Source organism: Oharaeibacter diazotrophicus (assembly GCF_004362745.1).
GTDB classification, from domain to species: Bacteria; Pseudomonadota; Alphaproteobacteria; order Rhizobiales; family Pleomorphomonadaceae; genus Oharaeibacter; species Oharaeibacter diazotrophicus.
Genome location: NZ_SNXY01000008.1, coordinates 282,415 through 338,106, shown reverse-complemented (window position 1 = coordinate 338,106; position 55,692 = coordinate 282,415). Strand labels below are relative to the sequence as shown.

At 72.4% G+C, this 55,692-nt stretch carries 52 protein-coding genes (2 of these 52 cut by a window edge); 30 read left to right on the top strand and 22 right to left on the bottom strand.

The window, feature by feature from the left end:
- Positions 1–558: the 3' portion of a glutathione S-transferase family protein gene (locus EDD54_RS13920; protein WP_126540152.1), read on the top strand. The gene continues 69 nt to the left of window position 1, outside the view; the window shows 558 of its 627 coding nt (coding positions 70–627); its start codon lies off the left edge, out of view; it ends in the stop codon at positions 556–558.
- A 16-nt stretch (positions 559–574) separates the two neighbouring features.
- Here EDD54_RS13920 and EDD54_RS13915 read toward each other — a convergent pair whose 3' ends face one another.
- The 3 genes from EDD54_RS13915 to EDD54_RS13905 form a co-directional block, all read right to left on the bottom strand.
- Positions 575–1,984 (bottom strand): amidase, encoded by a 1,410-nt coding sequence (locus tag EDD54_RS13915; protein ID WP_126540150.1) that lies wholly within the window; start codon positions 1,982–1,984, stop codon positions 575–577.
- Between the two features lie 107 nt (positions 1,985–2,091).
- On the bottom strand, positions 2,092–3,030 hold the full coding sequence (locus EDD54_RS13910; protein WP_126540148.1) for a DUF1989 domain-containing protein: 939 nt from the start codon (positions 3,028–3,030) through the stop codon (positions 2,092–2,094).
- Positions 3,027–3,176: a ribbon-helix-helix protein, CopG family gene (locus EDD54_RS13905; protein WP_126540146.1), complete on the bottom strand. Its 150-nt coding sequence runs from the start codon at positions 3,174–3,176 to the stop codon at positions 3,027–3,029. Before EDD54_RS13905 ends, EDD54_RS13910 begins: the two co-directional genes overlap by 4 nt.
- A gap of 157 nt (positions 3,177–3,333) precedes the next feature.
- On the opposite strand from EDD54_RS13905, the gene EDD54_RS13900 reads away from it, so the two are divergent.
- The 3 genes from EDD54_RS13900 to EDD54_RS13890 all read left to right on the top strand — a co-directional run bounded on the left by EDD54_RS13900 (position 3,334) and on the right by EDD54_RS13890 (position 6,049).
- Positions 3,334–4,080, top strand: coding sequence for a GntR family transcriptional regulator (locus EDD54_RS13900; protein WP_126540144.1), 747 nt, complete (start codon positions 3,334–3,336; stop codon positions 4,078–4,080).
- On the top strand, positions 4,077–4,757 hold the full coding sequence (locus EDD54_RS13895) for a flavin reductase family protein (protein ID WP_126540142.1): 681 nt from the start codon (positions 4,077–4,079) through the stop codon (positions 4,755–4,757). The genes EDD54_RS13900 and EDD54_RS13895 overlap by 4 nt, the downstream gene beginning before the upstream one ends.
- Before the next feature lie 188 nt (positions 4,758–4,945).
- Entirely contained in the window at positions 4,946–6,049 is a 1,104-nt protein-coding gene (locus tag EDD54_RS13890; protein ID WP_126540140.1) for a BMP family ABC transporter substrate-binding protein, read from the top strand.
- A 239-nt stretch (positions 6,050–6,288) separates the two neighbouring features.
- Here EDD54_RS13890 and EDD54_RS13885 read toward each other — a convergent pair whose 3' ends face one another.
- Positions 6,289–7,965, bottom strand: a complete 1,677-nt coding sequence (locus EDD54_RS13885) for an acyl-CoA dehydrogenase family protein (protein ID WP_126540138.1) — start codon at positions 7,963–7,965, stop codon at positions 6,289–6,291.
- 158 nt (positions 7,966–8,123) lie between these two features.
- On the opposite strand from EDD54_RS13885, the gene EDD54_RS13880 reads away from it, so the two are divergent.
- Positions 8,124–9,023: a YihY/virulence factor BrkB family protein gene (locus tag EDD54_RS13880; protein WP_126540136.1), complete on the top strand. Its 900-nt coding sequence runs from the start codon at positions 8,124–8,126 to the stop codon at positions 9,021–9,023.
- A gap of 3 nt (positions 9,024–9,026) precedes the next feature.
- Here the strand turns inward: EDD54_RS13880 and EDD54_RS13875 are convergent, their stop codons facing one another.
- Positions 9,027–9,947 carry a DMT family transporter gene (locus EDD54_RS13875; protein WP_126540134.1) on the bottom strand — a complete coding sequence of 307 codons (921 nt, stop codon included), beginning with the start codon at positions 9,945–9,947 and terminating at the stop codon, positions 9,027–9,029.
- 254 nt (positions 9,948–10,201) lie between these two features.
- Between EDD54_RS13875 and EDD54_RS13870 the strand changes: the two genes are divergently transcribed.
- The gene (locus EDD54_RS13870) at positions 10,202–11,173 is read left to right on the top strand and encodes a hypothetical protein (protein WP_126540132.1); all 972 of its coding nucleotides are present in this window, start codon (positions 10,202–10,204) and stop codon (positions 11,171–11,173) included.
- Positions 11,174–11,236: 63 nt separating this feature from the next.
- Here the strand turns inward: EDD54_RS13870 and ccrA are convergent, their stop codons facing one another.
- Positions 11,237–12,517: a crotonyl-CoA carboxylase/reductase gene (gene ccrA / locus EDD54_RS13865; RefSeq protein ID WP_126540130.1), complete on the bottom strand. Its 1,281-nt coding sequence runs from the start codon at positions 12,515–12,517 to the stop codon at positions 11,237–11,239.
- Between the two features lie 411 nt (positions 12,518–12,928).
- On the opposite strand from ccrA, the gene EDD54_RS13860 reads away from it, so the two are divergent.
- Positions 12,929–14,938 (top strand): protein meaA, encoded by a 2,010-nt coding sequence (locus tag EDD54_RS13860; protein WP_126540128.1) that lies wholly within the window; start codon positions 12,929–12,931, stop codon positions 14,936–14,938.
- A gap of 6 nt (positions 14,939–14,944) precedes the next feature.
- On the opposite strand, the gene vapC is transcribed toward EDD54_RS13860, so the two are convergent.
- Positions 14,945–15,337, bottom strand: coding sequence for a type II toxin-antitoxin system VapC family toxin (vapC, locus tag EDD54_RS13855; RefSeq protein ID WP_126540126.1), 393 nt, complete (start codon positions 15,335–15,337; stop codon positions 14,945–14,947).
- Positions 15,334–15,546 carry a type II toxin-antitoxin system VapB family antitoxin gene (locus EDD54_RS13850; RefSeq protein ID WP_126540124.1) on the bottom strand — a complete coding sequence of 71 codons (213 nt, stop codon included), beginning with the start codon at positions 15,544–15,546 and terminating at the stop codon, positions 15,334–15,336. Before EDD54_RS13850 ends, vapC begins: the two co-directional genes overlap by 4 nt.
- Before the next feature lie 132 nt (positions 15,547–15,678).
- Between EDD54_RS13850 and EDD54_RS23665 the strand changes: the two genes are divergently transcribed.
- Positions 15,679–17,919, top strand: coding sequence for a tetratricopeptide repeat protein (locus EDD54_RS23665; protein WP_281010176.1), 2,241 nt, complete (start codon positions 15,679–15,681; stop codon positions 17,917–17,919).
- Between the two features lie 24 nt (positions 17,920–17,943).
- Here EDD54_RS23665 and EDD54_RS13840 read toward each other — a convergent pair whose 3' ends face one another.
- The 3 genes from EDD54_RS13840 to EDD54_RS23230 are packed head-to-tail and all read right to left on the bottom strand — an operon-like array spanning position 17,944 to position 20,476.
- A complete protein-coding gene (locus tag EDD54_RS13840; RefSeq protein ID WP_133674007.1) occupies positions 17,944–19,335 on the bottom strand; it encodes a sensor histidine kinase in 1,392 nt (463 codons plus the stop codon).
- The gene (locus EDD54_RS13835) at positions 19,335–19,991 is read right to left on the bottom strand and encodes a response regulator transcription factor (RefSeq protein WP_126540120.1); all 657 of its coding nucleotides are present in this window, start codon (positions 19,989–19,991) and stop codon (positions 19,335–19,337) included. Before EDD54_RS13835 ends, EDD54_RS13840 begins: the two co-directional genes overlap by 1 nt.
- The gene (locus tag EDD54_RS23230) at positions 19,991–20,476 is read right to left on the bottom strand and encodes a PepSY domain-containing protein (protein WP_208112198.1); all 486 of its coding nucleotides are present in this window, start codon (positions 20,474–20,476) and stop codon (positions 19,991–19,993) included. The genes EDD54_RS13835 and EDD54_RS23230 overlap by 1 nt, the downstream gene beginning before the upstream one ends.
- Positions 20,477–20,608: 132 nt before the next feature.
- On the opposite strand from EDD54_RS23230, the gene EDD54_RS13825 reads away from it, so the two are divergent.
- Positions 20,609–24,649 (top strand): AsmA family protein, encoded by a 4,041-nt coding sequence (locus EDD54_RS13825; protein ID WP_126540118.1) that lies wholly within the window; start codon positions 20,609–20,611, stop codon positions 24,647–24,649.
- Between the two features lie 110 nt (positions 24,650–24,759).
- Here the strand turns inward: EDD54_RS13825 and EDD54_RS13820 are convergent, their stop codons facing one another.
- The gene (locus EDD54_RS13820; protein ID WP_126540116.1) at positions 24,760–25,530 is read right to left on the bottom strand and encodes an alpha/beta fold hydrolase; all 771 of its coding nucleotides are present in this window, start codon (positions 25,528–25,530) and stop codon (positions 24,760–24,762) included.
- A gap of 44 nt (positions 25,531–25,574) precedes the next feature.
- Positions 25,575–26,576, bottom strand: a complete 1,002-nt coding sequence (locus tag EDD54_RS13815) for an NAD(P)/FAD-dependent oxidoreductase (protein WP_208112197.1) — start codon at positions 26,574–26,576, stop codon at positions 25,575–25,577.
- A gap of 176 nt (positions 26,577–26,752) precedes the next feature.
- Here EDD54_RS13815 and EDD54_RS13810 point away from each other — a divergent pair, with 176 nt between their 5' ends.
- Positions 26,753–27,244, top strand: coding sequence for a TspO/MBR family protein (locus EDD54_RS13810; RefSeq protein ID WP_245515770.1), 492 nt, complete (start codon positions 26,753–26,755; stop codon positions 27,242–27,244).
- Here EDD54_RS13810 and EDD54_RS13805 read toward each other — a convergent pair.
- The 5 genes from EDD54_RS13805 to EDD54_RS13785 all read right to left on the bottom strand — a co-directional run bounded on the left by EDD54_RS13805 (position 27,234) and on the right by EDD54_RS13785 (position 32,865).
- Positions 27,234–29,468, bottom strand: a complete 2,235-nt coding sequence (locus EDD54_RS13805) for a heavy metal translocating P-type ATPase (RefSeq protein WP_126540110.1) — start codon at positions 29,466–29,468, stop codon at positions 27,234–27,236. The genes EDD54_RS13810 and EDD54_RS13805 overlap by 11 nt on opposite strands.
- Positions 29,469–29,670: 202 nt before the next feature.
- The gene (locus EDD54_RS13800; RefSeq protein ID WP_207620284.1) at positions 29,671–30,471 is read right to left on the bottom strand and encodes a creatininase family protein; all 801 of its coding nucleotides are present in this window, start codon (positions 30,469–30,471) and stop codon (positions 29,671–29,673) included.
- A gap of 77 nt (positions 30,472–30,548) precedes the next feature.
- On the bottom strand, positions 30,549–31,892 hold the full coding sequence (locus EDD54_RS13795; RefSeq protein ID WP_126540108.1) for an 8-oxoguanine deaminase: 1,344 nt from the start codon (positions 31,890–31,892) through the stop codon (positions 30,549–30,551).
- Positions 31,893–31,900: 8 nt separating this feature from the next.
- Entirely contained in the window at positions 31,901–32,446 is a 546-nt protein-coding gene (locus EDD54_RS13790; RefSeq protein WP_126541856.1) for a Uma2 family endonuclease, read from the bottom strand.
- Positions 32,447–32,475: 29 nt separating this feature from the next.
- Positions 32,476–32,865: a RidA family protein gene (locus EDD54_RS13785; protein ID WP_126540106.1), complete on the bottom strand. Its 390-nt coding sequence runs from the start codon at positions 32,863–32,865 to the stop codon at positions 32,476–32,478.
- 314 nt (positions 32,866–33,179) lie between these two features.
- On the opposite strand from EDD54_RS13785, the gene EDD54_RS13780 reads away from it, so the two are divergent.
- From EDD54_RS13780 to EDD54_RS13750, 7 genes are all read left to right on the top strand, one after another.
- Entirely contained in the window at positions 33,180–34,190 is a 1,011-nt protein-coding gene (locus EDD54_RS13780; RefSeq protein WP_126540104.1) for an ABC transporter substrate-binding protein, read from the top strand.
- A gap of 111 nt (positions 34,191–34,301) precedes the next feature.
- The gene (locus EDD54_RS13775) at positions 34,302–35,111 is read left to right on the top strand and encodes an ABC transporter ATP-binding protein (RefSeq protein ID WP_207620283.1); all 810 of its coding nucleotides are present in this window, start codon (positions 34,302–34,304) and stop codon (positions 35,109–35,111) included.
- Entirely contained in the window at positions 35,108–35,932 is an 825-nt protein-coding gene (locus EDD54_RS13770) for an ABC transporter permease (RefSeq protein ID WP_126540100.1), read from the top strand. The genes EDD54_RS13775 and EDD54_RS13770 overlap by 4 nt, the downstream gene beginning before the upstream one ends.
- A gap of 3 nt (positions 35,933–35,935) precedes the next feature.
- Positions 35,936–37,300 (top strand): cytosine deaminase, encoded by a 1,365-nt coding sequence (locus tag EDD54_RS13765; protein ID WP_126540098.1) that lies wholly within the window; start codon positions 35,936–35,938, stop codon positions 37,298–37,300.
- Complete coding sequence (locus EDD54_RS13760) at positions 37,297–38,706, top strand: FAD-binding oxidoreductase (RefSeq protein ID WP_126540096.1); 1,410 nt, start codon at positions 37,297–37,299, stop codon at positions 38,704–38,706. The genes EDD54_RS13765 and EDD54_RS13760 overlap by 4 nt, the downstream gene beginning before the upstream one ends.
- 31 nt (positions 38,707–38,737) lie before the next feature.
- Positions 38,738–39,316, top strand: coding sequence for an NAD(P)H-dependent oxidoreductase (locus EDD54_RS13755; RefSeq protein WP_126540094.1), 579 nt, complete (start codon positions 38,738–38,740; stop codon positions 39,314–39,316).
- 11 nt (positions 39,317–39,327) lie between these two features.
- Positions 39,328–39,921, top strand: coding sequence for an NAD(P)H-dependent oxidoreductase (locus tag EDD54_RS13750; protein ID WP_126540092.1), 594 nt, complete (start codon positions 39,328–39,330; stop codon positions 39,919–39,921).
- A 147-nt stretch (positions 39,922–40,068) separates the two neighbouring features.
- Here EDD54_RS13750 and EDD54_RS13745 read toward each other — a convergent pair whose 3' ends face one another.
- Together EDD54_RS13745 and EDD54_RS13740 are read right to left on the bottom strand one after the other, a co-directional pair.
- Entirely contained in the window at positions 40,069–41,094 is a 1,026-nt protein-coding gene (locus tag EDD54_RS13745) for an ROK family protein (protein ID WP_245515769.1), read from the bottom strand.
- Between the two features lie 22 nt (positions 41,095–41,116).
- Positions 41,117–41,515 carry a methylglyoxal synthase gene (locus EDD54_RS13740; RefSeq protein WP_126540090.1) on the bottom strand — a complete coding sequence of 133 codons (399 nt, stop codon included), beginning with the start codon at positions 41,513–41,515 and terminating at the stop codon, positions 41,117–41,119.
- A 266-nt stretch (positions 41,516–41,781) separates the two neighbouring features.
- Here EDD54_RS13740 and EDD54_RS13735 point away from each other — a divergent pair, with 266 nt between their 5' ends.
- The 7 genes from EDD54_RS13735 to deoC all read left to right on the top strand — a co-directional run bounded on the left by EDD54_RS13735 (position 41,782) and on the right by deoC (position 48,623).
- On the top strand, positions 41,782–42,777 hold the full coding sequence (locus EDD54_RS13735; protein ID WP_126540088.1) for a BMP family lipoprotein: 996 nt from the start codon (positions 41,782–41,784) through the stop codon (positions 42,775–42,777).
- 183 nt (positions 42,778–42,960) lie between these two features.
- Positions 42,961–44,478, top strand: coding sequence for an ABC transporter ATP-binding protein (locus EDD54_RS13730; protein WP_126540086.1), 1,518 nt, complete (start codon positions 42,961–42,963; stop codon positions 44,476–44,478).
- Between the two features lie 10 nt (positions 44,479–44,488).
- A complete protein-coding gene (locus EDD54_RS13725; protein WP_126540084.1) occupies positions 44,489–45,619 on the top strand; it encodes an ABC transporter permease in 1,131 nt (376 codons plus the stop codon).
- 16 nt (positions 45,620–45,635) lie between these two features.
- On the top strand, positions 45,636–46,607 hold the full coding sequence (locus tag EDD54_RS13720; RefSeq protein WP_126540082.1) for an ABC transporter permease: 972 nt from the start codon (positions 45,636–45,638) through the stop codon (positions 46,605–46,607).
- The gene (cdd, locus tag EDD54_RS13715; protein ID WP_126540080.1) at positions 46,607–47,026 is read left to right on the top strand and encodes a cytidine deaminase; all 420 of its coding nucleotides are present in this window, start codon (positions 46,607–46,609) and stop codon (positions 47,024–47,026) included. The genes EDD54_RS13720 and cdd overlap by 1 nt, the downstream gene beginning before the upstream one ends.
- A gap of 3 nt (positions 47,027–47,029) precedes the next feature.
- Positions 47,030–47,848: a purine-nucleoside phosphorylase gene (locus EDD54_RS13710; RefSeq protein ID WP_126540078.1), complete on the top strand. Its 819-nt coding sequence runs from the start codon at positions 47,030–47,032 to the stop codon at positions 47,846–47,848.
- A 4-nt stretch (positions 47,849–47,852) separates the two neighbouring features.
- Positions 47,853–48,623 carry a deoxyribose-phosphate aldolase gene (gene deoC / locus EDD54_RS13705; RefSeq protein WP_126540076.1) on the top strand — a complete coding sequence of 257 codons (771 nt, stop codon included), beginning with the start codon at positions 47,853–47,855 and terminating at the stop codon, positions 48,621–48,623.
- A gap of 149 nt (positions 48,624–48,772) precedes the next feature.
- Here deoC and EDD54_RS13700 read toward each other — a convergent pair whose 3' ends face one another.
- Positions 48,773–49,438, bottom strand: coding sequence for a hypothetical protein (locus tag EDD54_RS13700; protein WP_126540074.1), 666 nt, complete (start codon positions 49,436–49,438; stop codon positions 48,773–48,775).
- 106 nt (positions 49,439–49,544) lie between these two features.
- On the opposite strand from EDD54_RS13700, the gene deoA reads away from it, so the two are divergent.
- The 6 genes from deoA to EDD54_RS13670 all read left to right on the top strand — a co-directional run bounded on the left by deoA (position 49,545) and on the right by EDD54_RS13670 (position 55,409).
- The gene (gene deoA / locus EDD54_RS13695) at positions 49,545–50,885 is read left to right on the top strand and encodes a thymidine phosphorylase (RefSeq protein ID WP_126540072.1); all 1,341 of its coding nucleotides are present in this window, start codon (positions 49,545–49,547) and stop codon (positions 50,883–50,885) included.
- Positions 50,882–52,099 (top strand): phosphopentomutase, encoded by a 1,218-nt coding sequence (locus EDD54_RS13690; protein ID WP_126540070.1) that lies wholly within the window; start codon positions 50,882–50,884, stop codon positions 52,097–52,099. The genes deoA and EDD54_RS13690 overlap by 4 nt, the downstream gene beginning before the upstream one ends.
- Positions 52,100–52,125: 26 nt before the next feature.
- A complete protein-coding gene (locus EDD54_RS13685) occupies positions 52,126–53,109 on the top strand; it encodes an adenosine deaminase (protein WP_126540068.1) in 984 nt (327 codons plus the stop codon).
- A gap of 80 nt (positions 53,110–53,189) precedes the next feature.
- Positions 53,190–53,819 (top strand): uracil phosphoribosyltransferase, encoded by a 630-nt coding sequence (upp, locus tag EDD54_RS13680; protein WP_126540066.1) that lies wholly within the window; start codon positions 53,190–53,192, stop codon positions 53,817–53,819.
- Between the two features lie 48 nt (positions 53,820–53,867).
- A complete protein-coding gene (locus EDD54_RS13675; protein WP_126540064.1) occupies positions 53,868–54,776 on the top strand; it encodes a ribokinase in 909 nt (302 codons plus the stop codon).
- A 108-nt stretch (positions 54,777–54,884) separates the two neighbouring features.
- Complete coding sequence (locus tag EDD54_RS13670) at positions 54,885–55,409, top strand: retropepsin-like aspartic protease family protein (RefSeq protein ID WP_165644554.1); 525 nt, start codon at positions 54,885–54,887, stop codon at positions 55,407–55,409.
- Positions 55,410–55,418: 9 nt separating this feature from the next.
- Here EDD54_RS13670 and EDD54_RS23480 read toward each other — a convergent pair whose 3' ends face one another.
- Positions 55,419–55,692 carry the final stretch of an HAD family hydrolase gene (locus EDD54_RS23480; protein WP_245515768.1) on the bottom strand. The gene runs 344 nt beyond the window's last position, so 274 of the gene's 618 nt are visible here — the last part of the coding sequence; its start codon lies off the right edge, out of view; the stop codon is at positions 55,419–55,421.

Below are 55,692 nucleotides of genomic sequence, written 5' to 3'. Positions count from 1 at the left end.
GCGGGGATCCCCCACGACACGCGCACGGTGGCGATCCTGCCCGGCGACGGCGCCGACACGCCGGCCTATCGGGCGCTCGCCCCGGCCGGCACGGTGCCGACCCTGGTCGACGGCGACGTCGTGCTGACACGCCCGGTCGCGATGCTGGTCCATCTCGCCGAGCGCCGCGCCCCCGCCGGCTGGCTGCCGGCCGAACCGGCCGCCCGCGCCGCGGTGTTCGACTGGCTCGCCTTCGCCGCCGGCGATCTCCGTGCCCTGGAGGACGCCAGGCTCCGCGCCATGTTCGGCCGCCCGTCCGAACTCGCCGATCCCCTCGCCGCCGCCCGTGCCGCCTTCCGCGTCCTCGAGGGCCATCTCGTGCGCCGGACCCTCGACGGTTTCGCGACCGTCGCCGGCGACCGCCCGACCATCGCCGACGTCGCGCTGTTCCCGGCGGTGGCGCTCGCCGCCGACGCCGGGCTCGGCATGGAGGAGTTCCCGCGCCTCGCGATCTGGGCCAGGGGCATCCACGCCCTGCCGGGCTTCGTCACCATGCCGGGTGTGCGCGAAGTCGTCTGATCCCGCGCCCGCCGGCTCACATCGCCAGCGGACAGATGAACGGCCCCGCAGTGTCCTCGAGCACGGCCGCGATCGCGAGGGCGCGGATCTCGTGGAAGCCCGGGACGTTGACCTGGACGCCGATCGGCAGGCCGTCGGCGGAGAGGCCGCAGGACACGGAGACCGCCGCGAGGTCGACGAAGTTGGCGAAGCGGGTGAGTACCGCCGGGCTGGCGTCGGGGTCGTGGCCGGCGAGCGGGATCGCCGGATGCGCGGTGGTCGGCGTCACGATGGCGTCGACGCGCTCGAACAGCGCGGCGACCCGGCGCCGCGCGGCGTCGCGGTCGGCGAGCGTGCGCAGGAAATCCGGCGCCGGCAGGCGCTTGCCGTCGAGCATGCGCCGACGCACGGCCGGGCCGAGCCGGTTCGGCTCCTCCTCGGCGAAGGCGCCGAAGTTCATGTAGGCCTCCACCGCCAGCAGTTGGCCGCAGGGGGCGGCGAAGTCGGCCATCGAGCGGCCGAGATCGACCGGCACCAGGACCGCACCGGCGCGCGCCAGCACGTCGAGCATCGCGCGGAACGTCGCGGCCGTGTCCGGATGGAGCGCGACGCCGAGGTTCTCGACGATGCCGATCCGGAGCCCGCGCGGCGACGGCACCGCCCCCGCGGCGAGCGCGGCCAACTCGTCACCTGCCGCGAGAGCGGCCAATCCGTCTCTGGCTACCAGCGCGGCCGGGCCGCCGCCGGCGAGGCGCTCGGGATCGGCGAGCACCGACAGCGCGAGCGCGGCGTCGGCCACCCGCCGGGCCAGCGGACCGACGGTGTCGAGCGGGGTCGACAGCGTCATCGCCCCGCGCTTGTCGACGAGGCCGGCGGTGGTCTTCAGGCCGACGACGCCGCAGAAGCTGGCCGGCAGGCGGATCGAGCCGCCGGTGTCGGTGCCGAGCGCCAGCGGCACCAATCCGGCCGCCACCGCGACGCCGGACCCGTTGGAGGAGCCGCCGGGCACGAGCGGCGTCGCGGTGTCCCAGGGATTGAGCGGCGTGCCGAGCGTCTCGTTGGTGCCCCAGCCGCCGAAGGCGTATTCGACCGTCGCGGTCTTGCCGACGACGACCGCCCCGGCCGCCTCGAGCCGCTCCACCGCCGCGGCCGAGCGCGCGGCGACCGCGGCGCCCACGCGGGTGAGCGACCCGCCCCCGGTCGGCGCGCCGGCGACATCGAGCACGTCCTTGATCGCCACCGGCACGCCGAACAGCGGCCCCTTCGGCACGCCGAGCGCGGCGCGGCGGTCGAGCCGGCGGGCGTCGGCGAGGGCGCGCTCGGGATCGACGCGGACGAAGGCGTGGAGCAGCGGGTCGAGCCGGTCGATCCGCGCCAGCGCGTCGGCGACCGCCGCCTCGGCGGAACGGTCGTCGCGGCCGGCGGCGAGCGGGGCGGGGGCGGACATGGCGAGGTCTCCGGTACGGGGTCGGCGGCGCGGACGTCGGCGGCGCCAGACTGGCCGGAAGCGCGAGCGCGATCAACCGCTTCGGCGTTCCCCGCGCCCGCTCCCGTTCACGCCTCTTCGCGGTCCCCGATCGCCGGTGCGCCCGAGGCGGCGGCGAGGAAGCGCTCCTCCCACCAGGTGAACAGCACGTCGCGCAGCGCCGCGTCGTCGTCACCGCCGTGGACCGGATGGCGCAGCGCCTCGAACATCGCCCGTTCCTCGGCCGACAGCGCGACGGGGATCCCGGTGACGGCGAGCGGCACGTTGGTGAAGGCCGGCACGTAGGCGGGATCGCGCACCAGCGCCCGGTCCGCCTTGACGGCGGGGACGCGGAAGTCGCTCGGCTTGCGCTGGCTGCGCAGGATCGGCGTCGGCGGCACCGCGGCGAGCTCGGCGTCGGTCGCCTCGTATACCTCTAGCCGGATCGGCTTCAGGCCGAAATTGCTGGTGCGCATGATGTCGGCGCCGCAGACGTTGGCGACGGCGAGCACGTCGGCGAGCGCGAGCAGGTCGACGTGGTCGCCGGCGGTCGAGGTCTGCCGGGTGATGGTGGCGCGGCCGTCGAGGGTCACCTCGGTGCACATGAACAGGTTGAAGCTGTCGTGCACGTCGTCCGGGGTCAGGCCGTATTCGCGCTGCGCCTCGGCCTGGATGTCCTGGCAGTTGGTGTGGGCGTCGAAGCCGTAGGCGCTCTCGTAGAGGTAGGCGCTGCAGCGCGGGAACAGGACGTCGTTGCGGCCGTAGGTGTCGGCGAGGATGTACATCAGCGCCCGTTCGCGAGGCGGCTGCGACCACAGGAACGAGCCGCGGGTCGGGTTGAAGCCGTGCACCGTGCGGGTGCGGCCGCAATGCATGTATTCCTTGTAGTCGTGCAGGTTGAAGCAGTTGAAGTCGACGCACTGGCCGCCGTCGACCTGCTCGACGCGGAGGATCTGGCCGGCGCGGATCTCCAGCGCCTTGCCGGTGCCCGGCTCCAGCATCCAGGTCAGGATCGGCTGCCGGCTCATCGCGCCACCCCGCGCTTCTCGGCGAGTTCGCGCAGCGCGAGCCGCACCAGGCTCTCGCGATCCGGCGCGACGCCGCGGGTGACCGTGCGGTCGACCAGTTCGAGCTGCTGCTGGTTCAGGTGCAGGACGATCCTGTCCGTCGTCATCGCCGGTCCCCTCCGTTCTCGGATACCGATGATGCGCGATCAGGTATACGTGCGGAAGCGCAAATTCTGGTCACCGCCTGCCGCATCTTTCCGCATCCAGCACGCTTGCCCGCTACGATCACGTATACCAAGATTGGGACCAGGAGATCGCTGACCCATGTCGAAACCCGCCACCCGTGTCGACGTCGCCGTCGTGGCACTGCGTCAGGCCATCATCGAACAGGCGCTGCTGCCCGGCACCAAGCTGCCGGAGGACGAGATCGGCGCCCATTTCGGCATGAGCCGTACGCTCGTCCGCGCCGCGCTCGCCCGACTCCAGGCCGAGGGGCTGGTCGACGCCCGGCCGAAGCGCACCGCCGCCGTCGCCCAGCCGAGCCTCGAGGAGGCCCGTCAGGTCTTCGAGGTGCGCCGCGCCCTCGAGCGCGAGGCGGTCCGCCTCGTGGTCCGGCGCTGGAAACCGGAATACGGAGCCGAGCTCGAGGGCCACGTCCGCGAGGAGGACGCCGCCAAGGCGCGCGGCGACGAGCGCGTCTCGATCCGCCTCGCCGGCGAGTTCCACACCCGCCTCGCCGCCATGTCCGGCAACGCGCTCCTCGAGCGCTACCTCTCCGAGGTGGTGTCGCGCTGCTCGCTGATCCTGGCGCTCTACGGCCGGCCGCACTCTTCCGACTGCGCCATCCACGAACACTCCGAGATCATCGCCGCGCTGCGCGGCGGCGACGCCGACGCGGCGATCCGGCTGATGGACCATCACGTCGGCTCGGTCGAGCGCCGCGCCCTGTTCGACGACGACGCCCCCGAACCCGACCTCGGCGCCGTGCTGTCGCGCTACGCCGGCGAGATCCTGAACCGCGGCCGCGACACGGTGCCGCTGCGCCCCGCGACCCGGAAGGCGGCGAAATGACCGAGCGTCCCGGCCACGTCCACTTCGACTTCGCCGCCCTCGGCGCGCGCGACCGCTACAAGCTCCTGATCGGCACGGTGATCCCGCGCCCGATCGCCTTCGTCACCACGGTCGACCGCGAGGGCCGCGTCAACGCCGCGCCCTACAGCTTCTTCAACTGCCTGTCGTCCGACCCGGCCATCCTCGCCCTCGGCGTCGAGAACAAGGCGGACATGAGCTTCAAGGACACCGCCGCCAACGTGCGCGAGACCGAGGAGTTCACCGTCAACATCGTCGACGACGCCCTGCTCGACGCCATGAACGTCTGCGCGGTGCCGTTCCCGCCGGGCGTCGACGAACTCGCCGCCGCCGGCCTCACCGCCGTGCCCGGTACCCACGTCTCCTGCCCCCGCATCCTCGAGGCGCCGGCATCGCTCGAATGCCGGCGCTACCTGACGCTCGAGGTCGGCCGCTCGCGCGAGATCATCATGGGCGAGGTGCTCGGCGTCTTCATCCGCGAGGGCGCGGTCGACGCCGTCAGCAAGCACGTCGACCAGCGCCTGATGGACGCGATCGGGCGGCTCGGCGGTCACGGCTACGCCCGCACGCGCGATCAGTTCGACCTACCGACCATGTCGGTCGAGGAATGGGAGAGGCGGCGGGCCGACGGCCCGTCCGCGAGCGGCCGGGGCGACTGACCCCGAGCCGGCCGAAACGAGCGTCGCGGGCCGACGCGGCAAGGCCGCCGCACCGGTTCGCGGCGGTGGAATACCGGGACGTCCGACGGACCCGTCCGCGCGACCTCGCGTCGCCGCGGCGACGGCGACGCTCGTCCGCCCGGCGAGGACCCGAGACGACCACGAGCGATCACCAGAGGGGGACTTCCATGACGCATCAAAGCATGACCCGCCGCCACTTCGTCGCCTCCGCGGCGGCCGGCGCCCTCGTCCTCGCCGGCGGCCTGCGCGCCCGCGCCGCCGAGGGGCTCACCATCGGCATGATCTACGTCGGCCCGCGCGACGACTTCGGCTGGAACCAGGCCCACGCGGTCGGCGCCAAGGCATTGAAGGAGCTGTCGGGCGTCACCGTGGTCGAGGAGGAGAACGTGCCGGAGACGGTCGCGGTCACCCAGACCATGGAATCCATGATCAACCTCGACGGCGCCAAGCTCTTGTTCCCGACCTCCTTCGGCTATTTCGACCCCTTCATGATCGAGGCGGCGAAGAAGTTCCCGGACGTCGAGTTCCGCCACCCGACCTCGCTGTGGGACGCCAAGAAGCACCCGGCCAACCTCGGCGGCTACTTCTGCTACCTCGACCAGGCCCACTTCGTGAACGGCGTCGCCGCCGGACTCTCCACGAAGACCAACAAGCTCGGCTTCGTCGCCGCCAAGCCGATCTCGCTGGTGCTGCGCAACGTCAACGCCTTCCTGCTCGGCGCCCGCTCGGTCAACCCGAAGGCCACGGTCAACCTGATCATCACCGGCGAATGGTCGCTGCCGGTCCGCGAGGCCGAGGCCGCCAACGCGCTGATCGACGCCGGCTGCGACGTGATCGCCTGCCACGTCGACAGCCCGAAGGTGGTGGTCGAGACTGCCGAGGGCCGCGGCGCCATGACCTGCGGCCACAACGCCGACCAGTCGTCGCTCGCCCCGCGCGGCTTCGTCACCGGTGCCGAACTGAAGTGGGCGACGGTCTACACCGCCTACGCCGGCATGATCGCGCGTGGCGAGAAGCTGCCGAACGTCAACGAGGGCGGCTACGACAAGGACATGGTGCAGAGCACAGCCTTCGGCGCCGGCGCCACCGAAGAGGCCAAGGCGGCTTCCACCAAGGCGATCGCGGCGCTGAAGGGCGGCGCGCCGATCTTCGTCGGCCCGCTGAAGGACAACAAGGGCAACACCGTCATCGAGGGCACGCTCGGCCTCTACGACGGCGCGCTCTGGGGCACCGACTACCTGCTCGAGGGCATCGTCGGCTCGATCACCTGACGGGGACGACGTGCAGCGGGCTCGGCCGACGGCCGGGCCCGCAGGGGGAACGGGTGGCGGAACGCGGCCCGGGACGGCCGTGTCGGCGATACCCCTCCCGATCGGGTTGGTCCGCGCAGGCGGACCATCCACGTCACGACGGGGCTACCCGGCCGGGATGAAAAGGCGTGAGCGGAACACCGTGGATGGTCCGCCTGCGCGGACCAAGCCTGGACATGGGACCGGTCCGCCCCTCGCCCTCACCGGCCGTCGAGCAGGCGGCGGGCGATGACCTGGGCCTGGATCTCGGCGGCACCCTCGAAGATGTTGAGGATGCGGGCGTCGCAGAGGATGCGGCTGACGGTGTACTCGAGCGCGAAGCCGTTGCCGCCGTGGATCTGCAGGGCGTTGTCGGCGGCGGCCCAGGCGACGCGGGCGCCGAGTAGCTTGGCCATGCCGGCCTCGAGGTCGCAGCGCTTGTCGTGATCCTTCTGGCGCGCCGAGAAATAGGTCAGCTGGCGGGCGATGTTGACCTCGACCGCCATCATCGCCAGCTTGTCGGCGACGCGCGGGAACTCGATCAGCGGCTTGCCGAACTGGACGCGCTCCTGGGCGTAGGCGAGGCCGACGTCCAGCGCAGACTGGGCGACGCCGACGGCGCGCGCCGCGGTCTGGATCCGCGCGCTCTCGAAGGTCTGCATCAGCTGCTTGAAGCCCTGGCCGGTGACGCCGCCGAGCAGGTTGGCCGCCGGCACGGCGAAGCCGTCGAAGGCGATCTCGTATTCCTTCATGCCGCGGTAGCCGAGCACTTCGATCTCGCCGCCGGAAATGCCCTCGGCCGGGAACGGCACCTCGTCGCTGCCGCGCGGCTTCGGCGCCAGGAACATCGACAGGCCGCGGTAGTCGGTGGTGTCCGGCTCGGTGCGGGCGAGCACGGTCATCACGTCGGCGCGGACCGGGTGGGTGATCCAGGTCTTGTTGCCGGTGATCTTCCAGACGTCGCCGTCCTTCACCGCGCGGGTGCGGAGCGAGCCGAGGTCGGAGCCGGTGTTCGGCTCGGTGAAGACGGCTGTCGGCAGCACCTCGCCGGAGGCGATCTTCGGCAGCCATTCCGCCTTCTGGGCGTCGGTGCCGCCGCACAGGATCAGCTCGGCGGCGATCTCGGAACGGGTGCCGAGCGAGCCGACGCCGATGTAGGCGCGCGACAGCTCCTCGGAGACCACGCACATGGACTCCTTGCCGAGCCCGAGGCCGCCGAATTCCTCGGGGATGGTCAGCCCGAACACACCGAGCGCGGCGAGCTTGTCGATCACCTCGAGCGGAATGTAGGCGTTGGCGAGGTGCCACTCGTGGGCGTGCGGCAGCACCTCCTCCTCGGCGAAGCGGCGCATCTCGGCCCGGAAGGCCTCCATGGTCTCGTCGAGGCCGGAGTCGCCGACGATCTCGGCCGCGGTCTTGCGGCGCATGGCGTCGACGACGACGCGGCGCACGGCCGGCCGGGAGCCGCTCTCGATCAGGCTCGCGGCGGCGGCGCCGCGGGCGCGCTCGGCGGTGCGGGCGTCGACGCCGAGGTCGGCGAGGCGCACGATCTCGCCCTGGTTCATCGGGATGCCGCCGAAGATCTGCGCCAGGTACTCGGCCGCGCCGATCTCGACCAGCGCCTCCTCGACCGGGCCGTAGCGGCCGGCCTCGCCGAGCCGGTCGGCGTAGGAGACCAGCTGGCGCAGGCTCTCGACGTAGGTGGCGAACCAGGCGAGGCCGTGGGCGGCGCGCTGCTCGCGCTCCAGCGCCTCGGCCGACAGCTTGCCGCCGACCAGCACCTTGGCGCGGACGGCGTCGGTCGCCGCGACGAGCAGATCCTCGATCGCGGGCAGGGCTTCGGCCAGCCGATCGCGGACGGTGGCCGTGGATGCGGTCAGCGGAGCGGCAGCGCTCATCGGGCGTTCCTCGAGAGGGGTTTTCGTGCGGCGCAAAATGGGGGCAAAGGTCGAGCGGCCTCAATGCATCTTTGGTAAGGGTGACCGAAAGGACAGCTGAAGCCGATCGCCCCCGACCCGCGTTACAATGGTGCGGCGGTGCGATACGGGGAGGTCGGATGAAGAGACTGCGACGCTCTTTCGCAATCGTCTGGCGGGCGATCGACCTGTTCACCGCCACCGACGGCTGGGCGATCGCCAGCCACGTCGCCCTGACGTCGCTGATGGCGATCTTTCCGTTCCTGATCTTCCTGACCGCGGTCGCCGCCTTCTTCGACATGAGCGACCTCGCCCGCACCGTGGTCGAACTGCTGTTCGAGTCGGTGCCCGAGCGCGTCGCCGGCCCGATCGCCGCCGAGGTCAAGAACGTGCTGCTGATCCCGCGCGGCGACGTGCTCACCTTCGGCGTCGGCCTCGCGGTCTACTTCGCCTCCTCGGGCGTCGAGGCGCTGCGCGTCGGCCTCAACCGCGCCTACGGCTGCGTCGAGCACCGCTCCTTCCTGCTGCTGCGCCTCGAGAGCATCGTCTTCGTCCTGCTCGGCACAGTCGTCCTGCTGACGCTCGCCTTCCTGGTGGTACTGACGCCGGTGATCTGGAACGCCGTCACGCGCTACGCCCCGCAACTGCACGAGTTCGAGCGCTCCTTCGATCTCGTGCGCTACGCCGTGACGGTGGTGGTGCTCGGGATCGGGCTCGTGGTCGCCCATCTCTGGATCCCGGCGGGGCGGCGGCGGATGCGCGACGTCATGCCCGGCGTCGGCCTGACGCTCGGCGCCTGGATCGTCGGCGGCGTCGGCTTCGCCACCTACATCTCCAACTTCGCCAACTACGCCTCCACCTACGCCGGCCTCGCCGGCGTGATGACCGCGCTGGTCTTCCTCTACCTGATCGCCGCGATCCTCTTGTTCGGCGCCTCGGTCAACGCCGCCAAGATCGAGCTGCGCGCCGAGCGCGAGATGGCCCGGCAGATGGCCGAGGCGGGTGCGGGAGCCACGCCCTCCGGCGGCTCGCCGGACTGATCGTCACGCCGTCGTGCGTTTCACCCCGCGCGTCGCCACCAGAACCGCCGCCACCACCAGCGCGGTGCCGACCAGTTGGATCGCGCCGAGCGTCTCGTCGAACAGCAGGTAGGCGAAGCCGAGCGTCGTCGGCGGCACCAGATAGAAAAGCGTCGCCACCCTCGACGCGGCACCGTGCCGCATCATGGCGAGCAGCAGCATCACCGCCCCGATCGACAGCATCAGCACCAGCCAGGCGATCACCAGGGCGAGTTGCAGCGACGGCACGTAGGAGAAGCCCTCGGCCACGGCCATCGGGATGCCGATCACCGAGGCGCCGACGAACTGCAGCGCCGTGCCGGTGACGAGGTCGCAGCCCGAGGCGAAGCGCTTGGCGTAGACCGTGCCGAGCGAGATCGCCGCGACGGCCCCGAGCGCCACCGCGACCACCACCGGCGACAGCCCGTCGAAGCCGGTCAGCTTCGGCCACAGCACCAGCGCGACGCCGACGAGCCCGAGCGCGAGGCCGCCGACATGCGCCGCGGCGACCCGCTCGCCGATCAGGGCGCGCGCGAAGAAGGCCGTCAGCACCGGCTGCAGCCCGACCACCAGCCCAGCGAAGCCGGCGGGCAGGCCGTGCTTCACCGCCCAGAAGATGCCGCCGAGATAGAGCCCGTGGATCAGAGCGCCGGCGACCATCGCGTGCACGGCCGTCCGCGCGTCCGGCCAGCGCCGCTTCAGCACCGTCGCCGCGAGCGCCAGGATCGGGATCACGAACAGGAAGCGGATCGCCAGCAGCGAGAACGGCCCGGCGACCGGCGCGCCGTATTTCGCGGCGATGAAGCCGGTCGACCACAGCGCCACGAAGACGGCCGGCGCGACCTTCAGGAACGGGGGCTCGGCGTCGGTGGCGACGGCGGGTGAGGCGAGGGCGGCGCGGGACATCGGGGGATCCGGTGGGAGGACGGAGAGCCATACGGCGGGACCTCCGCCCGGCGCAAGCGCCGTTCCGACCGTCGTCGACCGGCGGCCGCCGAGCTGAAATAAACCTTCGATGAAATACGGACTGCATTGCGGTCGACTTGCTCCGTAAGAACATTCGTCACCGTCCGGGTCGAGCATGGCGGCCGACCGATCGCCGCCTCGGGAGCGGGGACGGGACGCCGCCGGGGAGAGGAACGATGAAGGCGAGCTTGGGAATGATCGCGACCGCCGTCGCGCTGATGGCCACGGCCGGTCCGGCCGCGGCCTACGACAAGGCCTTCCTGAACGGCACGACGCCCTATGTCGACTCCAAGGGCCGCCTCGTCTTCGACGGCATGCGCGTGCTCGGCGACGGGCTGACGCTGAAGGACGCCGTCAGGGCGGTCTATCGCCTGGATCCCGTCACGCTCGACTTCTCGCTGCTGTCGGCCACCGTCTACAAGGACGTCGGCGTGTTCTCGGCCGAGCACATGGCCAAGGACGTCGAGCCGCGCCAGCCCACGTTCCGGACCGGCGGGCGCGACAACGATCCCGCCTACACCTACACCTTCGAGGCCGGCGAGGCGCCGGTCCGCATGGTCTATCGCCTGAAGGCGGGCCATTCGATGAGCTGGATCGTCTGGAACCAGACCGCGCCTTACACGCTGCGCTTCACCGGTCCGGGACAGAGCTACGTCTTCACCGGCGAGGCGAGCCAGGGCGTCATCGTCGGCGCCCTGCCGATCCTGATCGACGGCACCTACACCTTCACGATCGCCAAGGCCGGAGCGATCCCGGTTACCTTCGACATCCAGAGCTACAATGCCAACGCACGCGCGATGATCCGGCTCGTCGACGGGACCGTCATCGACGAGACCTTCAGGGTCAACCTGAAGGACTACGCCAAGTTCGTCGTCGGCATGAAGGCGGGACAGACCCTCGCCCTCGACAAGCCGACTTCCGACGACATCCGAATCAAGCTGGTCGACCGCTTCGGCTCGATCATCCAGAACAGCACCGGCCTGCCGCTGATCTTCACCGCGCCGCGGGCCGGCGACTACTACGTCTTCGTCGACAACATCCGCGGCTGGGGCGGCAGCTACACCGCCACCGTCCGCCTGACCTCCCCGTCGACCGCCGCGGCGGGCGTCGCCGGATCCGTCGGGCTGGATCCGGCGTCCCCTATGCCGGTCGGCGCGATGCGCTGAAGCGGCGAGCCGTCGGCCGTCGGGATCCGACGGCCGGCATCCCGTGCCGCGAAGGGCCGGCCCTCAGCGCCTGCTCGCCTCGAGCACGTCCTCGAAGGAGACTAGCCCGGTCCGCGGCGCGTTGACCAGCACGGCCATGTTGCCGGGGGCGTGCTGGTTCTTCCACATCTTCATGTGCGCGGCCGGGATCTGGTCCCAGGCGAACACCTCGGACATGCACGGGTCGACGCGGCGGTTCAGCACGAAGCGGTTGGCCTCGCTCGCCTGCTTCAGGTGGGCGAAATGCGAGCCCTGGATGCGCTTCTGGTGCATCCAGACGTAGCGGGCGTCGAAGGTGATGTTGAAGCCGGAGGTGCCGGCGCAGAACACCACCATGCCGCCGCGCTTGACCACGAAGGACGACACCGGGAAGGTCGCCTCGCCGGGGTGCTCGAACACGATGTCGACGTTGTTGCCCTTGCCGGTGACGTCCCAGATCGCCTTGCCGAACTTGCGCGCCTCGTTGAACCAGGTGTCGTATTCCGGCGAGCCGACCTTGGGCAGTTGGCCCCAGCAGGCGAAGTCCTTGCGGTTGATCACGCCCTTGGCGCCGAGGCTCATGACGTAGTCGCGCTTGGACTCGTCGGAGATCACGCCGATGGCGTTGGCGCCGACGGCGGCGCAGATCTGCACCGCGAACACGCCGAGGCCGCCGGACGCGCCCCAGACCAGCACGTTCTGGCCCGGCTTCAGCGTGTGCGGCTGATGGCCGTAGAGCATGCGGTAGGCGGTCGCCAGCGTCAGCATGTAGGAGGCGCTCTCCTCCCAGGTCAGGTGCTGCGGGCGCGGCAGCAGCTGGCGGCTCTGCACCCGGCAGAACTGGGCGAACGAGCCGTCGGCGGTCTCGTAGCCCCAGATCCGCTGCGACGGCGACAGCATCGGGTCGCCGCCATTGCACTCCTCGTCGTCGCCTTCGTCCTGATTGCAGTGGACGACGACCTCGTCGCCGACCTTCCAGCGCGTCACCTTCGAGCCGACCGCCCAGACGATGCCGGACGCGTCGGACCCGGCGACATGGAACGGCTGCTTGTGGCCGTCGAAGGGTGAGATCGGCTTGCCGAGCGAGGCCCAGACGCCGTTGTAGTTGACGCCGGCGGCCATCACGAGCACCAGCACGTCGTGGCTGTCGAGCTTCCAGGTCGGCACGACCTCGAGCTGCATGGCGGTGTCGGGCGGGCCGTGGCGGTCCTTGCGGATCGCCCAGGCCCACATCTTCTCCGGCACGTGGCCGAGCGGGGGGATCTCGCCGATGTCGTAGAGATCCTTGAGGGGGGCGCCTTCGGCGGGCGTGGGCAGCGCGCTCATCGGAATGTTCCTTTCCTCTGTCCGGTCCCGTGGGTCGTGGCCTGCCCCGGGTTCCGCCCCGCCGCCGTCCACGGCGGGGTCCATGTTGCAGTGCCGAGATCATCGACGAGCCTTGCCCGGCGGGCCAATAAGACCTTCGATGATGCGCCCGGGGCCGGGCTTCGACTTTCGGTCGGCCGTCGTCGCCCTGGATGCCCCAAGATGCGCCCGACCGCCCGTCAGAATTTCCTCGGGCCCTGCAAAGCCGATCTTTTCCCCGGAGGTTCCCTCGCCGCCCCGACCGCGACGCGGAGACGCAGGCCGGACCGGCGCGACCTTTGGCTGACTTACCGCACCGCGGCGAACCGTTATGATCCCGCCGCCCGGAGCCCGAGGGTCCGGCGCGCTTTGCGGGGACGGCGGAGGAAGACGATGACGGACGACAACGCGAACGGCCGTTCGGGCGGCCCGCGGCGCGACCAGCCCTGGATCTTCCGCACCTATGCCGGCCATTCCACGGCCGCGGCGTCCAACGCGCTCTACCGCGGCAACCTCGCTAAGGGTCAGACCGGCCTGTCGGTCGCCTTCGACCTGCCGACCCAGACCGGCTACGACCCCGACGACGTGCTCGCCCGCGGCGAGGTCGGCAAGGTCGGCGTGCCCGTCGCCCATCTCGGCGACATGCGCCGCCTGTTCGCCGACATCCCGCTCGAGCGGATGAACACCTCCATGACGATCAACGCGACGGCCGCCTGGCTGCTCGCGCTCTACGTCGCCGCCGCCGACGAGCAGGGCGCCGACCGCGCCAAGCTCAACGGCACGACGCAGAACGACATCGTCAAGGAATACCTCTCCCGCGGCACCTACGTGTTCCCGCCGGCGCCCTCGCTCCGGCTGACCACCGACGTCATCGCCTGGACCTACCGGGCGATGCCGAAGTGGAACCCGATGAACGTGTGCTCCTACCACCTGCAGGAGGCCGGCGCGACGCCGGTGCAGGAGCTCGCCTTCGCGCTCGCCACCGCCTGCACCATCCTCGACGGCATGAAGGCCTCGGGCGCGATCCCGGAGGCCGAGTTCCCGGCCGCGGTGGCGCGGATCTCCTTCTTCGTCAACGCCGGCATGCGCTTCGTGACCGAGATCGCGAAGATGCGCGCCTTCACCGAGCTCTGGGACGAGATCCTGGAGACGCGCTACGGCGTCGAGGACCCCAAGCTGCGCCGCTTCCGCTACGGCGTCCAGGTCAACTCGCTCGGCCTCACCGAGCCGCAGCCGGAGAACAACGTCACCCGCATCCTGATCGAGATGCTGGCCGTCGTTCTCTCCAAGAACGCCCGCGCCCGCGCCGTGCAGCTGCCGGCCTGGAACGAGGCGCTCGGCCTGCCGCGTCCGTGGGACCAGCAGTGGTCGCTGCGCATGCAGCAGATCATGGCCTTCGAGACCGATCTGCTCGAATACGGCGACATCTTCGACGGCTCCACCGTGATGACCGCCAAGGTCGAGGCGCTGAAGGCCGAGGCGCGCGACGAACTCGCCCGCATCGCCGCCATGGGCGGCGCGGTCGCCGCCGTCGAGAGCGGCTACATGAAGCGCGCCCTGGTCGAGAGCAACACCCGCCGCCTCGCCGGCATCGAGGCCGGCGAGCAGGTCGTCGTCGGCGTCAACAAGTTCCGCGAGACCGAGGCCTCGCCGCTCGCCGCCGGGGCCGACGGCGGCATCCTGACCGTGCCCGAGCACGTCGAGGCCGAGGCGATCGAGGCGCTGAAGGCCTGGCGCGCCGCGCGCGACCAGAAGGCGGTCGACGCCGCGCTGGAGGAGCTCCGCCGCGCCGCCGCCGAGGGCCGCAACGTCATGGAGCCCTCGATCGCCGCCGCCAAGGCCGGCGTCACCACCGGCGAATGGGGCCGCACGCTGCGCGCCGTGTTCGGCGAGTACCGCGCCCCCACCGGCGTCGGCGCCGCCGCCTCGGCGTCGGCCGGCGAGATCGAGGCGGTGCGCGCCGCCGTCGACGACGTCTCCGCCGCCATGGGCCGCCGGCTCAAGTTCCTGGTCGGCAAGCCCGGCCTCGACGGCCATTCCAACGGCGCCGAGCAGATCGCCGTCCGCGCCCGCGACTGCGGCATGGAAGTGGTCTACGAGGGCATCCGCCTGACCCCGGCCGAGATCGTCAACGCCGCGCTCGAGGAGAGCGTACACGTCGTCGGCCTGTCGATCCTGTCCGGCAGCCACGTGCCGCTGGTGCGCGAGGTGATGGGCCGCATGCGCGACAACGGCCTCGACGACGTTCCCGTCGTCGTCGGCGGCATCATCCCGCCCGACGACGCCGAGACGCTCCGCGCCATGGGCGTCGCCGCCGTCTACACCCCCAAGGACTTCCAGCTCACCGACATCATGGCCGACATCGTCAGGATCGTGCGCGCGGGGACGAAGCAGGCGGCGTGAGGGGCTTCAGAGGAGCCGCAGGCCGAGATGCTCTGCGAAGGGCAGGAAGTCGCGGTCCTTCGTCAGCAGGTCGTGTCCGCCGTCCATGCAGAAGCTGGCGATGACGAGGTCCGGCAGCTTGCGCAAGGTAACGCCTTTTTCGCGCAGGAACCGATCGTTGCGCGCGGCCAGTACGGCGCCCCGCGCGTCCAGCATGGATCGCGTCTCGAAGGCCTCCAGCACGGCCGCGAGACGGGCGGCATGGCGGTCGCCGCGAGCGCCGCGCAGCAACTCGAGCAGGATGATGTCGCCGACCAGGACCTCGGTGGGGTCGGCGATGGCCCGGAAGGTCCGGACCGCCGGTTCGTCGCGACGGTCGTTGAAGTGGTCGATCCAGACCGAGCTGTCGACGACGATCATGGCGGCGGCAGACGGTCCCGGCCGAGCCGCATCTCCTCGAGACCGCCTTCCCAGCCGATCCCCGCGGAGTCGCGGAGGACGGTGCGCAAGTGTTCGGCGCGCACGATCCGCCGCAAAGCCTCCTCCACCGTCGCCTTCTTGGTGGGAAGCCCGGTGAGCCGCATGGCCTCGGCGATGAGATCGTCGTCGATGTCGATGTTGGTGCGCATGGGCGGAGCCGATGTGTATGGAAGTGGCGTAGTACACACATCGCCGCCGACCCGTGCAACGTCGCCCCGTCGCCCGCATTGCGGGCAGCGTCGGTCCGGGCCTATCTTTCACCTCGGGTGGGGGAGCGGCCGATGGGCTGGATCAGTGACGAGTGCCTCGACAAACTCTGCGGTCTGGTGACCGGCACGCTGCTGATCGGCGGCGGGCTGGCCGTCGGCGGCGGTCTGCTTCCGGTCGGCGTCGGTGTCGCCGAGGCGGCGGTCGGCGCCGTCGGCCTCGCCACCACCATGCTGCGCGGCCGCGGCAAGGACCCGCAGGCGGTTTACGCCCGCGCCCGCAAGGCCATTGCGGCAGGCGTGCGCCAGCAGCTCGACGCCGAACAGCCCGGCTGGGCCGAACAGGCCGATGCCGAGGCTGCCGTTCTGCGGCTCGCCGATGTCGCCGACCGGATCAGCTTCGAGGCGGGCGCGCTCGTCGCCCTGGACCTGAAGACCCAGGACATCGTCCGCTTCCTGATGCTCCGCGCCGCGGGGGTGGAGCCGCTGTTCCATCCCGAAACGGGCAACGACACCTATCGCACGATCCTCGCCGCCACCCTGCGCGAAACCTTCGCCACGCTCAGGGCCGACGCCGGCTTCTGGGAGAGCCTGCGCCCTGCGATCGACGAGGAGACCTTCGCGCGGCTGACGAGCCTGATCGAAGGGCAGACCGACATGCTCGGTCTCCTCCGCGACGTCGACGCCACGACGCGGCGCACCGAGATCAAGGTCGACGAACTGGTCGACCATCACCGCGCCGAGCGGGTCGAACGCGCGGAAGACCGCGCGATGCTGGCCGAGATCCTGGCGCGCATGCGTGCGCAGGACGCCCCGACACTGGCAGCGGCGGCCCAGGCCGGCATCCCCGAAGCGACCATCATCGAAATCGCCCGGCGCATCCTTCCGACTATCGAGGACTCCGACAGCGCCCTCCGCGAACTGGAGAAAGCCGTCGCGGTCGCGATCCGCGTCGCCGAGGAGGGGCGGCACGGCACCAACCTCGGTGCCTTCATCGACGACATCCTCGCGCGTGTCGCCGCGCTTTCCAGGGAAGCCCGCTTCGAAGCGGCGATCGAAGTCGCCGACGACGCCTTCGCGGCCTGGGAACACGAGGAAGTCACCCGCCGAGCCGAAGAAGAGGAGCGCCGTGCCCGCAGCCGCGAGGCTGGCACGCGCTTGCTCCGCGCCGCCTACGACCAGGCCGTTCTGGCGCGCGATGTTCGATCGGCGGCCGAGCGCTTGGTGCGCATCGTCGACCTCGAACACGCCGACCCGGAAAGCCGTCATCACGCCCTCCGTGCCGTCCAGGACGAAAACCATGTCGAGGGCCGGGATCGTGGCACCCGACTGCCACTGGAGATCTCGATCGAACTCGCCCGCATCGGCCTCGCCCGAGCCAGCAATCCCGACGAAAGAGGTGCAATGTGCAACGATCTCGGCACCGCGCTCGCGATCCTCGGTGCGCGTGAGGCGGGGACGGCGCGGCTCGATGAGGCGGTGGCGGCCTATCGGGCGGCGTTGGAGGAACGCTCGCGCGAGCGGGTGCCGCTCGACTGGGCGATGACGCTGAACAACCTCGGCAGCGCGCTCGCTATCCTCGGCGCGCGTGAGGCGGGGACGGCGCGGCTCGAGGAGGCGGTGGCGGCCTATCGGGCGGCGCTGGAGGAAAGGACGCGCGAGCGGGTGCCGCTCGACTGGGCGGCGACGCAGAACAACCTCGGCAACGCGCTAAGGACTCTCGGCGAGCGGGAGGCGGGGGCGGCGCGGGTCGAGGAGGCGGTGGCGGCCTACCGGGCGGCGCTGGAGGAACGGACGCGCGAGCGGGTGCCGCTCGATTGGGCGATGACGCTGAACAACCTCGGCAACGTGCTCGTGACCCTGGGCGAGCGGGAGGCGGGGACGGGAAGGCTCGAAGAGGCGGTGGCAGCCTATCGGGCGTCGCTGGAGGAGTTGACGCGCGAGCGGGTACCGTTCGCCTGGGCGACGACGCAGAACAACCTCGGTGACGCGCTCAGGTCCTTGGGCGAGCGGGAGGCGGGGACGGCGCGGCTCAAGGAGGCGGTGGCGGCCTTCCGGGCGGCCCTAGAGGTGCGCACGCGCGAGCGGATGCCGCTCTATTGGGCGGTGACGCAGCACAACCTTGCCTTAGCTTGTCTAAGATTCTTCGAGCGCACGAGGCGCCAGAATGATCTCGATGCCGCACTTACGGCTATGGAAAGAGCCCTTGAGGTCTTCCGCGGGGCACAGGTGTCCCACTATTTCGACCTCACCATCGCCCTTCGAGAGGCCATCCTCGCCGCCCGCGACAGTCCCCCGCCCGGCGCCAGCAACTGACCCGGGTTCGACACCCACCTACCCCTACTCCGCCGCCACCTTGCCCTCCCACGTCGGCTCGGCCCGGCCGATCGTGAACCCCACCACCGTCCGCCCGCCGCTCCGGTCGCGGGTCAGGTGGGTGCCGTAGGCGCCGAGGACGTCCTCGACGATGGCGAGGCCGAGGCCGCTGCCGTCGTGGTTGCGTTCGGGGGCGGCCGGGCGGTCGAAGCCGGGGCCGTCGTCGGCGACCTCGACGCGGACGAGGCCGGCGGTGGCGTCGACCACGGCGCGGACCGCGATCGCCGAGACCGCGAACTTGCGGGCGTTGTCGAGCAGGTTGCCGACGACCTCGCCGAGGTCGTCGCGGTCCATGCGGATGCGCAGCTCCGCGGGCACGTCGACGGAGAAGTCGATCCGGTCGGAGAAGGGCAGCCGGCGCACGGTGTCGACCAGCCGGTGCACGGTGAGGCCGAGTTCGGCGGCCCGGCCGGCGCCGAGGGCGCTGCCGCCGAGCGCCGAGCCGCGGATGCGGGCGCGGGCGAGCTCGCGCTCGACGTGGCGGCGCATGATCTCGACCTGCTCGCGCAGCACGCGGGCGCCGTCGGCGTCGCCGGCGTCGGCGAGCCGGCGCGATTCCAGCGTCAGGATGGTGAGCGGTGTCTTGAAGCCGTGGGCGAGGGCGCCGGCGCGGTCGCGGGCGCGGCCGATCAGCACGTCCTGGCGGTCGAGCAGGCGGTCGAGGTCGTCGGCGAGCGGCTGGATCTCGGACGGGAAGCCGGCGCCGAGCCGGTCGGTGCGGCCGGCGCGGATCGCCGCGATCCGCTCGCGCAGGGTCCGCAGGGGGGAGAGGCCGAGGTGAGCCTGCAGCAGCGCGCCGGCGAGCAGGGCGGCGGCGATCACCGACAGCGCCTTGACGAGGTCGGCGTCGAAGGACTCGCGCGCCGCCTGGATCTCGTCGTGGTCGAGCGCCACCGAGAGCGTCAACGGCACGTCCTCGCCGCCGGCGCCCACGAGCACGACCGGGCGCGAGACGACGTAGAATTCGCTGTCCGGCTCGAAGCCGTCGATCTCGAAGGCGGCGTCGGTCGGGGCGTCGGCGGGCGTCTCGAGGCGGCGGTCCCACAGCGAGCGCGAGCGCAACGGGGCGCCGCCGGCTGCCTCGACCTGCCAATAGGCGCCCGACAGCGGCCGGCCGTAGCGAGGATCCGCCGGGCTGCGGGCGAGCTCGGGCCGGCCCTCGGCGTCGAGCCGCAGCGAGCCGGCGAGCTCGGTCCAGCGGAACGACAGCTCGTCGGCGATGCGCCGCTCGATGTGCCGCTCGAACACCACCGACAGCGTGACGCCGGCGACGAGCAGCGTCAGGCCGATCGACAGCGCCGCCAAGAGCATCAGCCGCACCCGGAGCGAGCGCGGATCGAACGGCACGAGGCGCATCATCCCTCCATCAGGTAGCCCTGGCCGCGCCGGGTGGTGATCAGGTCGGGGCCGATCTTGCGCCGAATCCGGCCGATCAGCACCTCCAGCGCGTTGGAATCGGGCTCGCGGTCGGTCTCGTAGACGTGTTCGGACAGTTCGACCTGGCTGACCACCCGGCCGCGGTGGTGGGCGAGGTAGCGCACGAGGCGGAATTCCAGCGCCGACAGGTCGATCGAGCGGCCGTCGATCGAGGCGGTGCGCCGCCGGGTCTCCAGCGTCAGCCGCCCAACCTCGATCAGCGGCGAGGCGTGGCCGCCGGTGCGGCGCAGCACGGCGCCGAGCCGGGCGACCAGCTCCTCCATCTGGAACGGCTTCGGCAGGTAGTCGTCGGCGCCGGCGTCGATGCCCTCGACCCGCTCCATCCAGTTGCCGCGGGCGGTGAGCACGATCACCGGCAGCGTCGAGCCGCCGGCGCGGATCCGGCGCAGCACGGTGAGGCCGTCGAGGCGGGGCAGGCCGAGGTCGAGCACCATGGCGTCGAGATTCTCGGTGTCGGCCAGGAACCAGGCGTCCTCGCCGTTGTCGGTGACGTCGACGACATAGCCGACCTCGCGCAGCGCCGCCGCCACCTCGCGCGCGATCGCCGCCTCGTCCTCGACCACGAGGATGCGCATCAATACCCTCCCGCCGCCAGGATGCGGTTGTCGGCCGCGTCCACGAAGAGACGCACGAGGTGGCGCTGCTCGTCGAGCACGATCACCTCGTAGATCACCCGTCCCGTCCGGCGCCGCACCAGTTCGACGTCGATCGGCTCGCCGCGGCCGCTGCGGCGGATCATCCGCAGCACCTGCGACAACGGTACCATCTCGCCGCGCTCGACGGCGGCGCGCGCCTCGTCGTGGCCGAGCCGGATGCCGTCGCCGCGGCCGTTGCCGCCGCCTCCGCCGTGATCGTCGCCGTCGTCGTCGTGGTCGTCGCCGCCACGGCCGCCGCCGTCGTCGTTCCCCCCGCCGTGGCCGCCGCCGCCGCCGTCGCCACCGCCGCCGCCGCCGCCGTCGCCACCGTCGCTTCCGCCGCCACCGTCGCGGGCGCAGGCCGGCCCGGCGGCGAACGCCGTGGCGACGAGGAGCGCGACGAGGACGAGGGCGGGACGTGTCATGGCCGCGATCCTGCCACGGCGCCACTGACGGAATCCTGACCGTGGCCGCCGTTTTCCGCCGGCACTCGTCCGCGGGGCGCCGGAAAGGCTATCCTCCGGGCGAATCGGGGACGCGGGACGGGAGCCTTGGCCATGGTACGGATCGTCGCCGGCCTGTTCGCGCTGCTCGCGATCCTCGTGGTCGCCGTCTTGGCGGTGCCTTTCGTGGTGCCGGCCGACTGGATCCGCGCCCAGGTGGTGGCGGCGGTCGAGGGCGCCACCGGCTTCCGCCTCGCGCTCGACGGTCCGGTCTCCTTCACGCTGGTGCCCGAGCCGGCCCTCGAGGCGGTCGACGTTGGCGTCGCCGCCGGCGACGCGCCGGAGTTCGCCCGCGTCGGCACCGTCCGCTTCGGCCTCGCGCTCGCCCCGCTCATCGACCGCCGCGTCGAGGTCACGGGGCTGACGCTGCAGAGCCCGCGCCTCGTCCTCACCGTCGATGCCGACGGCCACCGCAACTGGGTCCCGGCCATGGCGGCCGGGAAGGCCGCGGCGCCGTCGGCCGAACCGGCAGCGTCCGGCGGCGGCTTCGCGCTCTCCGTCGCGCGCTTCGCCGTCGAGGACGGCTCGGTGAGCTGGACCGACGAGCGCTCCGGCGTCTCCGAGGTGGTCGAGCGCATCGCGGTCGAGACCGCGCTCGCCGACCTCGCCGCACCGCTGACCGCCCGCGGCGGCCTCGCGCTCCGCGGCGTGCCGCTCGCCTTCGACGCGACCCTCGCCTCGCCGGCGACGCTGATCGCCGGCGGCAGCGCCGACGTCCGGCTCGCGCTCTCGGCCGAGGCGCTCGTGGTCGGCTTCGACGGCGTGGTCGACGCCCGCGCCGCCACCGCCCGCGGCCGTCTGACCGCCGGCTCCGACGACCTGATCGGCTTCGCCGCGCTGGCCGGCCTGCCGAAGCCGCCGTTCCGCGCGCTCGACGTCTCCGGCGACGTCGCGGCCGGTGCCGACCGCGTCGACCTCGGCGGGCTGAAGGCGGAGATCGACGGCATCGCCGTCACCGGCGGCGTCTCGGTGGCGCTGCCGGCCGGGGCGCGGCCCCGGATCGACGCGCGCCTCGCCGTGCCGGACCTCGACCTCGACCGCGCCGCCGACCGCTTCGCGGACGCCCGCGAGGAGGATGGCCGCGCCGCGCCGGGCGGCGATCCCCGCCTCGATCCCGCCGTGCTCGGCGTGGTCGACGGCGGCCTCGACCTCACCGTCGGCGCGATCCGCGGCGCGGCGCTCGGCGACGCCGGTACGCTCGACGGCCTCCACCTCGTCGTCGTCGCCGAGGGCGGCGCCGCGACCGCGGTGCTCGACGGCGTCCGCCTCGCCGGCGGCAGCCTCGCGCTGCGGGTTAAGGCGCGGCCGGACGGTGAACGCCTGCGCCTCGACGGCAGCGTCGCCGCCAAGGGCTTCGACGTCGGCGCCCTCGCCCGTCTCGCCGGTGCCGGTTCCCCGCTCGCCGGCAAACTCGGCGCCGACCTCGCCTTCGCCGCCGCCGGCCGCACCGCCTCCGCCCTCGCCGAGAGTCTCGACGCCTCCGGCACGGTGACGCTCGCCGGGGGCAGCTTCGCCGGCACCGGCCTCGCCGGCCTGTTCGGCGACCCCGCCGCCGACCGCGCCGAGGCGATCGCGGTCAAGGCCACCATCGCCTCGCTCGGCAAGCCGGTGCGTGCCGAGGGCACGCTCGGTTTAGCCGGCCGGCCCTTCGGTTTCGACGCCACCGTCGACGCCCGCCGTGTGCTCGACGGCCACGCCTTTCCGCTCGCGGTCCGCGTCACTGGCGGCAAGGTCGGGCTCGGCTTCGACGGCGACGTGCTGCCCGCCGAGGGCGCCGCCTCGGGCCGGATCGAGCTCCGCGCCCCCTCGCTCGGCGCCCTCGCCGCCGTGCTCGGTCGGCCCGCCGAGGGCCTGCCCGCCGGTGCTCTCGCCGTCACCGCCGCGATCGACGCCTCGGCGCGCTCGGTCGCGGTCGACGGCCTCCAGGTGAAGCTCGGCGACGGCGGCTTTTCCGGCGACGTCTCGCTCGACTTCGGCGCTCGTCCGCGGGTGGGTGCCCGGCTGCGCGGACCGCTCATCGACATCGGCGGCATGATCGCGGGCGCCGCGGGCGCCGCCGGCCCCGGCGCTCCCACCGCGGCGACCGCGGCGGACTGGAGCGACGCCCCGCTCGGCCTCGAGGGTCTGCGCGCCTTCGACGCCGACGTCTCCCTCTCTGCCGACGCCCTGCGCTACGGCGCGCTGACCAGCGGCCCCGCCGAGGCGCGGATCACCGTCGCCGGCGGCAAGCTCGCGGTCGACCTGCCGTCGGTGGCGCTGCACCGCGGCACCTTGACCGGTCGCGTCGGCGTCGACGCCACGGACGCTGCCGCCGCGGTCGACGTCGCGGTGCGTCTGGAGCGGGTCGACCTTGCGCCCGTGCTCGCCGCCACCCTCGGCACCGGCCGGATCGGCGGCCGCGCCTCGGCCGATCTTTCGATCCGCGGCACCGGCGGCTCGGTGCGGGCGCTGATGCGCGATCTCGCCGGCACCGCGTCGGTGCGGGTCGAGGGCGGCGCGCTGCTCGGCATCGACGTGCGCGCACTGCTCGCCTCGGCGGCGAGCGCGATCGTGAACGGCCTCGGCGCCTCGCCCGACGCGAGCACCCCCTTCACCACCCTCGCCGCCAGCTTCGACGTCGCGCGCGGCGTCGCCACCACCGCCGACCTCGCCCTCGACGCGCCGGCGCTGACCGCGCGCGGCGCCGGCCGCATCGACATCGGCGGCAAGGCGCTGGCGCTGACCGTGACGCCGAAGCTGACGGCACCCGGTGGCGGCGACGCGCTCTCCTTCGAGGTCCCGGTGGTGATCGAGGGGCCCTGGGCGTCCCCGCGCATCTATCCCGACGTCGCCGACATCCTGTCCGATCCCGCGGCGGCCTATGCCAAGCTGTCGCGCATGGGCGGCGCCTTCGCGGCGCTCGCGGGCGCCGGGGTCGGCGCAGGCGGAGCGGGCGATCTCGGCGCGGTGTTCGACCGGTTGGCGCCCGGCCTCGGCGGCGCGCTCGCCGGCGGTGCGGGCGGTTCGGGGGTGGTCGCGCCCGATCTCGGCGCGCTCCTGCCCGGCGGCACCGGCGCGGCCGGCGACGTCGGTCTCGACGACCTGCTCGGCGCCCTCGGCGGCGCCGCGCCGCCGATCCCGACCGGCGACCCTGCGCCCCTCCGGCCGAACGATCCGGGTGCGGCCGATCCCGGCCCGATCGATCCGGGCGTGGCCGAACCGAGGCCGATCGAGCCCGGCGTGGTCGATCCCGGTCCCGGCGATCCGGGCTCCGTTCCCGGCGGCGACGCCGTGGCCGGCGATTCCGGCCCCGCGGTGGTCGGCGGCATTCCGGTCCCGCGTCCCCGCCCCGGCCCGCGCCCGCCGGTCGACGACGCCGTCCCGGGCGGCGACGTCGGCAATCCCGCGCCGAACGACGACGTGCCGCTTCCCGGCAACGATCAGCCGCGCCCGGAAAAGCCGCAGAAGCCGGCCAAGCCGCAGAAACCGGGGAAGCCCGTGCCCGACGACGGAGCGCCGCAGCCGAACGACGTCGTTCCACTCCCCGGGGGCGAACAGCCGCGCCCGGAGAAGCCGCAGAAGCCCGGCAAGCCGCAGAAGCCGGGGAAGCCCGCGCCCGACGACGGGGCGCCGCAGCCGAACGACGTCGCGCCGCTCCCGGCGGGCGAAGAGCCGCGCCCGGAGAAGCCGCAGAAGCCGGTCAAGCCTGCTCCCGAAACACCCGACGACGGCGCTCCGACACCGAACGACGGCGGATCGGCGCCCGGGAACGATCAGCCGCGTCCGGAAAAGCCGCAGAAGCCGGCCAAGCCGCAGAAGCCGGGGAAGCCTGCGCCCGATGCCGCCGAACCGGCGCCGAACGACGGGGCGGCCGCGCCCGGCGACGACCAGCCGCCGGCGGAGAAGCCGCAGAAACCCCGCAAGCCGAAGCCGGCCGTGCCCGCCGCGGCCGACCCTGCCTCCGAACCGGCCGTCCCCGCCGAAGCGGCGCCGGCCGCAGGCTCAGCCGCGCCCGCGCCGGCTCCCGCCGACGACTGCGCCGGCGATCCGGCCCGGCGCTGCGGCGACGCGGTCGACCCGCTGCAGCAGCTGATCGACGGTGCCGCCGGGCAGTAGCGGCGCGCCGTGGAATCCGCGCGTCGACCGTGGGGCCGGCGGCGGCGGGCGCCCGCCGGAGGATAGGCACCTCGCGGGACCCCGTCGCGGGGAGCCGTCCGGGGTGGACGTCAGGCCGTGGCGATCTGCTCGGCGACGACGCGGGCGACCGCCGAGGGCACCTCGAGATGCGGCATGTGGCCGACGCCGGCGAAGCGGTGCACCGCGATCGCGCCGGCGAGGCCCTCGGACTGGCGCACCGGCAGCACCCGGTCGTCCTCGCCCCAGATCACCCGCACCGGCGCCGTCAGCGCGCCGATGCCGTCGCGGTCGACGGTGCGCTGGCCCTCGCCGTCGAGGATCGCCTCGGCAACGGTTGTCAACGCCTCGATCCGGCCGGGTTCGTCGCGGCCGAGCGCGATCTGCGCCGCCATCCGCCGCGGCAGACGGGCGGAATAGCCGAAGAACTGTTCGAGCAGCGGCGCGATCTCGCTCTCCGCGCGCGCGGCGGCGAAGCGGCGGAGCAGGCGGTGGTTGATGTCGCGGCCGAAGCCGCCGGGGGCGACCAGGGTGAGGCTGGCGATCCGCCCGGGGTCGCGCAGCGCGATCAGCGCGGCGACGGCGCCGCCCATCGAGTGGCCGACGAGGTGCACGGCCGGCAGGTCGAGGGCGTCGAGGCTGGCGGTCACCGCCTTGGCCGCGAGACCGGCGTGCCCGATCTCCGGCCAGGCGAGGGCCCGGCCGTGGCCGGGCAGGTCGAAGGCGATCGAGCGGCGGCGGCGCTCGAGCGCCAGCTGGACGCTGGTCCAGCCGAGCGCGTCGCCGGCGAAGCCGTGCAGCAGCACGACGGGCGGCCGCCCGTCGGCCTCGCCGCGGACGGTGTGGGGCAGGGGCGTCGACATCGCCGCCTCCTACCAGGATCCGCCGGCCGCCGCGAGGGGCCGGATCACGGCGCGTCGCCGCGCGCCGCCGCCTCGCGGGCGCGGGCGATCAGCGCCTCGGCGAGGCCGTCGCCGGAGGCCCAGGCGGATTCGGCGCGGGGCGCGATCGCCCAGTCGCCGCAGGCGCCGATCCGGCCGTCGGGCGAGAGCAGGAAGGTCTCGCCGACCGCCTTCTCGACCAGCGCGAAGCGCCAGCGGTGCGCCTCGGTCTCCACCGGTTCGGGCATGTCGCCGAGCGCGGCCGCGAGCATCGGCAGCAGCGCCGCCACCACCTCCTCCTCGCTCGCCTCGATCCGCGCGGCGGACCAGACCGGATCGGCCTGCGCCACCCAGACTTCGCCCGAACGGCCGGGCTTCGACGCGGAGCGGGCGGTCCACGCCAGCGCCTCGACGTTGCGGACCACGTCGAAGCCGGGATCGACCGGGCGGTCGAAGCCGGCGAGCAGCGTCCAGCACGGCGCCATCCGGACCTCGGCGATGCGGTCGAACGGCGCACCGAACGGGGCGGTGAGTTCGAGCGCCGGCGGCGCGTGGGTCGCCACCACCACGTGGGCGAACGGGCCGGCGTCGCCGCCCTGCTCGAACACCAGGTGCAGTCCGGCGGCCTCGTCGTCGCGGATCGCGGCGACCGTCCGCCCCGTCGTCACCGCGAAGCCGTCGATCAGCGCGGCGGGCAGGTCGTTCATGCCGGGCACGCCGACCAGCCAGTCATCCTCGCCGTCCTTGCCGCGCGGATGCCAGGCGGCGAGCACGCCCTCGGCGCGCGCCCGCGCGGCCCAGGCCTTGAAGCCGGGCTCGCGGGCGGTGAGATACTGGGCGCCGTGGTCGGCGGCGCCGACGCCCGTCCGCCGCGTCGCCAGCCGGCCGCCGGGCCGGTCGGCGCGCTCGAACACGGACACCACCGCGCCGGCCTTGGCGAGACGACGGGCGGCGGCGAGACCGGCGAGGCCGGCGCCGACCACGGCGACGGCGACGCCGTCGAGGGGCGGCAGGTCGGGATCGGTCATCTCATCTCTCCGTGACGCCGGGCGAGCCGGCTCGGGCGGGTGGATCATAGGCCTTCCGGCGCGCCGGACCAGAGGGGCGGACGACGACGGCGCATGACGACGGGATGCCCCGGGCCTTGCCGCGGCGGGCGACCGGCCCACCTTCGTGTCGTCCGATCAGCCGAGGAGCCGCCCGCTTGACCCGTTCGTCCACCGCCGTCGCCTCGGCGTTCAGGCTCCTCGGCGCCGTCGCACTCTGCTTTTCCGCCGCCGCGATCGGCAGCGCCGCCACCCTGCCGGCGATCCCGACCTGGTACGCCGGCCTCGACAAGCCCGCCTTCACGCCGCCGAACGCGGTGTTCGGGCCGGTGTGGACCTTGCTCTACCTGCTGATGGCGCTGGTGCTGTGGCGCCTGTTCGAGGCCCCGGCCGGCCCGGCGCGCCGACGCGCCTTGACCGCCTTCCTGGTCCAGCTCGTCCTCAACGCCGCGTGGTCGGTCGCCTTCTTCGGGCTGCATTCACCGGCGGCGGGGCTCGCGGTGATCCTGCCGCTCTGGCTCGCGATCGCCTGGACGATCGCCGCCGCGCGGCCGGTGGTGGGGCGCTGGAGCCTCGCGCTCGCGCCCTATCTCGCCTGGGTGTCCTACGCCGTCGCGCTGAACGTCGGCGTGCTCCTGCTCAACGATTGAGACCCGACGGTTTCCAGCGCGTCAGCAATCCGGCGTTGGTGACGACGCAGACCGAACTCGCGGCCATCGCCGCCCCGGCGATCGCCGGGGTCAGGAGGCCGGCGACGGCGAGCGGGATGCCGACCACGTTGTAGGCGAAGGCCCAGAACAGGTTCTGGCGGATCTTGGCGGTCGTCGCCCTGGCGACGTCGAGCGCGGCTTCGACGAGGCGCGGGTCGGGGCGCATCAGCGTCACCCCGGCGGTCTCCATGGCGACGTCGGTGCCGGTGCCCATGGCGATGCCGACGTCGGCGGCGGCGAGCGCCGGGGCGTCGTTGACGCCGTCGCCGACCATGACCACGCGCCGTCCGGCCGCCTGCAGTGCCTCGACCTCGGCCGCCTTGTCGGCCGGGCGCACGGGACCCTTCCAGCCGTCGAGCCCGAGTTCGCCCGCGACCGCCGCGGCGACCGCGGCGTTGTCGCCGGTCAGCATCCGCGCGGCGATGCCGCGGGCGGCGAGCGCCGCCACCGCCGCCCGTGCCTCGGGTCGCACGGGATCGGCGAGGCCGAGCACGCCGAGCGCCGTCCGCTCGCGCGCAACCACCACGGCGGTGCGGGCCCGGGCCTCGAGGGCGGCGAGGTCGGCCGCGACCGTGCCGGTGTCGACACCGAGGTCGGCCATGTGGGCGGCGTTGCCGATGGCGATGCGGGCGCCCGCGACGATCGCCAGCGCACCACGGCCGGCGACGGCGCGGAAGCCCGACGCCGGCGGCGGCACGATTCCGCTCGCCTCGGCGGCAGCCGTCACGGCGCGGGCGAGCGGGTGCTCGCTGAAGCGCTGCACCGCGGCGGCGGCGGCGAGGAGATCGAGGGGATCGACACCCGCCGTCGGCACCACGTCGACCACCTCGGGCCGGCCGGCGGTCAGCGTGCCGGTCTTGTCGAACAGCACGACGTCGGCGCGCGCCGCGCGCTCGAGCGTCTCGATGTCGCGGATCAGGATGCCGGCGCGCGCCGCCGCGCCGGTGCCGGCCACCAGCGCCGTCGGGGTGGCGAGGCCGAGCGCGCAGGGGCATGCGATCACCAGCACCGACACCGCAGCCACGAGGGCCGCCTCGAAGCCGCCGCCGGCGAGGAGCCAGCCGGCGAAGGTCGCCGCCGCCAGCGCCATCACCACCGGCACGAACACCGCGGAGACCCGGTCGACCAGCCGCTGCACCGGCGCCTTGCCGGACTGGGCGTTCTCGACCAGCCGGGTGATGCGGGCGAGCGTGGTGTCCTCGCCGACCGCGCGCACGAGCACCGTCAGCGCGCCCTCGCCGTTGACGGTGCCGCCGACCACCGCGTCGCCCGCACCCTTTCGCACCGGCACGCTCTCGCCGGTGACGAGGCTCTCGTCGACGTGGCCCTCGCCCTCGGCGACGACGCCGTCGACCGCGACGCGCTCGCCGGGCCGGACCAGGATGCGGTCGCCGGGGGCGAGGTCCTCGACCGCCACGGTGGCGAGGCCGCCGTCGGCGCCGAGGCGGGTCGCGCTCTCCGGGCGGAGCGCCATCAGGGCGCGCACGGCGGCGGTGGTGCCGGCCTTGGCGCGCTCCTCCATCAGCTTGCCGGCCAGCACCAGCGTCAGCACGGTGGCGGAAGCTTCGAAATAGAGGTGGCCGGCGGCGTGGTGGCCGCGGGTCGCCACCATCCAGGCCGAGAACAGGTAGGCGGCGGTGGTGCCGACGGCCACCAGCACGTCCATGTTGGCCGAACCGCCGCGGAGCGCCTTGGCGGCGCCGCGGTAGAAGCGCGCGCCGGCGACGACCTGCACCACGCTCGCCAGCGCGAATTCGGTCCACGGCCCCATGAGATGACCGGCACCGACCGCCATCGCCACCATCGAGACCAGGAAGGGCAGGGTGAGCACGGCCGAGACGGCGAACAGGGACAGCGTGCGCCGGAAGGCGGCGCGGCGGGCGGCCTCCTCGCGCTCGCGCTGGCGCCGCCGTTCGGCCGGGTCGGCCCGCCGCGGCTCGGCGCCGTAGCCGGCGCGGTCGACGGCGGCGACCACGACGTCGTCGGCGACGCCGGGGTCGAGCACCACGTCGGCGCGCTCCAGCGCGAGGTTGACGCGCGCCTCCCGCACCCCCGGCGTCTTCGCGAGCACCCGCTCGATGCGGCCGGCGCAGGCGGCGCAGGTCATGCCGTCGATGTCGAAAACGCGGATCGGTGCGGCGGCTTCGGTCGGGGACGCGGACATGGCCTTCACCTCCGGGGCGCGCGGAACCCTCGCCGCGCCGACGCTCCCCATGTGGGGCTTCCAGCAGCGGGAAGGTCAAGCGGCGTCCCGCGGGTTCTCCGAGTGTTCGCGCTTCGTTGGCGGGTAAAGCCCCGGATCACCCGGAACGGGGGTAAGACACTCCATATTCTGCATGCATAATGAGGAAATGTTCCCGGTTCGATCACGGCTTCCACAGCCGGGCGGGATCGAAGCGGGCGACGTCGTCCAAGAGGGCGAGGAAGCCGCGGGCGGCATGGTCGAGCGAAAGCCGGCCCTTCTCCGCGCTGGCGGCGGCGGCGTTGCCGACCACGCCGTGCGGGTTGAGGTCCTGCGCCTTCCAGCCGAACTGCACCGGCCCGTGCACGCGGAGCTGCGCCATCTCCTCGATCAGCACGTGCTGGGTCGAGCGGAAGTCCTCGGCGAGGTCCATCCTGACGAGGTCGGGTCGCAGGTGCAGCATCAGCGACGTCTCGACGTCGCCGCCGTGGATGCCGTAGACGAACTCGGCGTCCGGGAACACGCCGGCCGGCTGGCCGAACCGGGCCCAGGCGGTGGCGACCACCAGCATGTCGTGGCGGATCCTGAGTTCGCGCGCGACGATGTCCATGATCGGCACGTTGCCGCCGTGCGAGGTGACGATCACCAGCTTGCGCACGCCGGCGCGGGCGACGCTGTCGCCGATGTCGAGCCAGGCCTTGGTCACGGTCTCCCAGTCGAGCGTCAGCGTGCCCGGCGAGGAGATGTGCTCGTTCGACTTCGCCACCGCCTGCACCGGCAGGAAGCTCACCGGCAGGTCGGCCGGAGCGAGTTCGATCACCCGCCGCACCTGTCCTTCGGCGACGCAGGTGTCGGTGTAGACCGGCAGGTGCGGCCCGTGCTGCTCGATCGCGGCGACGGGGAGGACGGCGATCCAGTCCTTCGTGCCGGGGTCGCGGAACTCCGGGGCGGTCATCTCGTGCCAGAAGCGGCGGGGCAGGCTCATGGTCTCTCTCCGGAGGGCGGACGGCCGCGCGCCCGCGGCGGCGGGCGTCGGGCGGCCGTTCGTTGAAGCGTCGGGGATCAGAGGTTCTCGAGGAACCTCCTGGCGGCGGTGCCGTGTTCGTGGCGCAGCCGCGCCACGTCGATCCCGACCGCGGTGCCGTCCTCGACGCGCCATTCGCCCTTCACCATCACCCGGTCGGCGGCGTGGGCGCCGCAGAGGACCAGGGCGGCCAGCGGGTCGCCGGCGCCGGAGAAGCGCAGCTCGTCGAGGGTGTAGAAGGCGAGGTCGGCCTGCTTGCCGACGGCGATCTTGCCGATGTCGTCGCGGCGCAGGTTCTTCGCCGAGCCCTCGGTCGCCCAGCGGTAGACGTCGAAATGGGTCACCGAGGCGGCGTCGTAGCGCAGCCGGCCGAGCATCAGCGCGTGGCGCAGCGATTCCATCAGGTTGGAATTGTCGTTGGAGGCCGAGCCGTCGACCCCGAGCCCGACCTTGGCGCCGGCCGCCTCGAGTTCCTTAGTCCGGCAGAGACCGGAGGCCAGCACGGCGTTGGACGTCGGGCAGTGGCAGACGCCGACGCCGTGGCGGCCGAGCCGGCCGACCTCCTCGTCGTTGAAGTGGATGCCGTGGGCGACCCAGGCGCGCTCGTTCAGCCAGCCGCAGTCCTCGATGTAGTCGACCGGGGTGCAGTTGAATTTCTCGCGGCAGTAGTCGAGCTCGTCGCGGGTCTCGGCGAGGTGGGTGTGCATGGCGCAGTCCCACCGCTCGGCGAGCGCCGCGGTCTCGGTCATCAGCCGCTTGGTGACGTTGAAGGGCGCGCAAGGGGCGAGCGCCACCTGCAGCATCGAGCCCTCGGCGGCGTCGTGGTAGCGGCCGAGCACGCGCTCGCAGTCGGCGAGGATGGTGTCGGCGTCCTGCACCGCGCCGGCGATGGCGTTGCCGCCCTCCTCGACGGTGAGGTTGAGCGAACCGCGCGTCAGCGTCATCCGGATACCGAGGGCCGCGGCCTCCTCGGCCTGGATGTCCATGGCGTCCTCGAGCCCCGGCGGGAACAGGTACTGGTGGTCCGACACCGTGGTGCAGCCCGACAGCAGCAGTTCGGTCAGGGCGAGGCGGGTGGCGAGACGGAAATTGTCCGGCCGGACGTTCTTCGCCCAGATCGGGAACAGCGCCTCCAGCCAGGGGAACAGTTCCTTGTTGATCGCCGCCGGGTGGGCGCGCGTCAGCGTCTGGAACATGTGGTGGTGGGTGTTGACGAGGCCGGGGATCACCACGTGCCTCCCGGCGTCGAAGCGGGCGTCCACCGGGGCCGACGGCTCGGCGCCGGCGCCGACCAGTTCGACGATGCGGCCGCCCTCCACCACCACGCCGCGTTCGGCGCCCTCGGCGAGGATGGCGATCGGGTCCTTGATCCAGAGGCGCATGGGCGGTGTCACTCGTAGAGGTCGGAGAGCGCGAGGGTGATGCCGAGGGCGGCGAGGTCGATCGTGGCGTCCGGGCCGGACAGCGTCTCGAGCGTCCAGGCGCCGTCGGCGTCCCGGCCGTGCAGCAGCGCCTGCCGGTCGTCGGGATCGACCAGCAGGATGTGGCGGAGGCTCGGCAGCGACTGGTACTCGGCGAGCTTGCGCACGAGGTCGAAGCTGCGTGTCGGCGGCGGCAACACCTCGATCACGACCACGGGGGCCGTCAGCGCGAGGGCGTTCGGGTCGAATTCGCCACAGGCGACGGTGACGTCGGGACGGCGGACGTTCCCGTTCGGGATCCGGACGGCGACGTCGTCGGTGAACGGCTCGTAGGACCCTCCGGCGAGACGGTCGGTCAGCCGCGCCAACGCCCGACGGACGACGCGATCGTGGCCGATCCGCGCGCCCGTCATCATCTTCGGCAGTCCGCCGACGAGTTCGTGGCGCGCCTCCTGCCGGGTCGCCCAGTCGAGGAAGGTCTCGGCGTCCATGAACTGGAGTTCGATCTCGGCCATCGCTGTCGCGCTCCGCTCGCGGGCCGTCATCATGGCACCTTCGCCGCCGTGACTTCCACCTCCACCTTGAATTCGGGGCGGGTGAAGCCGGACACCACGATCAGGGTCGACACCGGCAGCGGTTCGCGGACGTGGCGGTCGCGCACGGCCATGTAGGCCGGGAAGTCCTCGCGCCGGGTGACGAAGGCGGCGATCCGGATCACGTTCGAGAAGTCCATGCCGCCGGCCTCGAGGATCGCGCCGATCGCCTGGAAGCAGACCTCGGCCTGCTCGCCGACGTCCTCCGGCACGCTCTCGTCCGGCCGGATCGCGAGCTGGCCCGAGGTCACCAGCAGCGCGGCGCCCGGCGGCACCAGGAGGCCGTGGGAATAGCGGCCGAACGGACGGCGCACGGACGGCGGATCGAAGCTCTGGACCATCGGCTGCCTCCGGCGGGGAATGGGCGACGGTAGGGGCGGGGCCGCCGCGGGATCAAGTCCGAAGCTGAGGCCGGTCTGATCAACCAAGTGGCGACGGAGCCTCTATTTTGGGCAATGGGACCGCGCTAAGCTCGGCGTCGGGCGCACGGAGGGGGTCGTCGCCCGGGCGGACGACCGCGGAACGGTCGAACTGCCCGGGTCCTTGGCATCCTTCTTGCCAAATCCCGCGTATCGGGACGTGGGCGGCGTTCGGGATGGGCCGTCCGGACAAGCGACCGAGCGCCGAAAAGGCGCCAGAGGGGAGTAGCTCTTTCATGAATCGCTCGACCGTCTTCCTCGGCGCCGCGCTCGCGCTCGCCGCCGGCCCCGCCCTCGCGCTCGACGAGGTCAGCTTCGGCACCAACTGGCTGGCCCAGGCCGAGCACGGCGGCTTCTACCAGGCCGTCGCCGACGGCACCTACGAGAAATACGGCCTCAAGGTCACGATCCGCCAGGGCGGACCGCAGGCCGCCAACCGCTCGCTGCTGATCGCCGGCCAGATCGACTTCTACATGGGCGGCAACATGCTGGAGTCCTTCGACGCCGTGAAGAACGGTGTGCCGACCGTCACGGTCTCGGCGATCTTCCAGAAGGACCCGCAGATCATCATGGCGCACCCCGACCAGGGGATCGACGCCTTCGCCGACCTCGCCAAGCTGCCGACCATCTTCCTCGGCAAGGACCTCTTCATCACCGGCTTCCAGTGGATGAAGCAGGCCTACCCGGGCTTCAAGGACGAGCAGTACAAGCCCTATACCTTCAATCCCGCCCCCTTCATCGCCGATCCCCAGTCGGCCCAGCAGGGCTACCTGACCTCCGAGCCCTTCGAGGTCGAGCGTCAGGCCGGCTGGAAGCCGAAGATCTTCCTGCTCGCCGACCAGGGCTTCGACACCTATTCCACCACCATCGAGGCGCAGCAGAAGTTGGTCGACGAGAAGCCCGACCTCGTCCAGCGCTTCGTCGATGCCAGCGCGATCGGCTGGTACAACTACCTCTACGGCGACAACAAGGCCGCCAACGCCCTGATCAAGACCGACAATCCGGAGATGACCGACGAGCAGATCGCCTTCTCGATCGCCAAGATGAAGGAATACGGCATCGTCGAGAGCGCCGAGGCGCTGACCGGCGGCATCGGCTGCATGACCGACGCCCACCACAAGTCCTTCTACGACAAGATGGTCGCCGCCGCCGTGGTCGACGCCTCGGTCGACGTCACCAAGGCCTACACGCTGAAGTTCGTCTGCAAGGGCGTCGGCCTCGACGTCAAGAAGGCCCTCGGCGGCTGACGTCGCAAAACGGGCCGGAGGGCCGCGCCGTCGCCGACGGCCGCGGCCCTCCGGCGCGCCCGTCGTCCGTCGCCGGCGCGAGCCGCCTTCGAGCCGGATCAGGAGATCCCTTTGTCCGCCGTCCCGTCACCCGCGCCACCCGGTGCGCCGGTGGTCCGCCTCGAGGGCGTGACCAAGACCTTCTCCAACGGCACGCTCGCGCTCGCCGGCCTCGACCTCGCCGTCCGCCAGGGCGAGTTCCTCAGCCTGCTCGGGCCCTCCGGCTGCGGCAAGTCGACGGCGCTGCGCATCATGGCCGGCCTGACCCAGCCGAGCGCCGGCCGCATCGTCTGGCCGGGCGGGGCCGACGACGGCGCGCGCCGGCGGGCCGGCGGCATCGGTTTCGTGTTCCAGGAGCCGACGCTGATGCCCTGGGCGAGCGTCTTCGACAACGTCTTCCTGCCGCTCCGCCTCGAGGGCAACCGCCGCGGCGCGGTGAAGACCGACGTCGAGGAGGCGCTGGCGCTGGTCGGCCTGTCCGCCTTCGCCGGCCACTATCCGCGCGAGCTCTCCGGCGGCATGAAGATGCGGGTGTCGATCGCCCGCGCCCTGGTCACGCGACCGCGCATCCTCCTGATGGACGAGCCCTTCGCCGCGCTCGACGAGATCACCCGCTTCAAGCTCAACAACGACATCCTGCGCCTGCGAGACCAGCTCGGCTGGACCGTGGTGTTCGTGACCCACTCGGTCTACGAGAGCGTCTACCTCTCCTCCCGCATCGTGGTGATGGCGGCCCGGCCCGGCCGGGTCGTCTCCGAATTCGCCGTCGACGCGCCGCCGCTGCGCGACGAGGCCTTCCGCACCACCGAACTCTACGGCCGCACCTGCCTCGACGTGTCGGCCGCCCTCCACGCCGCCATGGGGGCGAACGACCACCTATGACCGACGCCCCGCCCCCTGCCGCGCCGCCGCGCCCGCTCCGCGAGCGCCTTCTGCCCGTGCTGGTGCCGCTCGCCATCCTGGTGGCGGTGCTGCTGGTCTGGGACTGGTACGTCCGCGCCTACGACGTGAAGCCCTACATCTTGCCGGGGCCGTGGTTGGTGGCGCAGACGCTCGTCAAGGATTGGGGCACCCTGTCCGGCGCTCTCCTCGTGACGCTCGAGATCACCTTCTCCGCCCTGTTCCTGGCGGTCGCCGGCGCCAGCCTGCTGGCCGTCCTGATGACGGAGTCGCGGATCGCCGGCCTCGCGCTGTTCCCCTACGCGGTGATCCTGCAGGTGACGCCGATCGTCGCGATCGCGCCGCTGATCCTGATCTACGTGCCGAACACCCAGGCGGCGGTGCTGACCTGCGCCTTCATCGTCACCTTCTTCCCGATCCTCTCCAACATGACGGCCGGCCTGAAGTCGGTCGACCACAACCTCCTCGACCTCTTCCACCTCTACGGCGCCAGCCGCCTGCAGACGCTGCTGTTCCTCAAGATCCCGGCGGCGCAGCCCTATTTCTTCACCGGCCTCAGGATCGGCGGCGGCCTCGCGCTGATCGCCGCGGTGGTCGCCGAATTCTCGGCCGGCTCGGCCGGCGCCGGCTCCGGCCTCGCCTTCCGCATCCTGGAGAGCCAGTACCGCCTCAACATCCCGCGCCTCTTCGCCGGCCTGATCCTGTTGTCGTCGACCGGCGTGCTGGTGTTCTGGCTGACCAGCCTCGTGTCCCATCTCGCGCTGCGCCGCTGGCACGAGAGCGCGCTGAAGCGGGAGATCTGACCCATGGCCTTCTTCGACGCGGCCCTCGCCGCCGCCGCGCACGGACCGGGGGCGGCCTACGTCCTGCGGGGCGCCGGCCTGCCGGTCGCCCTCGTCGATGGCGCGGCGCCGGACGCCGACCGCGACGGCATCGCCCGCGCCGACGTCGCGGTTTCCGCCGGCCGGATCGCCGCGATCGCGCCGGTGGGTGCGATCGCCGCCGACGGCCGCCCGGTCGTCGACCTCGACGGCGGCCTCGTGCTGCCGCTCTGCGTCGACATGCACACCCATCTCGACAAGGGCCACATCTGGCCGCGCCGCCGCAACCCGGACGGCCGCTTCATGAGCGCCCTCGAGGCGGTCAAGGCCGATCGCGAGGCGCGCTGGAGCGCCGAGGACGTCCGCCGCCGTATGGACTTCGCGCTGCGCTCGGCCTACGCCCACGGCACCCGCGCCATCCGCACCCACCTCGACTCGATCCCGCCGCAGCACGAGATCTCCTGGCCGGTGTTCGCCGAGACCCGCGCCGCCTGGGCCGGCCGGATCGAGCTCCAGGCCGTCGCCCTGGTCGGGCCGGACACCATGCTCGACCCCGGCGCCCTCGAGGAGGTCGCTCGGGTGGCGGGACCGCTCGGCGGCGTCGTCGGCGGGGCGATCGCCGCCTTCCCGCACGCCCGCACCGCCATCGCCAACGTGGTGGCGACCGCCGCCCGCCACGGCCTCGACCTCGACCTCCACGTCGACGAGACCGACGACCCGGACGCGCAGTCGCTGCGCATCCTCGCCGAAACCGTGCTCGCCACCGGCTATTCGGGTCGCGTCGTCGCCGGCCACTGCTGTTCGCTCGCCCGCCAGGACGCCGAGACGCAGGACCGCACCATGGACCTCGTCGCCCGCGCCGGCATCGCGGTGGTCTCGCTGCCGATGTGCAACATGTATCTCCAGGACCGCGACGCCGTGACGGTGCCCGGTGGCGCCGGACCGCGCACCCCGCGCTGGCGTGGCGTCACCCTGGTCCGCGAGATGCGCGCGCGCGGCATCGCGGTCGCGATCTCCTCCGACAACACCCGCGACCCGTTCTACGCCTACGGCGACCTCGACGGTCTCGAGGTGCTGCGCGAGGGCGTCCGCATCCTCCAGCTCGACCAGCCGGTCGGCGACTTCGTCGACGTCGTCAGCCGCCGGCCCGCCGACATCCTCGGCCTTGCCGACCACGGCCGGCTGAAGGTCGGGAATGCCGCGGACTTCCTCGCGGTGGCTGCCCGCGGCTACACCGAACTCTTCGCCCGTCCGTGGGCCGACCGCGCCGTGGTGCGGGACGGCGTCCTCGTCCGGGCCGTGCTTCCCGACTACCGCGAACTCGACGACCTGATGGAGCCCTCGGAATGACCGATCTTGCCGCCCTGAAGCGCGACCTCGACGGCATCCCGATGGAGGACAACCCCGTCCTGGTGAAGCAGAAGAGCCGCGACTTCTTCTGGTACTCGCCCGTCCTGAAGCGCCGGCTCGACCACGTCACCGGTGACCTCGTGGTCTCCCCGCGCGACCGCGACGAGGTGATCCGGGTCGTCCGCGCCTGCTTCGCCCACGGCGTTCCGATCACCCCGCGCGGCGCCGGCACCGGCAACTACGGCCAGGCGATGCCGCTTTCGGGCGGCGTCGTGCTGAACCTCGCCGAGATGAACAAGGTCGTCGAGATCCGTCCGGGCGTCGTCGTCGCCGAGGCCGGCGCGATCATGGAGAAGATCGACCAGGAGACCCGGGCGCAGTCCGGCCAGGAACTGCGCCTGCATCCCTCGACCTACCGCACCGCCACCATCGGCGGCTTCGTCGCCGGCGGCTCCGGCGGCATCGGCTCGATCCGCTGGGGCGGCCTGCGCGACCTCGGCAACGTCATCCGCGTCGAGGTCGTCACCTGCGAGGCCGAGCCGCGGGTGCTCCAGCTCACGGGCGCCGACGTCGCCAAGGTCGTGCACGCCTACGGCACCAACGGCATCGTCACCGCCGTCGAGATGCCGCTCGCCCCGGCCTACGACTGGGTCGACGCCGTCGTCGCCTTCGACGACTTCCTCGCGGCCGCCGCCTTCGCCGACGCCCTCGGCAACCAGGACGGCATCCTCCTGAAGAACCTCGCGGTGATCGCCGCGCCGCTGCCCTACGACTACTTCCTGCGCCACCGCCGCTTCCTGCGCCGCGACCAGTCCACCGTCCTCGTCATGGTCGCGCCCTTCGCGGTCGAGGCCTTCGCCGCCTTCACCCGCCGCTTCAAGGCGGCCGACGTGGTCTACCGTTCCGACCTCGCCACCGAGGAGGAGCGCAAGGGCCTGCCGCCGGTCTACGAGCTCGCCTGGAACCACACCACGCTGCGCGGCCTGCGCGTCGACCCCTCGATCACCTATCTCCAGGTGCTCTATCCGTTCCCGCACCAGCTCGAGCGCGTCGCCGCGGTGACGAAGCTGTTCGGCGACGAGGTGCCCGGCCACCTCGAGTTCGTCCGCTTCGACGGCAAGATCACCTGCTTCGGCCTGCCGGTGGTGCGCTACACCTCCGAGGAGCGGCTCGAGGAGATCATGCGCCTGCACGACGCCGAGGGCTGCCCGATCTTCAATCCGCACCGCTACACGCTGGAGGAGGGCGGCATGAAGCAGACCGACGCCGTCCAGCTCGCCTTCAAGCGCGAGGCCGATCCGAACGGCCTGCTCAACCCCGGCAAGATGATCGCCTGGGAGGATCCGGACTACGACTTCGGCGCGGAGAAGCTCTACCTCTTCCCCGGCCTCGAGCGGACCGAGTGAGCGCGAAGACGGCCCCGCGGAGCATCGTCCCATGCGCATCCTCGTCGTCCACGCCCATCCGGTCGAGACGTCCTTCAACGCGGCGCTGCACCGCACGACCGTCGACACGCTGCGCGCCGCCGGCCACGCGGTCGACGACTGCGACCTCTACGCCGAGGGCTTCGACCCCGTCCTGAGCCGGGCCGAGCGGCTCGGCTACCACGACACCGACGCCAACCGCGATCCGGTCCGCGCCCACGTCGACCGCCTGCTCGCGGCCGAGGCGCTGGTGTTCGTGCACCCGGTGTGGAACTTCGGCTTCCCGGCGATCCTGAAGGGCTATCTCGACCGGGTGTTCCTGCCGGGCGTCTCCTTCCGTCTCGTCGACGGCAAGGTGCGGCCGGCGCTGACCAACGTCCGCCGGCTCGCCGCCGTGACCTCCTACGGCGGCACGCGGATGCGCGCCCTTCTCGCCGGCGACCCGCCGCGCAAGGCGGTGACGCGGGTGATCCGCGCCGCCTGCGGCTTCCCACCGGTCACCTATCTCGCCCACTACGACATGAACCGCTCGACCGACGCCACCCGCGCGGCCTTCCTGGCCAGGGTCGAGCGCACCATGCGCGCCTTCTGACGGTCCGCCCCATGAGACTGCTCGTCGTCTACTGCCACCCGGTCCCGGAGAGCTTCGTCGCCGCCCTCTGCGAGGCCGTGCGCGCCGGCCTCGCCGAAGCCGGTCACGAGGTCCGCTTCGTCGACCTCTACGGCGAGGGCTTCAGCGCGCCGCTCTCCACCGCCGAGCGCCGCGCCTACGGCGAACGCGGCGTCAACGAGGTCGCGCTCGCCGATCACGTCGACAACGTCCGCTGGGCCGAGGGGCTGGTGTTCGTCTACCCGACGTGGTGGTACGGCCTGCCGGCGATGCTGAAGGGCTGGATGGACCGCGTGCTGCTGCCGCACGTCGCCTTCACCATGCCGACCGAGACCCAGGGTATCCGCGGCAACCTGCGCAACATTCGCCGCATCGAGGTGGTCACCACCTGCGGCGCGACCTGGTCGCTGTCGAAGGTGATGGGCGAGCCCGGTCGCAAGACCATCCTGCGCGGCCTGCGCTCGATCTGCCACCCGTTCTGCCGCACCCGCTACCGCGCGCTCTACCGCATGGACACCGTGAGCGCGGAAAAGCGCGCCGCCTATCTCGCCCGCGTGCGTCGGGAGATGGCGCGGATCCCGCGCTGAACAGCCGGACGCCGGGGCCTCTCACCGAGCCCGCGAGGTTCCGACCGGTGGTCGGAGCCTTGCGGGCGAGGAGCGCCCGACCGGGCGCCGGCCGGATAGCCGAAACCCCGCACAGTCCCGACGAGTCGGGACTGTGCGAGACAGGTGTCACCGCACCCAGTGCCGGCCCTCGAGGTGGACGCCGAAGCGCGTCGGGGTGCGGGCGAAGGCGACGAGGCCGGCGAGCGCCGGGCGCTCGTGCACGACGATGGCGGTCGCCATCGAGCGCAACAGGTCCTCGTGCGGGTTCTTGTCCTCGAAGGCGGCGCGGAAGCCGCCGCTCTTCAGCACCGCGGCGATCCGCGGCGCGATGCCGCCGGCGAGATAGACGCCGCCGCGGGCGAGGAAGGTCAGCGCGAGATTGCCGGCGATGCGGCCGAGGTGGATCGCGAACAGCGCCACGGTCTCGACCGCGACCGGATCGCCGGCCTCGGCGGCGGCGGTCACCTCGGCGGGCGTCGTGCAGGCCGGCGCAACGCCGTCGGCGGCGGCGACGGCGCGGTAGAGCCTGAGGAGGCCCGAGCCGCAGATCAGCGTCTCGCCGGAGATGCGCTCGCCCGGGCGCTCGACGTGGGGCCACACCGCGAGGTCGCGCGCGGTGATCGGCGCGAGGTCGATGTGGCCGCCCTCGCCGGGCACCGGCACCCACATGTGGGCGGCGTGGACGAGGCCGGCGGCGCCGAGCCCGGTGCCCGGGCCGATCACCACCTTGGTGCCGTCCTCGGGCGGCAGGCGGTCGCCGACCGCCTCGAGGTCCTCGGCGGCGAGACCCGGCAGCGACAGCGCCAGGGCCTCGAAGTCGTTGAACAGCAGCACGTGGTCGAGGTCGAACGTCTCCATCAGCGCGCGCGGCACCACCACCCACGGACAGTTGGTGAGTTGGGTGCGCTCCTCGCGGATCGGTCCGGCGACGGCGAACACCATGGTGCGCGGGCGCAGCGCCGTGCGGCGCAGCACCGCCGCCTCGACGGCGTCCTCCAGCGTGACGTGGTTCTTCGTCTCGACGGTGTCGAAGTGGCGCAACGCCGCGTGGGCGTCGGTCAGGATGGCGAAGCGGGCGTTGGTACCGCCGATGTCCGCGAACAGCACCGGGAACGGCAGCGCCTCGAGATCCATGTGGGGGCGGGCGGACATCGTCCTCGTCTCTCGCTGTCTGTCAGGAACGCGGTGCGGCGCCGAGCCGGGGCGAGCCGATCATCATGTCGGCGGTGCAGCGGTTCAGCGCCATCGGGATATCATAGACCAGCGCGAGGCGCGTCAGGGCCTTGACGTCGACGTCGTGCGGCATCGGCGACAGCGGGTCGACGAAGAAGACGAGGCCGTCGAGCCGGCCCTCGGCGATCATCGCACCGATCTGCTGGTCGCCGCCGAGCGGCCCGCTCTTCAGTCGTGTCACCGGCAACCGCGGACAGGCCTCGGACACGCGCGCGCCGGTGGTGCCGGTGGCGTAGAGGTCGAAACCGGCGAGCCGGTCGACGTGCGCCCGCGCGAAGGCCACCATGTCGTCCTTCTTGGCGTCGTGGGCGACCAGCGCGAGAGCCGGGCGGAACGTCATGGGCGCGAGGGTCCGAAAAGCGGGGGCGACGCGCCCTCATACCGCGTTTCCCCGATTAATACAAAGGTCGAAAATAAGCGGTCGAACGCCTCACGAAAAGGCGACCGCCCAATTGTTGTCCAACTGGTAAAAAAGACCCACAAAGCCGATGCAAATGAACGTGAAGCGTGCTTAGCTGTCGCCGACGCGACGGGGTCGGGGCCCTCGTTCCGGACCGGCGTCGTGAACAAACGACAAGAGCACCTTCCACCAGGGCGAGGCTCCTCATGCTGAAGACCATCCTCGGCGCCGCCTTCACGGCCGCCGTGCTGACCACCACGGCCCTGTCGGCCGACGTCAAGCCGGCGGTCGTCTACGGGACCGGCGGCAAGTTCGACAAGTCGTTCAACGAGGCGGCCTATGCCGGCGCCGAGCGCTTCAAGACCGAGACCGGCGTCGACTACCGCGACTTCGAGCCGACCGGCGACACCCAGGGCGAGCAGGCGCTGCGCAACTTCGCCAGCCGCGGCTACAACCCGGTGATCGGCGTCTCCTTCGCCTGGACCTCGGCGATCGAGAAGGTCGCCACCGAATTCCCGGACACCAAGTTCGTGCTGATCGACAGCGTCGTCGACAAGCCGAACGTGCGCTCGGTGGTCTTCAAGGAGCACGAGGGCTCCTATCTCGTCGGCCTGATCGCCGGCATGACCTCGAAGTCCGGCAAGGTCGGCTTCGTCGGCGGCATGGACATCCCGCTGATCCGCAAGTTCGAGTGCGGCTACGAGCAGGGCGCGCGCGCGGCGAACGCCAAGGTCGAGGTCTTCCAGAACATGACCGGCACCACCGGTGCGGCCTGGAACGATCCGGTGCGCGGCGGCGAACTCGCCAAGAGCCAGATCGACCAGGGCGCGGACGTGATCTACGCCGCCGCCGGCGCCACCGGCCTCGGCGTGCTGCAGACCGCCGCCGACAACGGCAAGTATTCGATCGGCGTCGATTCGAACCAGAACTACCTGCACCCCGGCTCGGTGCTGACCTCGATGGTCAAGCGCGTCGACCTCGCGGTCTACAACGCCATCAAGGACACCAAGGACGACAAGTTCTCCGCCGGCATCGTCGAGCTGGGCGTCGCCCAAGACGGCGTCGGCTGGGCGCTCGACGACAACAACAAGTCGCTGATCACCCCCGAGATCCAGGCCGCCGTCGACAAGGCCAAGGCCGACATCGTCTCCGGCGCGGTCAAGGTCCACGACTACATGACGGACAACGCCTGCCCGAAGTGATCGGACCGGCCGACCGGATTCCCGCCGCGTCTTCCAGGCGCGGCGGGCGTCCGGGTGCGTCGTGACGACGAGCCGCGCCGCTCGCGGTCCGTGCCCCGGGCGGCGAAGCGGCGGGCCGGATGCGCGTGGCGCCGCCCGCGACAAGTCATTCGTCTCTCCCCCAGGTGTCCGCCGGAGCACCCCTTGCCAGAGACCCCTCCCGCCATCGAACTCGTCGGCATCGACAAGCGCTTCGGCGCGGTCCACGCCAACAAGGACATCCACCTGTCCGTCGCCAAGGGCTCGATCCACGGGATCATCGGCGAGAACGGGGCCGGCAAGTCGACGCTGATGTCGATCCTCTACGGCTTCTACCACGCCGACGCCGGCGAGATCCGCGTCGACGGCCGGCCGACCCAGATCCGCACCAGCCAGGACGCGATCGTCGCCGGCATCGGCATGGTGCACCAGCACTTCATGCTGGTGGAGAATTTCACCGTCCTCGAGAACGTCGTGCTCGGCGCCGAGGGCGGCGCCACCCTCGGCAAGGGCGTCGCCAAAGTGCGGACGGCCCTGAAGAAACTCTCCGACGACTACCAGCTCGAGGTCGACCCCGACGCCGTGGTCGAGGAACTGCCGGTCGGCCTGCAGCAGCGCGTCGAGATCCTGAAGGCGATGGTGCGCGGCGCCGAGATCCTGATCCTCGACGAGCCCACCGGCGTGCTCACCCCGGCCGAGGCCGATCACCTCTTCAAGGTGCTCCGGGTGCTGAAGGAGCAGGGCAAGACCGTCGTCCTGATCACCCACAAGCTGCGCGAGATCATGGCGATCACCGACACCGTCTCGGTGATGCGCCGCGGCGAGATGGTCGCGACGAGGAAGACCGCCGACACCACGGTCGAGGAACTCGCCGAACTGATGGTCGGCCGCCGCGTGCTGCTGCGCGTCCAGAAGGGCGCGGCGCACCCCGGCGAGGTGCTGTTGTCGGTGCGGGGTCTCACCGTCCGCGACGGCCGCGGCGTCACCATGGTCGACGACGTCTCCTTCGACGTCCGCGCCGGCGAGATCGTCGGCATCGCCGGCGTCGCCGGCAACGGCCAGTCGGAGCTGCTCGAGTGCATCGCCGGCATCCGCCGCCAGAGCGCCGGTCAGGTGTTCGTGGCGGGCACCGAGGTGTCGCCGAAGGTCGGGCCGGACGCACTGCGCCGCCTCGGCCTCGCCCACATCCCCGAGGACCGCCACCACATGGGCCTCGTGCTGGCGTTCGAGGAATACGAGAACGCCATCCTCGGCTACCACGACGATCCGAAGCTGCTGAAGGGCCCCTTCCTCGACATCGACGCCTGCCGGCGCGACGCCGAGGAGAAGATCGCCAAATACGACATCCGACCGCCGAACTGCCGGCTGAAGACCGCCAACTTCTCCGGCGGCAACCAGCAGAAGATCGTGGTCGCCCGCGAGATCGAGCGCGATCCGAAGGTCCTGATCATCGGCCAGCCGACCCGCGGCGTCGACATCGGCGCCATCGAGTTCATCCATCGCCGCATCGTCGAGATGCGCGACGCCGGCAAGGCGATCCTGCTGGTCTCGGTCGAGCTCGACGAGATCCGCTCGCTCGCCGACCGCATCCTGGTGATGTTCGCCGGCCGCGTCGTCGGCGAGGAGACCCCGGAGGCCGGCGAACAGGCGCTCGGCCTCCTGATGGCCGGCATCGCGGCGTGAGGGAGATCGCATGAGCGTACCGACCGGTCCCTTGCCCAACTGGGTCACCTACGGCCTGATGCCGATCCTCAACCTCGTGGTCGCCTTCCTGATCGCGGGGCTGGTGGTCGTCTTCCTCGGCGAAAGCCCGCTCCTCGCCCTGAAGACCATGCTGATCGGCGCGCTCGGCAGCGCCAACGGCATCGGCTACACGCTCTACTACGCCACCAACTTCATCTTCACCGGCCTGTCGGTCGCGGTGGCGATCCACTGCGGTCTGTTCAACATCGGCTCCGAGGGCCAGGCCTACGTCGGCGGCCTCGGCGCGGCGCTGGTCGCGATCGGCCTCGGCGACCACCTGCCCTGGTTCCTGACCGCCCCGGTCGCGATCCTCGCCGCCGCCCTGTTCGGCGCCGCTTGGGCCTTCTTGCCGGCCTATCTCCAGGCCAAGCGCGGCAGCCACGTCGTCATCACGACGATCATGTTCAACTTCATCGGCGCGGCCGTGATGGTCTACCTGCTGGTGAACGTTCTCAAGGTACCGGGCGCGATGGCGCCGGAGACCAAGGTGTTCGCCGAGGGCGGCCAGCTGCCGAAGATCGGCTGGCTGGTGCAGCCGCTCGATCCCGGCCTCGACGCCATGAGCTACGCCGCCCCGCTCAACGTCTCCTTCTTCGTCGCGCTCGCCTGCTGCGTCGCGGTGTGGGCGCTGATCTGGCGGACCCGGCTCGGCTACGAGATCCGCACCACCGGCCTGAACCCGACCGCCGCCGCCTATGCGGGCATCTCCTACGTTCGCATGGTGGTGATCACCATGCTGATCTCCGGCGGCCTCGCCGGCATGATGGCGCTGAACCCGGTGATGGGCGCCTCCGCCCGGCTCCAGGTCGAGTTCGTCGGCGGCGCCGGCTTCGTCGGCATCGCCGTCGCGCTGATGGGGCGCAACCACCCGGCCGGCATCGTGCTCGCCGCCATTCTGTTCGGCGTGCTCTACCAGGGCGGCGACTATCTCTCCTTCGACATGCCGCTGATCACCCGCGACATGATCGTGCTGATCCAGGGTCTCGTCATCCTGTTCGCCGGCGCGCTCGAGTACATGTTCCGCCCGGCGCTCGCCGCCGTGTTCGCCCGCCGGCCAGAGGCCGCGGCGGTCAAGGCCTGAGGGGAGCGCCCGCGCGATGGACTTCGTCGAGATCGCCGTCAACGTGCTGGCCTCCACGGTGCGGCTGACCATTCCGCTGCTGTTCACGGCGCTGGCCGGGCTCTATTCGGAGCGGGCCGGCATCTTCGACATCGGCCTCGAGGGCAAGATGCTGGCTTCCGCCTTCGCGGCGGCCTCGCTCGCCTTCGTCACCGGTTCGCCCTGGCTCGGCCTCCTCGGCGGCGTGGCGGTTTCGGTGGCGCTGTCGGCGGTGCACGGCTTCGCCTCGATCACCAACAAGGGCAACCAGATCGTCTCCGGCGTCGCCATCAACTTCGTCGCCTCCGGACTCACCGCCGTGCTCGGGCAGGCCTGGTTCTCCCAGGGCGGCCGCACGCCGCAGCTCGCCAACGCCGCGCGCTTCGATCCGATCGTGCTGCCGGGCGCCGAGGCGCTGCGCGGGGTACCCGTGCTCGGGCCGATCTACGCCGGGCTGATCTCCGGCCACAACATCCTGACCTATCTCGCCTTCCTCGCCGTGCCCTTCTCCTGGTGGGTGCTCTACCGCACCCGCTTCGGGCTCCGGCTGCGCGCGGTCGGCGAGAACCCGGCGGCGGTCGACACCGCGGGCATCTCGGTGGTGTGGCTGCGCTACCGCGCGGTGATCTGCGCCGGCATCTTCTGCGGCTTCGCCGGCACCTATCTCTCGATCGCCCAGTCGGCCGCCTTCATCAAGGAGATGAGCGCCGGCAAGGGCTACATCGCGCTCGCCGCGCTGATCTTCGCCAAGTGGCGACCGGTGCCGGTGATGTTCGCCTGCCTGCTGTTCGGCTTCCTCGACGCCGTCGCGATCCGTCTCCAAGGCACGCCGGTGCCCTTCGTCGGCGAAGTGCCTGTGCAGATCTTCCAGGCGCTGCCCTACGTGCTCACCGTGATCCTGCTCGCCGGCTTCATCGGCACCGCCCGCCCGCCCAAGGCCGGCGGCGTGCCCTACACCAAGGAGCGGTGATGGCCGACTTCGACACCCTGTTCGCCGCCGCCACCGCCGCCCGGGCGAAGGCGCACGCGCCCTATTCGCGCTTCCTGGTCGGCGCCGCGCTCGAGGACGAGGACGGCCGGATCCACGCCGGCTGCAACGTCGAGAACGCCGCCTATCCGGAGGGCTGGTGCGCCGAGACCACGGCGATCGGCCACCTCGTCATGGCCGGCGGCCGGCGCATCGTCCGCGCCCTCGTCGTCGCCGACCGCATCGACCACGCCAACGTTCCGGGCGGACGCTTCTGCACGCCCTGCGGCGGCTGCCGCCAGCGCCTCGCCGAATTCGCCGCCGGACCGGACGTCGAGGTGTACGCCTGCGACCCCGCCGGTGCGTCGCGGCGCTTCACCATGGCGGAACTGCTGCCCGCCGGCTTCTCCCTGGAGACCTGACCCATGTTCGCCCCCGACCGCGCCGCCGAGTGCGCGGCCCTGGTCCGCACCCGGACCGATCTCTCGCCCCGGCTCGGCATGGTGCTCGGCTCCGGCCTCGGCAGCTTCGCCGACACGGTGGCGGATGCCGTGCGCATCCCGTTCGCCGATCTGCCGGGCTTTCCGGTCTCCACCGTCACCGGCCACCGCGGCGAGCTGGTGATCGGCCGGGTCGGCGGCGTGCCGATCGCGCTCTTGTCCGGCCGCGCCCACTACTACGAGCACGGCGACGCCGCGGCGATGAAGACGCCGATCGCCACCTTCGCCGCCCTCGGCTGCGAGGGCGTGATCCTCACCAACGCCGCCGGCGGCCTCGATCCCGCGGTCGGACCGGGCGAGTTGATGCTGATCTCCGACCACATCAACTTCGCCGGTACCAACCCGTTGTTCGGCGAGATGGGCGACCGCCGCTTCGTCGGCATGACGCAGGCCTACGACGCCGGTCTCGCCGATCTGTTCCGCGCCGCCGCCGCCGCCGAGGACATCCGCCTCTCCGAGGGCGTCTACATGTGGTTCACCGGCCCGTCCTTCGAGACGCCGGCCGAGATCCGCGCCGCCCGCATCCTCGGCGCCCAGGCCGTCGGCATGTCGACGGTGCCGGAGGTGATCCTCGCCCGCTTCTACGGCCTCCGCGTCGCGGCGGTCTCCACCGTCACCAATTTCGCCGCCGGCATGACCGGTGCCGAGCTCTCGCACGAGGAGACCAAGGAGAACGGTCCCAAGGGTGCCGAGAAGCTGAAGCGCCTGCTGCCGCGCGTCGTCGCCGCCTTCGGAGCCAGTTGAAACCATGTCGTCCGACGATGCCAAGGCCGTCGCCCGCCGCGCGCTCGCCCTCCTCGACCTCACCGACCTCTCCGAGACCTGCACGCCGGCCGCGATCGACCGGCTGTGCGCCCGCGCCGTCACGCCCTACGGGGCGGTCGCCGCGGTCTGCCTCTACCCGCGCTTCGTCGCGCAGGCGAAGCGCGTCCTCGCCGGCACCGGCGTCAGGATCGCCACCGTGGTGAACTTCCCGGCCGGCGGCGAGGACACCGCCGCCGTGCTCGAGGAGACCGCCCGGGCGATCGAGGACGGTGCCGACGAGATCGACCACGTCTTGGCCTGGCGCGCCTTCCTCGAGGGCCGGCCGGGCTTCGCCGAGACCCAGGTCGCCCGCGTCAAGGCGGTCACGGCCGGCCGCGCCAAGCTCAAGGTGATCCTCGAGACCGGCGAGATCGTCGACCCCGACAAGATCCGCGCCGCCACCGAGATCGCGATCGCGGCCGGCGCCGACTTCGTCAAGACCTCGACCGGCAAGGTCAAGGTCAACGCCACGCTGGAGGCGGCGCGGATCATGCTGGAGGTGATCGCCGCCACCGGCCGCGGCGACGTCGGCTTCAAGCCGGCCGGCGGCATCCGCACCGTCGAGGACGCCGCCGCCTATCTCGGCCTCGCCGACCAGATCATGGGTTCGGGATGGGCGCGGCCGTCGACCTTCCGCTTCGGCGCCAGCGGCGTGCTCGACGCCCTGATCGCCACCCTCGAGGACCGCGTCGACGACGGCGGCACCGGCTACTGACGGCGGCTCCGCCGACGGGTCTCTTACCTGTCTCGTAAAGGCCCGACTTGTCGGGCCTTTACGAGGTTTCGGCCTCGCGGCCGGCGCCCGGTCGGGCGCTCCTCGCGCGCAAGGCTCCGACCACGGGTCGGAACCTTGCGAGCTCGGTCTCAGCCGCAGGCCGCGGCCGTGCAGGGCCGGAGCGCCAGCGTGCGCACCGGCACCGCGTGGTCGACGCCGGAGTCGGTGGTGAGGTCCTGCAGGTAGATCTGACCGTCCGTGCCGGTCGACAGCGCCACGAGGTCGCCGATCTTGACGTTGCAGCCGAGGTCGCACTTGCCGCCGTCGACGACGCCGTAGGTCCAGCCGGCGGTGGCGCCGATCGCGGCGATCCGGCTCTCCAGCGGATGGCCGGCGAGGGCGCCGCCGTAGAAGCGCAGGCTGACGTCGTCGCCGTCGCGGTCGAGCACCCACTGCGGCCGGCCGTTCGCCCCGAGGCTCGGCCCGGCCAGCGTCAGGCGGTAGTCGAGGTTGGAGGGCGGGGCGTAGTCGCCCGCGGCGAGGGCGCCGGTCTCCGGTTGCACCGAGGTCTCGGTGAGCGGGTAGCCGGCGACCACCCGGAGCTTGCCGGCGGAATCGGCGCGCATCAGGATGGTGACGTCCTCGAGCACCACCTTGCCGGAGGGCAGCGTCACCGGCAGCCGCGTCACGGTGATCTGGCGTCCGGAGGCGGCGACGGCGCCGTAGTCGAACTTGAAGGTGGCGTCGGCGGCGCGGGAGGCGCCGGTCGCGGCGAGCAAGCCCGCGAGGGCGGTGGAGAACAACAGGGCGCGCATCGGGATCCGTTCGCCGCGGGCAGGGATCCCGATCGTGCCGCCGCCGGGTTTCCGTCCGCTGAACGGCGGTGCGGAATCCGGGGCGAAAAGTCTTTGGGAGAGGACGATGGCGTATCTGCCCCAGGAGATCATCCGAACGAAGCGCGACGGCGGCCGTCTCTCGGCCGAGGAGATCCGCTTCCTGATCGAGGGCCTGACCTCCGGCCGTGTCGGCGAGGGCCAGGTGGCGGCCTTCGCCATGGCGGTGTTCTTCCGCGGCATGGACCGCGACGAGCGCGTCGCGCTCACCCTCGCCATGCGTGACAGCGGCACCGTGCTCGACTGGTCCGACCTCCCCGGCCCCGCCCTCGACAAGCACTCCACCGGCGGCATCGGCGACACCGTCTCGCTGATGCTCGCCCCCGCGGTCGCCGCCTGCGGCGGCTTCGTGCCGATGATCTCCGGCCGCGGCCTCGGCCACACCGGCGGCACGCTCGACAAGCTCGACGCCGTCCCCGGCTACGTCTCGCAGCCGGACAACGGCCTGTTCCGCAAGGTCGTCCGCGAGGTCGGCTGCGCCGTGATCGGCCAGACCGCCGACCTCGCCCCCGCCGACAAGCGGCTCTACGCCATCCGCGACGTCACCGCGACGGTCGAGAGCCTCGACCTCATCACCGCCTCGATTCTGTCCAAGAAGCTCGCCGCCGGCCTCCACGGCCTCGTGCTCGACGTCAAGACCGGCAGCGGCGCCTTCATGGCGCGCCTCGACGACGCCCGTGCACTCGGCGAGAGCCTCGTCTCGGTCGCCAACGGCGCCGGCCTGCCGACGGTCGGCCTCGTCACCGACATGGACGAGCCGCTGGCGAGCGCCGCCGGCAATGGCCTCGAGGTGCGCCTCGCCGTCGACTTCCTGACCGGCGCGCGCATCGATCCCCGGCTCCACGACGTCACCGTCGCGCTCGGCGGCGAGATGCTGGTGCTCGGCCGCCTCGCCGCCGACGCCGCGGAGGGCCGGGCCCGGATCGCCGAGGCCTTTTCGAGCGGCCGCGCCGCCGAGGTGTTCCAGCGCATGGTCGCCGCCCTCGGCGGTCCGTCCGACCTCGTCGAGGCCCCCGCCCGCCATCTCGCCGCCGCGCCGGTGGTGCGGCCCGTGTTCGCCGACGGGGCCGGCACCGTCGCCGCCGTCGACACCCGTTCGATCGGCGTCGCGGTGGTCGGCCTCGGCGGCGGCCGGGTGCTACCGACCGACGCCGTCGACCCCGCCGTCGGCTTCGACCGCCTCGCCGGCCTCGGCGAGCACGTCGATGCCACCCGCCCGCTCGGGCTCGTCCACGCCCGGACAGAGGCCGCGGCCGACGCGGCCGCGGCCGCGCTCCGGGCCGCCTACCGCCTCGGCGAGGCGCCGCCGCGCCGGCCCGCCGTGATCGAACGCGTCGCCGGCAGCGCCGGCACGGGAGACCAGCCATGACCCGCGCCGTCCTCGTCGTCCTCGACAGCTTCGGCATCGGCGGCGGACCCGACGCCGCCGCCTTCGGCGACGCCGGCTCCGACACGCTCGGCCACATCGCCGCCGCCTGCGCCGAGGGCCGGGCCGACCGCCCGGGCCTGCGCGCCGGTCCGCTCCGCCTGCCCAACCTCGACCGTCTCGGCCTCGGCCGCGCCGCCGAACTCGCCACCGGCCGCCGCCCCGCCGGCCTCGGCGGCGGCGAACCGGCCGGCCGCTACGCCGCCGCGAGCGAGGTCTCCAACGGCAAGGACACGCCGTCCGGCCACTGGGAGATCACCGGCGTGCCGGTGCCCTTCGACTGGGGCTACTTCCCCGAGACCCGGCCCTGCTTCCCGCCGGAACTCGTCGCCGCCTTCGTGCGCGAGACCGGCGTTCCCGGCATCCTCGGCGATCGCCACGCCTCCGGCACCGCCATCATCGCCGAACTCGGCGAAGAGCACGTCCGCACCGGCCGGCCGATCCTCTACACCTCCGCCGACTCCGTGCTGCAGATCGCCGCCCACGAGGAGGCCTACGGTCTCGACCGTCTGCTCGAGCACTGCCGGATCGCCCGCCGGCTGGTCGATCCGCTCGGCATCGGCCGCGTCATCGCCCGGCCCTTCGTCGGCCGCGACGCCGCCAGCTTCGTGCGTACCGCCAACCGCCGCGACTTCGCGGTGCCGCCGCCCGAACCGACCCTCCTGTCGCGAGTGGAGGCGTCCGGCCGGCGGGTGATCGGTGTCGGCAAGATCGGCGACATCTTCGCCCACGTCGGCGTCACGGAGGTGCGCAAGGGCGCCGGCAATGACGCCAACCTCGACCTGACCCTCGCCGCCCTCGCCAACGCCGGCCACGGCGACCTCGTCTTCACCAACCTCGTCGACTTCGACACCGAGTTCGGCCATCGCCGCGACGTCGCCGGCTACGCCGCCTGCCTCGAGGCCTTCGACCGCCGCCTGCCGGAACTCGAGGCGCGGCTCGGACCGCGCGACCTCCTGGTGCTCACCGCCGACCACGGCTGCGACCCCTCCTGGACCGGCACCGACCACACCCGCGAGCGCGTGCCGGTGCTGATGACCGCCGCCGGCCTCGCGCCGGGATCGGCGGGCGTGCGCACCACGTTCGCCGACATCGGCGAGACCGTCGCCGCCTGGCTCGGCCTCGCGCCCGGCCGGCACGGCCGCTCCATGCTCTGATCCCGCTTCCCGGAACCCCTACGTCCATGATCCCCAAGGTCGAACTGCACTGCCACGTCGAGGGCGCGGCGCCGCCCGCCCTCGTCGCCGCCAAGGCCGCCGAGCGCGGCATCGACGTCACCGGCCTGTTCGACGCCGCCGGCGGCTACGCCTGGAGCGACTTCACGTCCTTCCTCGCCGCCTACGACCGCGTCGCCGCGGTGTTCCGCAGCGCCGAGGACTTCGCCGACCTCGCCGCCGCCTATCTCGCTGCGTCGGCCGCCGAGGGCGTGATCTACACCGAGGTCTTCGTCTCGCCCGACCACGCCCGCCGTCAGGGCATCGCCTACACGGACTATCTCGGCGGCATCGCCGAGGGCCTCCGCCGGGCCGAGCGCGAGCACGGCATCGTCGGCCGGATCATCCCGCTGATCGAGCGTCACTTCGGGCCGGAGGCGGCGGTCGCCGCCGCGCGCACCGCGGTCGAGCACCTCCTGCCCGAGGTGGTCGGCTTCGGCATGGCCGGCGACGAGCGCATGGGCATGCCCGCCGACTTCGCCCCCGCCTTCGCGATCGCCACCGAGGCCGGCCTTCCGCTGACCTGCCACGCCGGCGAAGTTTGCGGCGCCGAGATGGTACGCGCCACCCTCGACGCCATCCCGGTCCGCCGCATCGGCCACGGCGTCCGCGCGATCGAGGATCCGGATCTCGTCCGCCGGCTCGCCGCCGAGGGCGTCGTGCTAGAATGCTGCCCGGGCTCCAACGTCGCCCTCGGCGTCTTCCCCGACTTCGCGTCCCACCCCTTCCCGGCGCTCCGGGCGGCCGGTGTGACGGTGACGCTGAGCTCGGACGACCCGCCGTTCTTCCACACCTCGATGGCGCGCGAATACGCGCTCGCCGCCGAGCACTTCGGTTGCACCGACGCCGATCTCCTCGCCATCTCCAGCGCGGCCCTCGAGGCCGCCTTCTGCGACGAGGCCACCAAGGCGCGGCTGCGATCGAGGCTTTCGCCGGCGGCGGCGATCATTTAGGTGGACGGGGACGTGGCGCCCGCTTGCCGTGACGGTGCGGCGGAGTAGGGTCGGCGGGACGAACGGGAGCACGACAGGGCATGGACGGCGTCAAGGTCATCGATCACCCGCTGGTGCAGCACAAGCTCACGATCATGCGCGACAGGGAGACCTCGACCGCGAGCTTCCGCCGCCTGTTGCGCGAGATCTCGACGCTGCTCTGCTACGAGGTCACCCGCGACCTCGAGCTCACCGAGGTCGAGATCGAGACCCCGTTGCAGCCGATGAAGGCGCCGATCCTGGTCGGCAAGAAGCTGGTGTTCGCCTCGATCCTGCGCGCCGGCAACGGCCTGCTCGAGGGCATGCTCGACCTGGTGCCGGCGGCCCGCGTCGCCCACATCGGCATCTACCGCGATCACGAGACCCTGCAGCCGGTCGAATACTACTTCAAGGCGCCGCAGGACCTCTCGGACCGCCTGACCATCGTCGTCGACCCGATGCTGGCCACCGCCAACTCCTCGATCGCGGCGGTGACCAAGCTGAAGGAGCGCGGCGCGCGCGACATCCGCTTCGTCTGCCTGCTCGCGGCGCCCGAGGGCATCGCCAACTTCACCGCCGCCCATCCGGACGTGCCGGTGTTCACCGCGGCGATCGACGACCATCTCAACGAGAAGGGCTACATCGTCCCCGGCCTCGGCGACGCCGGCGACCGCATGTACGGCACCAAGTGACCGCTCGGAACGGTCCGGGACAGGTATGAGAAGGGCGGGAGTCGTGCCGTGATCGTGGTGTTCGGATCCATCAACGTCGACTTGGTCGCCCGCGTCGACCGGCTGCCCGGCCCCGGCGAGACCGTCAAGGGCCCCGGCTACGACGTCTTCCCTGGCGGCAAGGGCGCCAACCAGGCGCTCGCCGCCCGCCGGGCCGGCGCGGCCGTCGCCATGGTCGGCGCGGTCGGCGCCGACGGCTTCCGCGACAAGGGCCTCGAACTCCTGGTCGCCGACGGCGTCGACGTCGCCGACGTCGCCACCGTCGACGCACCGACGGGGATCGCGATGATCGCGGTCGACCGTGCCGCCGAGAACATGATCGTGGTGGCGAGCGGCGCCAATCGGCTCGCCCGCCCGGAGGCGGTCGGCCGGCGGATCGGCGCCGCCGACACGCTGCTATTGCAGTTCGAGTGCCCCGAGCCGGCGCTGCGCGAGGCCGCCCGGGCCGCGAGCGCCCGCGGCGCCCGCATCGTCCTCAACGCCGCGCCGGCCGGTCCGGTCGACGAGGAACTCGGCCGCCTCGTCGACGTACTGGTGGTCAACGAGCACGAGGCCGCGGAGGTCGCCCGCGGCATCGGCCTGCCCGACGAGCCCTTCGCCTTCGCCCGCGCCTTCGCCAAGCGCTCCGGCGGCGCGGTCGTGGTCACGCTCGGCGCCGAGGGCGCCTACGCCGTCGAGGGCGACCTCGAGATCCGCCTGCCGTCCCCGCGCGTCTCCGTCGTCGACACCACCGCCGCCGGCGACGCCTTCGTCGGCGCGCTCGCCGCCGCCCTCGACCGCGGCGCCGGCATCGCCGAGGCGGTCGCCGACGGCGTCGCCGCCGGCAGCCTCGCGGTCGAGCGCCTCGGCGCACAGCCGAGCCTGCCCGATGCCGACGCCATCCGCACCCGCGCCGCGACGCTGCCACGGGCGATCTGACCGGGCGAACGGCACGATGGCCCGCCGGGCTCGGGCCGCACGCGCGGGTTAAGGCGCGGTCAAGCCGGGTCTGCGATGCTCGCGCCGTCGCCCACCCCGGACGCGCCGATGTCGAAGCTGCTGTTCTCCACCGCGTTCGCCGCGCTGCTCCTCACCGCCGCGGTGCCGGAGATCCGCGCGCTCGCCGACCGCTTCGCAACCCCGGCTCCGGAGCCGGACGCTGTCGCGGCCGCCGCGCCGCGACCGAGCGGCGGCACCCGTCTCGGCGACGTCGTCGTCCCCGCCGATGCGAGCGGCCACTTCCGGCTCGACGCCCGTGTCGGCGGCGTCCGTCTCGGCTTCCTCGCCGATACCGGCGCGACCACGGTGGCGCTGCGCGCCGGCGACGCAGCCAAGCTCGGTATCCGGCCGGCGCCGACGGACTACGTCGTGCCGGTCACGACCGCCAACGGCCGCGTCATGGCCGCCCCGGCGACGCTCGACGCGGTCGAGGTCGGAGCGATCCGGATCGCCGCGGTCGAGGCGCTGGTGCTGCCCGACGCGGCCCTCGCCGGCAATCTGCTCGGCATGTCGTTTCTCGGTCGGCTCGGCCGGGTCGAGGTCTCGGGCGGCCGGCTCGTGCTGTCGCCGTGAGCCGCTTCCTCAGCCCGCCAGCGGCAGGCCGAGGTCGCGCAGCCGCATCCTGAGGTCGGCCGGATCGGTGAAGCGGATCGCGGTCATGCCGACCGCCTCGGCGCCGGCGACGTTGGCGGCGCTGTCGTCGACGAACACCGCCGTGCGCGGATCGATGCCGCGGCGGTCGAACAGCAGCCGGTAGATCGTCGGGTCGGGCTTCAGCACACGCTCGTGCGCGGAGACCACGATCTCGCCGAACAGGTCGAGGAAGGAAAAGCGCGCCCGCGTCTCGGCCCACTTG

Coding starts and splice junctions, on each gene's coding strand:
- EDD54_RS13915 (WP_126540150.1), bottom strand. CDS start 1,984: ATGTCCGCCCCCGCCCCGCTCGCCGCCGGCCGCGACGACCGTTCCGCC.
- EDD54_RS13910 (WP_126540148.1), bottom strand. CDS start 3,030: ATGAGCCGGCAGCCGATCCTGACCTGGATGCTGGAGCCGGGCACCGGC.
- EDD54_RS13905 (WP_126540146.1), bottom strand. CDS start 3,176: ATGACGACGGACAGGATCGTCCTGCACCTGAACCAGCAGCAGCTCGAA.
- EDD54_RS13900 (WP_126540144.1), top strand. CDS start 3,334: ATGTCGAAACCCGCCACCCGTGTCGACGTCGCCGTCGTGGCACTGCGT.
- EDD54_RS13895 (WP_126540142.1), top strand. CDS start 4,077: ATGACCGAGCGTCCCGGCCACGTCCACTTCGACTTCGCCGCCCTCGGC.
- EDD54_RS13890 (WP_126540140.1), top strand. CDS start 4,946: ATGACGCATCAAAGCATGACCCGCCGCCACTTCGTCGCCTCCGCGGCG.
- EDD54_RS13885 (WP_126540138.1), bottom strand. CDS start 7,965: ATGAGCGCTGCCGCTCCGCTGACCGCATCCACGGCCACCGTCCGCGAT.
- EDD54_RS13880 (WP_126540136.1), top strand. CDS start 8,124: ATGAAGAGACTGCGACGCTCTTTCGCAATCGTCTGGCGGGCGATCGAC.
- EDD54_RS13875 (WP_126540134.1), bottom strand. CDS start 9,947: ATGTCCCGCGCCGCCCTCGCCTCACCCGCCGTCGCCACCGACGCCGAG.
- EDD54_RS13870 (WP_126540132.1), top strand. CDS start 10,202: ATGATCGCGACCGCCGTCGCGCTGATGGCCACGGCCGGTCCGGCCGCG.
- ccrA (WP_126540130.1), bottom strand. CDS start 12,517: ATGAGCGCGCTGCCCACGCCCGCCGAAGGCGCCCCCCTCAAGGATCTC.
- EDD54_RS13860 (WP_126540128.1), top strand. CDS start 12,929: ATGACGGACGACAACGCGAACGGCCGTTCGGGCGGCCCGCGGCGCGAC.
- vapC (WP_126540126.1), bottom strand. CDS start 15,337: ATGATCGTCGTCGACAGCTCGGTCTGGATCGACCACTTCAACGACCGT.
- EDD54_RS13850 (WP_126540124.1), bottom strand. CDS start 15,546: ATGCGCACCAACATCGACATCGACGACGATCTCATCGCCGAGGCCATG.
- EDD54_RS23665 (WP_281010176.1), top strand. CDS start 15,679: ATGGGCTGGATCAGTGACGAGTGCCTCGACAAACTCTGCGGTCTGGTG.
- EDD54_RS13840 (WP_133674007.1), bottom strand. CDS start 19,335: ATGCGCCTCGTGCCGTTCGATCCGCGCTCGCTCCGGGTGCGGCTGATG.
- EDD54_RS13835 (WP_126540120.1), bottom strand. CDS start 19,991: ATGCGCATCCTCGTGGTCGAGGACGAGGCGGCGATCGCGCGCGAGGTG.
- EDD54_RS23230 (WP_208112198.1), bottom strand. CDS start 20,476: ATGACACGTCCCGCCCTCGTCCTCGTCGCGCTCCTCGTCGCCACGGCG.
- EDD54_RS13825 (WP_126540118.1), top strand. CDS start 20,609: ATGGTACGGATCGTCGCCGGCCTGTTCGCGCTGCTCGCGATCCTCGTG.
- EDD54_RS13820 (WP_126540116.1), bottom strand. CDS start 25,530: ATGTCGACGCCCCTGCCCCACACCGTCCGCGGCGAGGCCGACGGGCGG.
- EDD54_RS13815 (WP_208112197.1), bottom strand. CDS start 26,576: ATGACCGATCCCGACCTGCCGCCCCTCGACGGCGTCGCCGTCGCCGTG.
- EDD54_RS13805 (WP_126540110.1), bottom strand. CDS start 29,468: ATGTCCGCGTCCCCGACCGAAGCCGCCGCACCGATCCGCGTTTTCGAC.
- EDD54_RS13800 (WP_207620284.1), bottom strand. CDS start 30,471: ATGAGCCTGCCCCGCCGCTTCTGGCACGAGATGACCGCCCCGGAGTTC.
- EDD54_RS13795 (WP_126540108.1), bottom strand. CDS start 31,892: ATGCGCCTCTGGATCAAGGACCCGATCGCCATCCTCGCCGAGGGCGCC.
- EDD54_RS13790 (WP_126541856.1), bottom strand. CDS start 32,446: ATGGCCGAGATCGAACTCCAGTTCATGGACGCCGAGACCTTCCTCGAC.
- EDD54_RS13785 (WP_126540106.1), bottom strand. CDS start 32,865: ATGGTCCAGAGCTTCGATCCGCCGTCCGTGCGCCGTCCGTTCGGCCGC.
- EDD54_RS13780 (WP_126540104.1), top strand. CDS start 33,180: ATGAATCGCTCGACCGTCTTCCTCGGCGCCGCGCTCGCGCTCGCCGCC.
- EDD54_RS13770 (WP_126540100.1), top strand. CDS start 35,108: ATGACCGACGCCCCGCCCCCTGCCGCGCCGCCGCGCCCGCTCCGCGAG.
- EDD54_RS13765 (WP_126540098.1), top strand. CDS start 35,936: ATGGCCTTCTTCGACGCGGCCCTCGCCGCCGCCGCGCACGGACCGGGG.
- EDD54_RS13760 (WP_126540096.1), top strand. CDS start 37,297: ATGACCGATCTTGCCGCCCTGAAGCGCGACCTCGACGGCATCCCGATG.
- EDD54_RS13755 (WP_126540094.1), top strand. CDS start 38,738: ATGCGCATCCTCGTCGTCCACGCCCATCCGGTCGAGACGTCCTTCAAC.
- EDD54_RS13750 (WP_126540092.1), top strand. CDS start 39,328: ATGAGACTGCTCGTCGTCTACTGCCACCCGGTCCCGGAGAGCTTCGTC.
- EDD54_RS13745 (WP_245515769.1), bottom strand. CDS start 41,094: ATGTCCGCCCGCCCCCACATGGATCTCGAGGCGCTGCCGTTCCCGGTG.
- EDD54_RS13740 (WP_126540090.1), bottom strand. CDS start 41,515: ATGACGTTCCGCCCGGCTCTCGCGCTGGTCGCCCACGACGCCAAGAAG.
- EDD54_RS13735 (WP_126540088.1), top strand. CDS start 41,782: ATGCTGAAGACCATCCTCGGCGCCGCCTTCACGGCCGCCGTGCTGACC.
- EDD54_RS13725 (WP_126540084.1), top strand. CDS start 44,489: ATGAGCGTACCGACCGGTCCCTTGCCCAACTGGGTCACCTACGGCCTG.
- EDD54_RS13720 (WP_126540082.1), top strand. CDS start 45,636: ATGGACTTCGTCGAGATCGCCGTCAACGTGCTGGCCTCCACGGTGCGG.
- cdd (WP_126540080.1), top strand. CDS start 46,607: ATGGCCGACTTCGACACCCTGTTCGCCGCCGCCACCGCCGCCCGGGCG.
- EDD54_RS13710 (WP_126540078.1), top strand. CDS start 47,030: ATGTTCGCCCCCGACCGCGCCGCCGAGTGCGCGGCCCTGGTCCGCACC.
- deoC (WP_126540076.1), top strand. CDS start 47,853: ATGTCGTCCGACGATGCCAAGGCCGTCGCCCGCCGCGCGCTCGCCCTC.
- EDD54_RS13700 (WP_126540074.1), bottom strand. CDS start 49,438: ATGCGCGCCCTGTTGTTCTCCACCGCCCTCGCGGGCTTGCTCGCCGCG.
- deoA (WP_126540072.1), top strand. CDS start 49,545: ATGGCGTATCTGCCCCAGGAGATCATCCGAACGAAGCGCGACGGCGGC.
- EDD54_RS13690 (WP_126540070.1), top strand. CDS start 50,882: ATGACCCGCGCCGTCCTCGTCGTCCTCGACAGCTTCGGCATCGGCGGC.
- EDD54_RS13685 (WP_126540068.1), top strand. CDS start 52,126: ATGATCCCCAAGGTCGAACTGCACTGCCACGTCGAGGGCGCGGCGCCG.
- upp (WP_126540066.1), top strand. CDS start 53,190: ATGGACGGCGTCAAGGTCATCGATCACCCGCTGGTGCAGCACAAGCTC.
- EDD54_RS13670 (WP_165644554.1), top strand. CDS start 54,885: ATGTCGAAGCTGCTGTTCTCCACCGCGTTCGCCGCGCTGCTCCTCACC.